The sequence below is a fragment of the Streptomyces sp. NBC_01237 genome, from assembly GCF_035917275.1.
Lineage (GTDB): Bacteria > Actinomycetota > Actinomycetes > Streptomycetales > Streptomycetaceae > Streptomyces.
On the sequence record NZ_CP108509.1, the window covers coordinates 283,852 to 341,522 of the forward strand.

General features: G+C 70.7%; 43 protein-coding genes and 2 pseudogenes (1 of these 45 running past the window's edge). 23 read left to right on the top strand and 22 right to left on the bottom strand.

The genetic code is table 11. The features are described 5' to 3' along the window. Positions 1–304: 304 nt before the first annotated feature. The 3 genes from OG251_RS37685 to OG251_RS37695 form a co-directional block, all read right to left on the bottom strand. The gene (locus OG251_RS37685; RefSeq protein WP_326681770.1) at positions 305–1,483 is read right to left on the bottom strand and encodes a serine hydrolase domain-containing protein; all 1,179 of its coding nucleotides are present in this window, start codon (positions 1,481–1,483) and stop codon (positions 305–307) included. 318 nt (positions 1,484–1,801) lie between these two features. Then, positions 1,802–2,518 (bottom strand): response regulator transcription factor, encoded by a 717-nt coding sequence (locus OG251_RS37690; RefSeq protein WP_326681771.1) that lies wholly within the window; start codon positions 2,516–2,518, stop codon positions 1,802–1,804. Then, positions 2,515–3,741, bottom strand: coding sequence for a sensor histidine kinase (locus OG251_RS37695; protein WP_326681772.1), 1,227 nt, complete (start codon positions 3,739–3,741; stop codon positions 2,515–2,517). Before OG251_RS37695 ends, OG251_RS37690 begins: the two co-directional genes overlap by 4 nt. A 264-nt stretch (positions 3,742–4,005) precedes the next feature. On the opposite strand from OG251_RS37695, the gene OG251_RS37700 reads away from it, so the two are divergent. Continuing rightward, positions 4,006–6,216, top strand: coding sequence for an MMPL family transporter (locus tag OG251_RS37700; protein WP_326681773.1), 2,211 nt, complete (start codon positions 4,006–4,008; stop codon positions 6,214–6,216). Positions 6,217–6,273: 57 nt separating this feature from the next. Here OG251_RS37700 and OG251_RS37705 read toward each other — a convergent pair whose 3' ends face one another. The 3 genes from OG251_RS37705 to OG251_RS37715 form a co-directional block, all read right to left on the bottom strand. Next, on the bottom strand, positions 6,274–7,101 hold the full coding sequence (locus OG251_RS37705) for a hypothetical protein (RefSeq protein WP_326681774.1): 828 nt from the start codon (positions 7,099–7,101) through the stop codon (positions 6,274–6,276). 1,370 nt (positions 7,102–8,471) lie between these two features. Further along, the gene (locus OG251_RS37710) at positions 8,472–9,104 is read right to left on the bottom strand and encodes an SMI1/KNR4 family protein (RefSeq protein WP_326681775.1); all 633 of its coding nucleotides are present in this window, start codon (positions 9,102–9,104) and stop codon (positions 8,472–8,474) included. A 293-nt stretch (positions 9,105–9,397) separates the two neighbouring features. After that, on the bottom strand, positions 9,398–10,000 hold the full coding sequence (locus OG251_RS37715) for a GNAT family N-acetyltransferase (RefSeq protein ID WP_326681776.1): 603 nt from the start codon (positions 9,998–10,000) through the stop codon (positions 9,398–9,400). A 161-nt stretch (positions 10,001–10,161) separates the two neighbouring features. Between OG251_RS37715 and OG251_RS37720 the strand changes: the two genes are divergently transcribed. Continuing rightward, positions 10,162–11,109 carry an ornithine cyclodeaminase family protein gene (locus tag OG251_RS37720; RefSeq protein ID WP_326681777.1) on the top strand — a complete coding sequence of 316 codons (948 nt, stop codon included), beginning with the start codon at positions 10,162–10,164 and terminating at the stop codon, positions 11,107–11,109. Positions 11,110–11,152: 43 nt separating this feature from the next. Here OG251_RS37720 and OG251_RS37725 read toward each other — a convergent pair whose 3' ends face one another. Continuing rightward, a complete protein-coding gene (locus tag OG251_RS37725; protein ID WP_326681778.1) occupies positions 11,153–11,401 on the bottom strand; it encodes a hypothetical protein in 249 nt (82 codons plus the stop codon). Further along, complete coding sequence (locus OG251_RS37730; RefSeq protein ID WP_326681779.1) at positions 11,376–11,924, bottom strand: hypothetical protein; 549 nt, start codon at positions 11,922–11,924, stop codon at positions 11,376–11,378. Before OG251_RS37730 ends, OG251_RS37725 begins: the two co-directional genes overlap by 26 nt. Positions 11,925–12,069: 145 nt before the next feature. Here OG251_RS37730 and OG251_RS37735 point away from each other — a divergent pair, with 145 nt between their 5' ends. The 3 genes from OG251_RS37735 (at position 12,070) to OG251_RS37745 (ending at position 15,460) form a co-directional block, all read left to right on the top strand. After that, a complete protein-coding gene (locus tag OG251_RS37735) occupies positions 12,070–13,293 on the top strand; it encodes a saccharopine dehydrogenase family protein (protein WP_326681780.1) in 1,224 nt (407 codons plus the stop codon). A 16-nt stretch (positions 13,294–13,309) separates the two neighbouring features. Beyond that, on the top strand, positions 13,310–14,164 hold the full coding sequence (locus OG251_RS37740) for an alpha/beta fold hydrolase (protein WP_326681781.1): 855 nt from the start codon (positions 13,310–13,312) through the stop codon (positions 14,162–14,164). Positions 14,165–14,542: 378 nt separating this feature from the next. Next, entirely contained in the window at positions 14,543–15,460 is a 918-nt protein-coding gene (locus OG251_RS37745) for a PaaX family transcriptional regulator C-terminal domain-containing protein (protein ID WP_326681782.1), read from the top strand. Between the two features lie 260 nt (positions 15,461–15,720). Here the strand turns inward: OG251_RS37745 and OG251_RS37750 are convergent, their stop codons facing one another. The 3 genes from OG251_RS37750 to OG251_RS37760 form a co-directional block, all read right to left on the bottom strand. Next, entirely contained in the window at positions 15,721–16,173 is a 453-nt protein-coding gene (locus OG251_RS37750; protein WP_326681783.1) for a hypothetical protein, read from the bottom strand. A 64-nt stretch (positions 16,174–16,237) separates the two neighbouring features. After that, on the bottom strand, positions 16,238–17,815 hold the full coding sequence (locus tag OG251_RS37755; RefSeq protein ID WP_326681784.1) for a flavin-containing monooxygenase: 1,578 nt from the start codon (positions 17,813–17,815) through the stop codon (positions 16,238–16,240). Positions 17,816–18,901: 1,086 nt separating this feature from the next. After that, positions 18,902–20,098 (bottom strand): MFS transporter, encoded by a 1,197-nt coding sequence (locus OG251_RS37760; RefSeq protein ID WP_326681785.1) that lies wholly within the window; start codon positions 20,096–20,098, stop codon positions 18,902–18,904. 174 nt (positions 20,099–20,272) lie between these two features. On the opposite strand from OG251_RS37760, the gene OG251_RS37765 reads away from it, so the two are divergent. Both OG251_RS37765 and OG251_RS37770 read left to right on the top strand, forming a co-directional pair. After that, a complete protein-coding gene (locus tag OG251_RS37765; protein WP_326681786.1) occupies positions 20,273–21,259 on the top strand; it encodes a phosphotransferase family protein in 987 nt (328 codons plus the stop codon). Beyond that, the gene (locus tag OG251_RS37770) at positions 21,256–22,653 is read left to right on the top strand and encodes an MATE family efflux transporter (protein WP_326681787.1); all 1,398 of its coding nucleotides are present in this window, start codon (positions 21,256–21,258) and stop codon (positions 22,651–22,653) included. The genes OG251_RS37765 and OG251_RS37770 overlap by 4 nt, the downstream gene beginning before the upstream one ends. 114 nt (positions 22,654–22,767) lie before the next feature. Here the strand turns inward: OG251_RS37770 and OG251_RS37775 are convergent, their stop codons facing one another. The 4 genes from OG251_RS37775 to OG251_RS37790 form a co-directional block, all read right to left on the bottom strand. Further along, positions 22,768–23,730, bottom strand: coding sequence for an ATP-dependent DNA ligase (locus tag OG251_RS37775; RefSeq protein ID WP_326681788.1), 963 nt, complete (start codon positions 23,728–23,730; stop codon positions 22,768–22,770). Positions 23,731–23,734: 4 nt separating this feature from the next. Further along, the gene (ku, locus tag OG251_RS37780; RefSeq protein ID WP_326681789.1) at positions 23,735–24,700 is read right to left on the bottom strand and encodes a non-homologous end joining protein Ku; all 966 of its coding nucleotides are present in this window, start codon (positions 24,698–24,700) and stop codon (positions 23,735–23,737) included. Positions 24,701–25,105: 405 nt separating this feature from the next. Then, positions 25,106–25,654, bottom strand: coding sequence for a GNAT family N-acetyltransferase (locus tag OG251_RS37785; RefSeq protein ID WP_326681790.1), 549 nt, complete (start codon positions 25,652–25,654; stop codon positions 25,106–25,108). Positions 25,655–25,722: 68 nt separating this feature from the next. Then, entirely contained in the window at positions 25,723–25,965 is a 243-nt protein-coding gene (locus OG251_RS37790) for a hypothetical protein (protein ID WP_326681791.1), read from the bottom strand. A 944-nt stretch (positions 25,966–26,909) separates the two neighbouring features. Between OG251_RS37790 and uppS the strand changes: the two genes are divergently transcribed. Next, positions 26,910–27,608: a polyprenyl diphosphate synthase gene (gene uppS / locus OG251_RS37795; protein ID WP_326682757.1), complete on the top strand. Its 699-nt coding sequence runs from the start codon at positions 26,910–26,912 to the stop codon at positions 27,606–27,608. Then, positions 27,605–29,065 (top strand): oxygenase MpaB family protein, encoded by a 1,461-nt coding sequence (locus OG251_RS37800; protein ID WP_326681792.1) that lies wholly within the window; start codon positions 27,605–27,607, stop codon positions 29,063–29,065. Before uppS ends, OG251_RS37800 begins: the two co-directional genes overlap by 4 nt. A 94-nt stretch (positions 29,066–29,159) precedes the next feature. Here the strand turns inward: OG251_RS37800 and OG251_RS37805 are convergent, their stop codons facing one another. Then, the gene (locus OG251_RS37805; RefSeq protein WP_326681793.1) at positions 29,160–31,661 is read right to left on the bottom strand and encodes an ATP-dependent Clp protease ATP-binding subunit; all 2,502 of its coding nucleotides are present in this window, start codon (positions 31,659–31,661) and stop codon (positions 29,160–29,162) included. A 582-nt stretch (positions 31,662–32,243) separates the two neighbouring features. On the opposite strand from OG251_RS37805, the gene OG251_RS37810 reads away from it, so the two are divergent. The 8 genes and pseudogenes from OG251_RS37810 to OG251_RS37845 all read left to right on the top strand — a co-directional run bounded on the left by OG251_RS37810 (position 32,244) and on the right by OG251_RS37845 (position 40,104). After that, on the top strand, positions 32,244–33,314 hold the full coding sequence (locus OG251_RS37810) for a hypothetical protein (RefSeq protein WP_326681794.1): 1,071 nt from the start codon (positions 32,244–32,246) through the stop codon (positions 33,312–33,314). Between the two features lie 447 nt (positions 33,315–33,761). Beyond that, complete coding sequence (locus OG251_RS37815) at positions 33,762–34,619, top strand: YwqG family protein (protein ID WP_326681795.1); 858 nt, start codon at positions 33,762–33,764, stop codon at positions 34,617–34,619. Between the two features lie 326 nt (positions 34,620–34,945). Continuing rightward, positions 34,946–35,485, top strand: coding sequence for a putative immunity protein (locus tag OG251_RS37820; protein ID WP_326681796.1), 540 nt, complete (start codon positions 34,946–34,948; stop codon positions 35,483–35,485). Between the two features lie 189 nt (positions 35,486–35,674). Further along, positions 35,675–35,824, top strand: a pseudogene (locus tag OG251_RS37825) (transcriptional regulator); the annotation flags it as partial. Positions 35,825–35,973: 149 nt separating this feature from the next. Next, positions 35,974–36,414 (top strand): hypothetical protein, encoded by a 441-nt coding sequence (locus tag OG251_RS37830; RefSeq protein ID WP_326681797.1) that lies wholly within the window; start codon positions 35,974–35,976, stop codon positions 36,412–36,414. Between the two features lie 264 nt (positions 36,415–36,678). Next, complete coding sequence (locus OG251_RS37835) at positions 36,679–37,749, top strand: PP2C family protein-serine/threonine phosphatase (RefSeq protein WP_326682758.1); 1,071 nt, start codon at positions 36,679–36,681, stop codon at positions 37,747–37,749. A gap of 902 nt (positions 37,750–38,651) precedes the next feature. Further along, a pseudogene (gene hypB, locus OG251_RS37840) lies at positions 38,652–39,209 on the top strand (hydrogenase nickel incorporation protein HypB); the annotation flags it as partial. Between the two features lie 223 nt (positions 39,210–39,432). Beyond that, positions 39,433–40,104, top strand: coding sequence for a lysophospholipid acyltransferase family protein (locus OG251_RS37845; RefSeq protein ID WP_326681798.1), 672 nt, complete (start codon positions 39,433–39,435; stop codon positions 40,102–40,104). A 115-nt stretch (positions 40,105–40,219) separates the two neighbouring features. Here the strand turns inward: OG251_RS37845 and OG251_RS37850 are convergent, their stop codons facing one another. Both OG251_RS37850 and OG251_RS37855 read right to left on the bottom strand, forming a co-directional pair. Continuing rightward, a complete protein-coding gene (locus OG251_RS37850) occupies positions 40,220–41,074 on the bottom strand; it encodes a DUF3592 domain-containing protein (RefSeq protein WP_326681799.1) in 855 nt (284 codons plus the stop codon). A gap of 74 nt (positions 41,075–41,148) precedes the next feature. Further along, on the bottom strand, positions 41,149–41,571 hold the full coding sequence (locus OG251_RS37855; protein WP_326681800.1) for a hypothetical protein: 423 nt from the start codon (positions 41,569–41,571) through the stop codon (positions 41,149–41,151). Positions 41,572–41,799: 228 nt separating this feature from the next. Between OG251_RS37855 and OG251_RS37860 the strand changes: the two genes are divergently transcribed. From OG251_RS37860 to OG251_RS37875, 4 genes are all read left to right on the top strand, one after another. Next, positions 41,800–43,170, top strand: a complete 1,371-nt coding sequence (locus OG251_RS37860) for a hypothetical protein (protein ID WP_326681801.1) — start codon at positions 41,800–41,802, stop codon at positions 43,168–43,170. Further along, positions 43,170–44,474: a hypothetical protein gene (locus tag OG251_RS37865; RefSeq protein WP_326681802.1), complete on the top strand. Its 1,305-nt coding sequence runs from the start codon at positions 43,170–43,172 to the stop codon at positions 44,472–44,474. Before OG251_RS37860 ends, OG251_RS37865 begins: the two co-directional genes overlap by 1 nt. Before the next feature lie 3 nt (positions 44,475–44,477). Beyond that, entirely contained in the window at positions 44,478–47,414 is a 2,937-nt protein-coding gene (locus OG251_RS37870) for a hypothetical protein (protein ID WP_326681803.1), read from the top strand. 651 nt (positions 47,415–48,065) lie between these two features. Beyond that, positions 48,066–48,284: a hypothetical protein gene (locus OG251_RS37875; protein ID WP_326681804.1), complete on the top strand. Its 219-nt coding sequence runs from the start codon at positions 48,066–48,068 to the stop codon at positions 48,282–48,284. A gap of 347 nt (positions 48,285–48,631) precedes the next feature. Here OG251_RS37875 and OG251_RS37880 read toward each other — a convergent pair whose 3' ends face one another. Next, a complete protein-coding gene (locus OG251_RS37880) occupies positions 48,632–49,063 on the bottom strand; it encodes a hypothetical protein (protein WP_326681805.1) in 432 nt (143 codons plus the stop codon). A 276-nt stretch (positions 49,064–49,339) separates the two neighbouring features. Here OG251_RS37880 and OG251_RS37885 point away from each other — a divergent pair, with 276 nt between their 5' ends. Beyond that, positions 49,340–53,101 carry an nSTAND1 domain-containing NTPase gene (locus tag OG251_RS37885; RefSeq protein ID WP_326681806.1) on the top strand — a complete coding sequence of 1,254 codons (3,762 nt, stop codon included), beginning with the start codon at positions 49,340–49,342 and terminating at the stop codon, positions 53,099–53,101. A gap of 61 nt (positions 53,102–53,162) precedes the next feature. Here the strand turns inward: OG251_RS37885 and OG251_RS37890 are convergent, their stop codons facing one another. The 3 genes from OG251_RS37890 to OG251_RS37900 form a co-directional block, all read right to left on the bottom strand. After that, positions 53,163–53,519, bottom strand: coding sequence for a hypothetical protein (locus OG251_RS37890; RefSeq protein ID WP_326681807.1), 357 nt, complete (start codon positions 53,517–53,519; stop codon positions 53,163–53,165). 261 nt (positions 53,520–53,780) lie between these two features. Beyond that, positions 53,781–55,610, bottom strand: coding sequence for an asparagine synthase (glutamine-hydrolyzing) (asnB, locus tag OG251_RS37895; RefSeq protein ID WP_326681808.1), 1,830 nt, complete (start codon positions 55,608–55,610; stop codon positions 53,781–53,783). A gap of 337 nt (positions 55,611–55,947) precedes the next feature. Beyond that, complete coding sequence (locus OG251_RS37900) at positions 55,948–56,115, bottom strand: hypothetical protein (protein WP_326681809.1); 168 nt, start codon at positions 56,113–56,115, stop codon at positions 55,948–55,950. Between the two features lie 1,057 nt (positions 56,116–57,172). Between OG251_RS37900 and OG251_RS37905 the strand changes: the two genes are divergently transcribed. Then, a protein-coding gene (locus tag OG251_RS37905) for a helix-turn-helix domain-containing protein (protein ID WP_326681810.1) crosses the window boundary here: on the top strand, positions 57,173–57,671 show its 5' portion. The gene runs 575 nt beyond the window's last position; the window shows 499 of its 1,074 coding nt (coding positions 1–499); the start codon lies at positions 57,173–57,175; the stop codon falls past the right edge of the window.

Here is a 57,671-nt window from a genome sequence, read left to right on the forward strand (position 1 = left end):
GGTGGCGCCGGCTGCACGGGCGCGGCGTGCGGTGTCGGCGACTGGTCCCTGCCCGGGGGCTGGCCGACAGGGCATCACCGGCACATGGCGGTCCTCCGACCCGAAGCAACGGAACCGCCACAGGTGAGCCGGAACGGCGGCAGGCCATCGTTCCTGCCCCCGCGGTGGTGAGTCGCCGCCTTCGTCCAGGTCGACACCCGTTTCCGGTCCGCTGAAGCGCCGTCCCCCTCTCGGTCCGCTGAAGCGCCGTCCCCCTCTCTTCCCCTCCTTGTCGCCAGTGGGTGAGGAGAGGGGGCGAGGGGGCTCAGCCGGAGGAGGCCGTGGGGCAGTACTCGGCCTCCATGATGCCGTCCGGGGATGCCACGCTCCAGTCCCCGTTACGGTTGTAGGCGAGCTGGTGGCGGCCGTCCCCGGTGGTGACGGCCAGGGACGTCGACCCCACCATGCCTCCGCCGTGGCCCCAGACCGTCGATCCGCAGCTCGTGCGGAACCGTGTGAGGCCCAGCCCGTAGGACACGTTGGGGCGGCCGGGGGCCGGGACGGTGGTCTTCATGGCCTTGAGCTGTTCCGGCGGGAGCAGCTTGCCGCGCAGCAGGGCCCTGTAGAACCGGTTCAGGTCGCCGGTGGTGGAGATGATGTCGCCGTCGGCCCAGCCCTGCGACCCGTTCATACTGGTGACGTCGTCGATGCGATCGGGGTCCGACGCGAACAACTTGGAGTAGCTCCGGCTGCTGGGCCGGGGCATGTGGATGCTGTTGCCGGGGTGGGAAGTGTCCTTCAGGCGCAGCGGTTTGATGATGCGGTCGCGCACCTCGGCCTCGTAGGTCCGCCCGCCCGCCTTCTCGATGATCAGCGCGGCCAGGACGTAGTTGGTGTTGGAGTACGAGAGTCTGTCACCGGGCGGGAACAGCGGCCGGTGGGAGAGCGCCACCCCCACCTGCTTCTCGGGCGGCAGGGTGTCGTAGCGGTGCTTGAGGAAGCCCTCGCCCCGCATGTACGTCTTGAGGTATTCCTCGTCGGCCAGGTAGTCGAACAGGCCGCTGGTGTGGCTGAGAAGCTGACGTACGGTGATCTTGCGCCCGTCGTTGCCGTTGCCTCGCACCAGGCCGCGGAGATGGAGGTCCACGGTGTCGCCGAGACCGATTCTCCCCTCAGCCTCCATCTGGAGCAGGACGGTCGCGACGAACGTCTTGGTGATACTGCCGATCCGGAATCGGTCGTTCTTGCCGCGCGGCACGCCGGTTGTCAGGTTGCCCACACCCGACGTTGACGTCCAGACGCGGTCGGTGTCGCGTACCTGGGCCGTGATGCCGGGGATACCTCCTTCCACCTCCGCGTCCATCGCGCGCCGGGTGGCCTCGTGCCCCGGCTTCGCGGAGGCGGCGTCCGATGCTGTCTGGGCGGGGACCGCGAAGGCGGTGGCCGCCATCGCGGCCGTCACGAGACCCACCATGCCGACCCGTGCGGTCTTTCCTGGCGTCATGCCGTACTCCTCATCGCCTTCTGTGCCGCGTGATACGCGTGCGCACGGTCCGGTCCACGGGGGGGGATCAAGGTGTCCTCCGGTGGACGGACTCGGACGCGTACGTCGGCCGGGGGCTCCCGGCCGGTCTCCAGACCATCACTCGGAGGGGCCGTCGGGCGTCGTGGCGGCGGATGATCCGCAACAGGGCCCAGGGACCCCTCCCGGCCCGCGGCCAGGACCCTGGTCCTGGTTGCGCACAGCCAGGAAGTGCCCCTGCGGGAGGCGGCGTTGCGGGCTCCGTCGCGTCTCCGGAGCTGGGCGCAGCGCTTCCCGCTATCAGGCCTGCCCGTCGCCGGGAGGGTCCACGGCTGCCGCGCGAGCAGTGACCAGGCCCGATTCGTACGCCGCGATGACCGCCTGGGCGCGGTCGCGGACGGCGAGCTTGCCGAAGATGCTGGTGATGTAGTTCTTGACCGTGGAGACGCTGATGTCCAGGGCTCGGGAGATCTCGGTGTTGTCGAGGCCGGTGGCCATCAGATGCCACACCTCGACCTCGCGGGGGGTGAGTTCACCCGGGCCGGTGGGGGCGGGCCGCGCGCCGCCCGGTGCCCGTACGTAGGTGGAGATCAGCCGGGTGAGCAGGCGCGGCGCGACGACGGCCTCGCCTGCGTGGACGGTGCGGATCGCCGCGCTCAGGTCCTCCGGAGAGCTGTCCTTGGGCAGGAAACCGTAGGCTCCGGCGCGCAGGGCGCCCACGACATACTCGTCGAGATCGAAGGTGCTCAGGGCCAGGACCCGGCAGCCGGGCAGGGTGGCGGCAAGTTCCTCGGTCGCGCCGACGCCGTCGAGAACGGGCATCCTGATGTCCATCACCACCACGTCGGGGCGCAGTCGATGGGCAAGGGTGACGGCCAGCGCGCCGTTCTCGGCCTCTCCCACCACCTCGACGTACGGGTCGGGGGAGAGAATCAGCGACAGACCCCGCCGGACCAGTGGCTGGTCGTCCACGATCAGCACCCTGATCCGCTCCGGCGCCGCCATGCTCCCGCTCATCGGCGTGCCCCCTCGTGCTGGAGGGCCGCCTCGTCCGCCTCGTCCGTGGGCAGTGGCAGGTCGGCCACCACAGCGAACCCTCCATCGGCCTGCGGGCCGACAGTGAGGGTGCCGCCGTGCAGGGCGACGCGCTCGCGCATGCCGGTGAGCCCGTGACCGCCCGAGCCCACCGCCGACGCCCCTTCCTGCGGCGGTGCGCCCCCACCGTCGTCCCGTATCTCGATGGTGACCCGCTTCTGGTGATACGTCAGCTGTACGGACGCGCGGGCGGCTCCCGCGTACTTACGGGTGTTGGTGAGGGCCTCCTGGGCGATCCTGAACACCGTGAGGCCGACGGTCGGCGGCAGCGGGCGCTGCGGCCCGGTGACGCCGAACCCGGTCGGCAGTCCGGCGAGGCGGGACTCGGCCACCAGGCGGTCGAGGTCGTCCACGCCGGGCTGGGGCAACGAGGGGGCGGTCTCCGGTTCGTCGCCGGCCCGCAGCACGTCGAGGAGCTGGCGCATTTCGCGCAGCGCGAGCCGTCCGGAGGACTCCAGGGTGATCAGCGCGTCCCGGACCACCTCCGGTTCGGCGAGGTTGGCCCGCGCTCCCCCGGCCATCAGCTGCATGGTGGTGATGTGGTGGGCCACGATGTCGTGCAACTCCCGGGCGATGCGGCGTCGTTCGTCGGCCACCGCACGGTCGGCGAGGAGCCTGCGGTTGGCCGCCACCTCCTGCTGCCAGCGGTTGATCGCCAGGGCGGTGGCCACGACGATCAGCGTGGTGAGGGGCGAGGCAATAACATCCTGCCAGGGCGGAATTCGGCCGTTGGCCTGGCTCAGCAGCGTCAGCGACACCGTCGCGACGGCCGCGAGCGCCGTCACCCGGCCGGGGCAGGCCCTGGCGACCGAGTACAGGGCGACCACCAGGACGGCGCCGAAGTGAGTGGGCAGCGGTACGGTCAGGGCGGCCGTCGCATCGAGTGCCAGTACGGCGGCAAGCGCCGGCACCGGGTGGCTGCGCCGGGCGAGCAGCGGCACGGCTGCCAGCGCGACGAGCAGGAACCCGGCCACGCTCACGTCGTGCCGGCCGTCGGGATCGTTGAAGAATACGTAGCTGAGCAGGTTCATCGCGCAGGCCCCGGCGGTCACGAGTGCGTCGTTACGGGTCCACGGCGGCTCGTCGCTGTCGATGTGCAGCGGTGTTCGGGCATCGCCGGGCGCGAGGTGTCGGCTGCTGGTCATCTCTGTTCCCCCTGTGGTCCGGCCTCCCTGGCCCCCGGGACAGGGTTGCACAGCACGGCGGCGGTTCACGGCCCCGCACCGGGCGCTGACCTGGGTCGCAACCAGGACCAGGGTCCTGGCCGCGGGCCGGAGCAGGCCCCAGGGCCCCGTTCCGGATCATCCGCTGCCACGACGCCCGACGGCCCCTCCGAGTGATGGTCTGGTGACCGGCCGGGAGCCCCCGGCCGACGTACGCATCCAAGTCCGTCCACCGGAGGACACATCGTGATCCGCGCCCTGACCGGGTACTCCACCCGACACCCGTGGAAGGTCATCGCCCTCTGGGCGGTGCTGGGTGTCGTACTCAGCGCCCTGGCCCCGACACTGATCGCCCGCGTCACCCAGCACCGGACCGGGGACTTCCTGCCCCGCAGCTACGACTCGGCCGCCGCGCTGCAGATCGCCGAGGAACACTTCGGTGTGAACCCCGACGCCACCACGGTGACGGTGCTGGTCGCCCGGACCGACGGCAAGGCCCTCGACGCCTCCGACCGGAGGAGGGTCGGGGCCGAGGCGGCGACGCTGGCCCAGCGTCGAGTGGTCATGCCCAGAGAAGACGACATGCCGGAGTTCCTGGTCCCGGACCGCTCCCAGACTCCCCGGATCGCCCCTGCGATGACGGCGCCCGACCGGAGCTTCGAACTCCTGTCCGTCCAACTGACCGGGAGTCCCTCGGACACGGGGGTCCAGGGTGTCTACCGGACCTTCCGGGACGCCGCCCGGACGCAGTTCTCCGAAGCGGGGATGCGCACCGGCTTCACCGGGAGCCTCGCCGAGACCGTCGACACCACCGATGCCCACGAGACCGCCGCGAAGGTCGGGGGCGCCCTCGTCCTGGGGTTCATCATCCTGCTCAACGTGCTGGCGTTCCGCAGCGCGCTGGCGGCCCTGCTGCCGCTGCTCGCGGTCGCCGTCGTCGGCGGCGTGGCGGCGGGAGCCGTCGCCGGTGCCGCCATGATCACCGGGCACAAGCTCGACGCGGGCACCCCGGGCCTGATCAACGTGGTCCTGCTCGGTATCGGCATCGACTACCTGCTGTTCCTGCTGTTCCGCTTCCGCGAGCAACTGCGCGACCGGCCCGAACAGCCCGCCCGCGAGGCGGCCGAGGAGGTCTCCGGCCGGGTGGGCACCGCGATCACCTCGGCGGCGCTGACCATCGTGGCCGCGTTCGCCACGCTGGGCCTGGCGACCTTCGGACAGTTCCGTTCGCTGGGCCCCGCGATCGCCGTAGCGGTCCTGGTGATGCTGCTCGGCAGTCTCACCCTGCTGCCGGCGTTGCTCGCGGCCGCCGGACGCAAGATGTTCTGGCCCTCCCGGACCCTGCACCACAAGCCTCGCGAAGGCCGTGCCGCCCGCCTCGGCACGCTGGTCACACGGCGCCCGCTGCTGATGCTGACGGCCTCCGTCGCACTGCTCGCCGCGCTTGCCGCCGGGTTGATCGGCATGCGCATGGACTACGGCCGGGGCGACTCCGGCGACCGGACCCCCGCCGCGGCGACCGCGGCCGAGATCTCCCGCTCGCTGCCGGCCGGAGTGTCGGACCCGACGAGTGTCTTCATCACCGCCAAGGACGGCGGCACCCTCACCACCGCCGGATTCGACAGCCTCTCCCATGCGCTCGCCCAGGTCGGCGGCGTGGGCAAGGTCGCACGGACCGTCCTGAACGAGGACCACCGCGCCGCCCGGATCGACCTCTACCCGACCGCGGACCCACAGAGCCGGCAGGCCCGCGACCTGGCCTCCGGGCCGATCCGGGCCGCGGTCGCCCGGCACGCACCCGCCGGGACGACGGCTCACGTGGGCGGGACGGCGGCGGTCTTCGCCGACATCTCCACCGCTGTCGACCACGACCTGAGGATCGTGTTCCCGGTCGCTGCCGCGCTGATCGCGCTGATCCTGCTGCTGCTCCTGCGCAGCCTGCTCGCACCGGTGGTCCTGATGCTCTCCGTCGGGCTCGGCTTCGCCGCCACCCTCGGCGCCGCAACGCTGCTGTTCCAGCACGGCCTCGGCAGGCCGGGCGTCGACTTCACCCTCCCCCTGGTGCTGTTCCTGTTCGTCGTGGCACTGGGCACCGACTACAACATCCTGATCGCCGACCGGATCCGGGAGGAGATGCGGCGACCGGGCCCGGCCCGCGCCGCCGTTGCCCGCGCGGTACGGCATACGACACCGGCCATCGCGACGGCCGGTCTGGTGCTGGCCGGCTCCTTCGCCACGCTCGCCACATCCCCGGGAAGCGAACAGACCGCCTTCGCATTGACGCTCGGCATCATGCTCTCCGCGCTCGTCCTCTCGCTGGTGCTGGTCCCCGCCCTTGCCGCACTCCTCGGCCGGGCCATCTGGTGGCCGGTCCGCCCGCGCCCCACCACGGGAGGACACCGGCAGCACCGTGCGACCGCACCCGCCCAGGAACCCGACCAGGTCACGGCGTACTGACTGAGCCGTTCATCCCGTCGTGTCCCGGGACAAAGGAATCTCATGCCCCGGCACGCCTCACTGCGATCCGCCTGCGCCATGGCTCTCCTTGATGGCCTTGGCGATGGCGCGCTGCTTCGCCGCGTTGCGGACGGCGGATTCGTAGGCGCGCAGCTTCGAGATCTCCTCGGCGGTCCTGCCGAAGTGGCTGTAGTAGATCTCGGCGGCCTGGACGGACTCGCCGCCCTGGCGGAGAACGGCCCGGTAGAGGAAGGTCTTGGCGACGTGGGCCTGCCGCTGGACGGGTACGAGGTCCCAGATGACGAGGCCGCTCGGCGAGCGCGTGACGAGGTCCGGTCTGAGGTCGCCCAGCAGACGGACGGCTCCCGATTTCTCCGATCGGAACAGGGACTTCAGGTTGCTCGCGTAGTCGGCCACCTCCGGAGTGTTGGCGACGAAGGCCTCTACGGGCGTGTCGAGGAGGGACGGGGGGAGTTTCGCGAACTCCCGCAGCGGCTGCTCGCTGAAGGCCTCGAAGACGGCGGACGGGAAGTGCTTCTTGACCAGGTCGCTGAGCGCCTTGTGCATGCGCGAGCCCCGCCCCGTCGCGGAGAATTCCGCGCTGCCCGCCATGCCCTCGACCTCGGTGAGAGCCTGGACCACGAGGGGTTCCAGGTTCTGCGGGGTCGCCGCGGCGGCATCGGCCGCCACCGCCGCGGCGCCGGCTTCGGCGGGGTCCGCCGCCTTCTTCTCCGCATCGGTCAACAGCTGGAACAGCTCGTCGAGTTCGGCGCCCGTCAGCGGCGCCTTGTCCGTCCCCAGAGCCTTGACGATCTCGTTCCTGGCCAGCGAGGACGTGCCCTTGACCTTGGGGCTGGAGATCGCGACGTCCTCACCGACCGTCATGAGGGTGATCCCGCCCGGGGCACTGAGGTTGAGGACGTGCTTCTCGGAAGGATGCCGAGCCGGTCGCGGGAGACGGGATTCAGATAGAACGTCCCAGGCCCAGCCGGGCCGACCCGTCGCCGGTCCCGGCCGGGCCGCCGCCGCGGTGGCGGACGCGCAAGGAACTGGAAGCGGCCGCCCGGGCGACCGGCGGTCTCGGGCCGGGGAGCCGCTCCGGCTCCGGGCCCGCCCCGCACCGGCAGGACCACAGGCCGCGCGAGCCGCTCCGAGGCGGCGGAGCCCGCGAGGATGCCGATGATCTCGACGATCTGGTAGTAGCTCTCGCCGGCGCCCCACACCATCCCGCCGACCAGCGCGGACGGGGGTGAACCTGCTCGTCGCCACGGCCATGGAGAGGTTCGGAGGAGCTCGCGCAGCTGACGAACTACGTCGCCGACGGCGGGATCACTGCCGGCGCAGCCTGCCCGATACGCGAGGACGCCGCTGGGGGCGTGCGCAGCGCGAGCCTGTGGGTCCTCAGCGACGGAGCCCAGCTGGCCGCCGGGTGGATGCCGGCAAGCTCCCGGTCCACGTCGCCGCCCACCGCCGGATGGCCGAGCCGGCCGCCGTGCATGGGGATGCCGGCGCCGGGCGGCCGCACGGCAAGACGGTCCTGCTCGCTCCCTGACCGCACCCGACCGGCCGCTGTTCGCTCTCCCGCCGGTGGGCGGCCCGGAAGTGCGACGGCGGGCCGCACCCGCGACCTGTCAGCCCTCCGGGGCCATGCGGCAGACCCTGCACTTGCGGCCCGGCGCTGCCGCTCACCCACGTTGCCCGGGACACCGAAGCGTCCATCGCCTTCACTCCGGCTCCGGCCAGCCCCGGAGCCCGGGGCGACGCAGCCCTGCCCGCGCACGTGGATGCCGCCCAGCCGTACGTCCCGCTGGTCCTTACCGAGGTTGCCCAGCGCCACCCTGTACCGGTCGGTGATCTGCCCTTCCTTCTCCAGCGCCCGGCCGCCCCTCGCCTGAGTGCTGGCCTGCTGGGCGCGTTCATTGGCCTGCCTGGTCTGAACGTTCCCGTACCGGAGACCCACCACGGCCACGGCGGCGGCGACCACGACAGCGAAGCTCTCGATCCGGCGCACCCCGTCCAGAGCCCCCTGACGTTCCGCAGGAGCAGGAGAAGCCTCCGTCGGCCGGACGGAACCCGCTCCCACGCCGACGGAGGTCCGGGCAGCGGGACGGGCGGTACGGCGTAGCCGCGGGTGGCTGCGCAGGACACCGAGAAGAACCGTTGTCGATGCGTTCTGAGAGCGATGGCGGGTCAGGCACCTTGGGAGTGTTCGTGGGAAGGAGAGACCCTCGGGTGATTCGCATCGAATGCTGTGACTAGGACAGCCCGACCGGGGCGGCCCTCAGGGGGTGACCGTTCAGTTCGGAGCAATCCTCTTCGTCCCACCACATCCCGCCTTGCGTCGTGAGGTAGGGATGCAGTCCGCGGATGCCTCCACCTTGGTGCAGTGCTTGCGCGACCGCGTGGAGCAGGCTCGCCAGATCAGGCCAGGAATCGGTGAAGTCGCCGCCACCGCTGTGGCCCGCCCAGCCGAGACGCCGGGACTCCGGGCCAGGACGCAGGTCGATCACCTGCGTCGTGCCATCGTCACTCTCAGCCCAGGGAACCCAGAGCGGGTGCCACCAAGGCTCGTCGTCCCAGGGGCGAGCGGTCAGGCCGTCGTTCTCCGCCGCGACGGTCATGCGGGACTGCCAATGTTCCACGATGCCGCTCACTGCAAGCGGGGACTGCTCCGGCAGGATGGATGTCCAGGTGCTCACACCGTTGTGGCATCGCAGAGACTCAGCGAGATCACCGGGCAGTCGGGAGCCGAGGATCCGCTCCGCGTGTCGGATCTCGTCCGATGTCGCTGGTGGATTGAGGAGCGTGAAATCGGCGGCCACGTGCGTCGTCAGCCAGACATCGATCAACTGCCAGGACTCCGACGGGGGCAAGATCGTCTGTGCCATGGCACCATCCTGCCCCATAGGTACGACAAGGGGGCTTCGATGATCCCGTGCTGTCGCGCGGCGGTCAGGTCGTGAGTCGATCCGGCAGAGCCGACCAGGTCGGAGCAGCCGTGAAGCCGCCTCGTCCCGTACAGCCCTCAATCGTCAACAACCATGCGCTGCAAGCAGGTTGAAAGAGCTCACCACCGACCCGCACCTCAGAAGCACCCGACCCGCACACCGGCTCAACTGTCACTACGTCACTGACGCAACCCCACTGACACCGGACCGGCACCCACGACGGCCCCGCAGCTCTATCGGGGGTCCTTGCGCATGCACCACGTACGGGGACCGTTGTCGGGGAGAACGACCTCGGCTGTGACCTCGAAGCCGAGGCGCTCGTAGAATTTCACGTTCCGCTCGCTGGAGGTCTCCAGGAATACCGGGTACCCGGCACGTGCGGCCGCCTCGATGCCGGGGACCAGCACCGCACTGCCGAGCCCCTGCCCCTGGGCTTCAGGGGTGACTCCGACCGTGTTCAGAAACCATGCGGGCTCCTGCGGCCGGTACGGAGCGACGGCCTGCTCCGCGGACTCGAAGGCAGCTGCCCGGTCACCGGCAAGGCTGCCCAGCAACGGGCCGATCTCGGCAAAGGCGGGTGAGGGGTCCTGGTCGGGAGTGGCCCACACGGCAACGGCACGGCCTGCGTCGGCAACCCATACGCGCCCGTACACCATCCCAACACGGGTCAGGCAAAGTTCCTGGAAGCGCCGGATCCGGCCCTCATGGTCGTCCGCGGCGACGACGTGCCGGGTGTAGGGGTAGTCGGCGAAGGCCCGAGCCAGGGTGTCGACAGCGGTCGGAATGTCGGCGTCGGTGATGGGACATACGGACGTGGTGTCCTGGTGATGCAGCATGTCAGTCAAACGATCCGGCCAGACGGCGGGTTCCCAGGAGCATCACCACGCTGAGGCATGCGCCAGGTCATGGCAGCTTCGGGGAACCGTCCCCGTCGCCGGGAAAACGGGGCTCTGCGCCTTGGTTCCCGCGCGGAAAAGGGGATTGAGATCATGGGGACATGACCCGAATCCTGACCCGCAGCAATCTGGAAGCCGTGCTTGAGCCCACGGCCTGTATGGCCGTCCTCGAAGAAGGTTTCCGTAGTACCGGATCTGGGCCCGCAACGGGACAGCGAGTACTGACAGACCTGCCGTTTCCCGGCACGGCCACCGCTTTGATCCCTGGGCTGCTGCCCGGGATCGACGCCTACACGGTGAAGGTGAACGCCAAGTTCCCCGCCACCCGACCAGCTTTGCGTGGCGTGATCTGTCTCCACAGTGGTCATGACGGTGAGCTCCTCGCTCTGATGGATTCCGCCACCATCACCGCTTGGCGCACGGGACTCGCAGCAGCTCTGGGGACTCATGTCCTCGCGACCCCCGACCCGGGAGGGGACGCGGCACTCGGCGTGATCGGCGCCGGCGCACAAGCAGAGCTCATGGTCCGCGGACTGCGCAGCATGCGGAGCTTCCGCGATGTCGTGGTGCACGACGCCGACCCGGCCCGCGCCGCCGCCTTTGTCGCCCGGCACGGCGGACGAGCGCTCGGTTCTCCCGCGGATGTCGCCTCGGCCGCCGATGTCGTCCTGCTGGCGACGTGGGCACGTAGACCGTTGCTGCGCCTTGCCGATACTCGGCCGGGGCAACACTTCACGTCTCTGGGTGCCGATGAGCCAGGCAAGCAAGAACTCTCCGCCGACTTGCTCGCATCCTCGCTCCTCGTGGTCGACGACCGTGAACTGGCCGCCTCCATGGGAGCACTCGCAGCCGTCGGCCTCCCCGCCACCGCCGCCAAGGCCACCCTCGGCGAGCTCCTCCGCAATGACCACCCGGGCCGCACCGGCGCTACGACACGCACCGTCTACGCTCCTGTCGGGCTTCCCTGGCAGGACCTCGCCCTTGCCTGGCTCGCCTACCAGCACGCCGAACAACACGGCGTCGGAACGCAAACCGACCTGCTCGCCTGAGCCCTGCCCCGCCCGCCCTGCGAAACGATCGGGAGGGCGGGCATCACCTGTTCCGCACGACGAAGGTCCGCCCGGCGAACGACGGCCGGCCCGCCCAGCTCTGATCCGCGGTGGTGTGGGCGTCGGCAGGCCCCTGGATACGGAACCGGACCGTACGTACGCCGTCGGTCTCGGCGCTTGGGACGTTCGTGGTACGTGGTGTGTCCAGGGAGGCGGCCTTGGCCGCCCCGTTCACGAGCACGACATCGTCCAGCACGGGGACGCGGTCACCGGCGAGCCAGGGTCGCGACATTCATTGGCCCGACGGACAGGCGCTGCTGGGTGACGAACCCGAAGTGCTGATAGAGCGCCACATTTCCGGGGTCCGCGGTGGTGAGGTAGATCCCGGCCATGGCCGGCGTGTCGGCCGGCAGGCGGCCGAAGGGACGCCGCCCCGCCCCGCGGCCTGCGGCGGCGGAAACCACCCCGATGAACTCCAGCGTCCAGGCATTCCCGCGCGCACCTGCTTCGGTGAGGCCGAGGTAGCGCAGGGTCCGCCGCACGGACCGGGGACCGCAACACGCGAGCGTACGGGCCGCCCACTGCGCCTGCGCGGCAGGTGGGAGCCGAGGTCCGGGCGGGGTGAGGACGGCGGCCGCAATGGGGCGGACGCCGTCCCCGGCCAGGGCGTAGCGGCACCATCCGGGAACGGTGGCATCGACGCACAGGGTGGCGTCGAACCATTTCTCCCTGGTGGCGGACGAGCTGCCGCAGATCCAGGAGGTCGCCGGCCAGCGGGCAAAGGCATCGGCCAGCACACGTACGCAGGCGGCCAAGGGCGGGCAGTCGTCGATCTCCGGCCCGTGCGGAGCCGTGTCCGGGGGGACGGTGGATCATTCACGGTCCTCCCTCATCAACACTTGCTCGATTCAAAACCGATCGTATAGATTTCGATCGTATCGAATTTGAGAGGAAGAGCGGATGAGGATCCTGGCACTAGGCGGACCCGGTGCGATGGGGGCGGTGGCGGTGAGGGTGGCGGCCGGGCTGCCCGAGGTGACCGAGATCGTGGTGGCCGACAAACGCCTTGAAGCGGCCCGGAGACTGGTACGCCACCTCGCCGATACCGGCGGTACGCCCATGCGGGCCCTACAGGTGGACGTGACCGATGAGTCCGCCCTCCGCGCCGCGATGGCCGACGCCGACGTCGTGCTCAACACCGTCGGCCCGTACTACCGCTTCGGCCTGACCGTGCTGCGTGCCGCCATCGCGACCGGTACGCACTACCTGGACATCTGCGACGACTGGGAGCCGACCCTGCGGATGCTCGACCTGGACGAGGAAGCACGGTCCGCCGGGGTCTGCGCGGTGGTGGGTATGGGCGCCAGCCCCGGTGTCAGCAACCTGCTCGCCGCACGTGCCGTCCAGCAGCTGCACCACGTCCGGGACCTGTACACCGCATGGCCCGTCGACGTGTCCGGCAACGGCCAGGACGACGAGCAGCTGCTCGGCCCCGACGGGCGGCCCAGTGCCGCCGCCGTGCACTGGATGGAGCAGATCAGCGGAAAGGTGGCCGTCGTCAGCGACGGACAGCTCGTACACCGACGGCCGCTCCTTCCGGTCACACTGGCCCTCTCCCCCGAGCACTCCGGAACGGCGTACACCGTCGGCCATCCCGAGCCGGTCACCCTCCATCGCAGCTTCCGCCCGACCGGCGAGGCCGCCAACCTCATGGTCATCACCCCAGGCACACTGGCCTACCTGGACGTTCTGCGCCGGGACATCGACGCCGGCAGGCTCACCAACGAAACCGCCGCCATCGACCTGGCCAACCCCTCAGTTCCACGCGGCCTGCGGGCGGTGGCAGGAGCCATGCGTCTCAAGGGCCCCCGTTCGCTGCCGCCGTTCTTCGCAGCAGCCACGGGTACCCGCGACGGCCGACCGGTCACCGTCCTGTCCCGCCTCGCCGAGACGTCCGGCATGACCACGCTGATCGACGACATGGCAGAGGCGACCGGAATCCCGCTGGCCCTGGGGCTCGCCCAGCTTCTCGACGGCACCGGCGGCCGGCCCGGCGTCCACCCGCCCGAGGCCGTCATCGAACCCGAGCGGTTCTTCCTCGACCTGTCCCACCATCTGCCCCACACCTCCGACAACGACCACCCCGGCGACTATGCGATCACCACCGTCACCCCGAGCCGCTGAAACGAGGAGATGCCCGGTGCCATCACCGGAACCAGGAGTCGGCGTACGGACAGCGGAATTCGTCGAGGTCGGGGGGCTTCCCGTCCGTTACGCCGCGACGGGCACCGGCCCGCCCGTGATCCTGCTGCACGGACTGGGCCGCAGCCTGGAGGACTGGGAGCCGCTGCGTGCCGCTCTGAGCGGGTACCGGCTGATCGCCATCGACCTCGCGGGGTTCGGGCAGTCCCAGCCCCTGCCGGACTGCCGCCTCGCATCACTGGCCCGGCACGTCGAAGGAACCCTGGACATGCTCGGGGTTCCCTCCGGCGCGCACGTGGTGGGCAATTCGCTGGGCGGCGCCGTCGCGATGCGGCTCGCCACCGGTGCCCCCGCACGGGTGGCGTCATTGGCACTGCTCAACAGCGCAGGGTTCGGCCGCGAGGTCACCTGGACCCTGCGCGTCCTCGGCCTGCCGCTGCTCTGGCGGCTGCTTCTGCGTCCCCATGCGGACAGCGCGCTGATGTCGGAGCGTTCCCTCTTCCACGACCCGGCCTTCGCCACACCCGAACGGGTCGCCCTGGCGCTCGCGCTCTCCCGTCGCGAAGGGGCGGCACGGACGTTCCGGCGCCAGTCCCATGCACTCGGTTCGTGGCGCGGCGTACGCCGCGACTGGCGCGAGGAACTGCTCACCGAGGTCTCGGCGCTCGACATCCCCACGCTCGTCGTCTGGGGCACCCACGACAGGATCCTGCCGGCCACCCACCTCATGAACGCCGCGACCGCTCTGCCCCTGGCACGCACCCACCTGTTCTCCCGGACCGGCCACATGCCGCAGATCGAGCGCGTGGACGAGGTCGCCGTCTTGCTCGGCTCTTTCTGGGACAGGCCATAGCTCCGAACCATCCCCCGGTTCGAGCGAGGAGGGAACTTCCACGGCGCCGCCGGGCGTGACCCGCCCCGGCCTCGGTACCCCGGGTGCCTGTACCCGCCTCCGACAGGTGGCGGGTGCCTGTACCCGCCTCCGACAGGTGCGTCGGCGTGCGGAGGTGGCGCTCCCCGCGACGCTCGGATCGCCCTCGCGACGGAGCACCGCTGCCGGGATGGCGGACTGGACGTCGGCATGGGATCCCCGCGCCAGGACACAGTGCGAGCGACCCGGATACCGTCCCGTGTATACCGGGCGCACTTCTTGGCCGCGCGGCCTGAAGAGGTGCGGCTCGGCAGCACGACGCGCCGCACCCTTGGACGTACCAGAAAGGCCCGCCACTTCATGACCGACTCGCTCCACACGCCGACAGCGCCCGTCCGGGTCCCCACCCGCATGCTGGTCGAGGCTCTGATCCGTACCGACCACACGGTCGACGCCGGCGAGCTCTACGCGACTGCCGACCTGCTCGGCATGACCGACCAGCAGGTACGTCTGTGCATCAAGCGGCTCGTAGCAGAGGGGCGCTTCGTCCAGGAGGGCAGGGGGCGCAAAGCACTGCTCCGGGCGACCGGCGCTACCGCGCAGGCCCTGGGGCCGGACGTCGAGTTCGTCGCGCACGCTTTCCGGCAGGACGCGGGCCTCGCCCCCTGGGACGGCATCTGGCACCTGGTCGCCTTCGCCGTACCCGAAGACACCCGCACGGCGCGCGACACACTGCGTACCGTTCTCACCCGGCTCGGTGGCGCCCCTGTCCAGGGCGGCCTCTACGTCAGCGCCAACGCGTGGGAACCCTACGTCGAGGACGAGGCTCGCCGGCTCGGCATCCACGGCCGCCTCACCCTCCTCACCACTGACGACCTGCGTCAGGGTGATGTGCGTGATCCGGTCGCGCTTGCCCGCAGCTTGTGGCCGCAGGACGAGATCGCCGATCGCTATCGGCACCTCGCTTCCGTGGCCGAGCCGCGGCTGCGCCTACTCCAGGACGAGGCCGCCCCCTCCTCGCTCCAGCAGCTGACCATCGCGGTCGAACTGGCCGCCGAATTCAGCCATGCGATGGAGCCCGACCCTCTTCTGCCGCCCGAGCTGCTCCCCCGGCCCTGGCCGGGATCCGAGGCACGCCGGCTCGTCGCACAGTGCTGGCAGCTCCTGGAACGGCTGGGGCAGTCCCGCACAGCTGCGGAGCAGCACGTCCGCCTTTTTCGCCTCTACGACGAGGCTGCCGGGAGGACCGGGTCCGCAGGGCGGCGCCGCGACGGATGAGTACGGAGCCGGGTGCCGGATGCGGGACGTGAAAGCCGTGTGCCGGCCGGGCCATTCCTCGTCGTAGGGAGTGACTTTGAGCTGGGTCGGACCGCAGATCCCGCAGCCGGTCCATCGTCTGCGCGAGGGTGGGAGCGTGCAGGCGCGCCTCGCGTTCCCGTGCACGCCCAGCACGTCCCACTCGTTGTCGTGATCGTGATGTGCGTTCATGAGTCCTTCAGTTCACCGCCGGTATGTCCGGCTCCTGCCACAGGAGTCGATCACGTGCGCCCGTGACGGCCGGGGGCGCGCAGCAGCAGGCCGAGCGAGACCAGCCCGGCTACGGCCGCCAGCAGCGTGGACCAGAACCAGAAGGTCACCCAGGTATCGGGGACCGGCAGCAGCAGGACCAGCGCGGCTGGATAGACGATCATCAGCCGACGCAACCGGCGCTCCGCGACGAGCTGTTCACGCAGACGTCCGCGGGCTCCCCCGGCCGCCGGGCCCGTTCGCCCGGCGGGTATCAGCTCGTCGGCGATGGTCCGCCGCCACGTGTGCACGGTGGCGCCGGTCATCGTGAGCAGGAGGCCGAGCCCCAGTAACTGGAACCAGTCGGGCACTCTGGGGTGACTGGGCGTGGTGAACAGCAGCATGGGCACCGAGAACAGGACTGCGCTCAGCGCTTCGACAGCGAAGAGGCGGGTGGCCGGAGTACGGCTCAGCGCGGTGGGCACGATCAACACCCTGAGCGGGGCTCTCCGGCAGCTGCGGGCACGGGGACGCGTCACGATCCTGGACTCACCCTTCCGAGTTCCGTGCGGCCCGGCCTGACGGCTGAGGACGCGGCGGGGCGGCGCCCTTCACCGTCAGCACGTACTGCCGCGGGTCGAAGGCTCGCGTGCGACGACGGAATCGCCATGTCGGTTCGGGCCAGATGGACGTGATGCGACCGGTGCGGTCCTGGTACCAGCCGACGCAGCCGCCGGCGGCCCAGACGGTGGGCTCCATCCGGCTCTGCAGCTCCGCGTTGAAGGCGTACTGGGCCTCGGCACGGACTTCCACGGCGGCCAGGCCCCGGCTGCGCATCAGCCGCAAGCAGCTGAGCAGGTAGTCGATCTGTGACTCGATCATGTAGATGAGGCTCGTGTGGCCCACGCCGGTGTTGGGACCTGCCATCAGGAAGAGATTGGGGAATCCTGCGACCGTGGTGCCGAGGTGGGCCTGCGGGCTGCCTTCCCAGACCTCGCTCAGGGACCGTCCGTCGGCGCCGAGGACCTGCTGCGCGTACGTGGCGTCGGTGACGCGGAATCCGGTTCCGTAGATCAGTACGTCCACCGGGTGCTCGAAGACGGCGTCTCCGTCCCGCGCCGCGCCGGTGGGTGCGGTGAGCACCGCACCGGGCCCGATGCTCGTGATCGGATCAGCGACCACGTCGACGTTGGGCCGGCCCAAGGCCGGGTAGTAGTCGTCGGACAGCAGGACCCGCTTGCAGCCCAGTGCGTAGTCCGGGGTCAGTTTGGCTCTCATGCCCGGGTCCGCGACCTGACGGTGCAGGTGGCCAAGTGCCTCGCGTCGGCCGAGTGCGGCCATGGTGCGGTTGCCGAGCAGAGCCGGCAGCGTCGCCTCCCGGGCCGCGTACTCCCAGCCGCGAGCCAGTCGCTGCACCGGCGGTGCCAGCCGGAACAGACGTTGCTGCCATGGCGGGACGGCCCGGTCGCGCCTCGGCGCGATCCAGGGCGGAGTGCGCTGAAATACCGTCACCTGCCGTGCCGTGCGCTGCAGGTGAGGGACGAACTGGATGGCGCTCGCGCCGGTCCCGATCACTCCCACCCGCTTGGTGCTCAGATCCAGGCCGTGTCTCCATCTGGCGGAGTGGAACGCCTCGCCGGTGAAGCGGTCGAGCCCGGGCAACGAAGGAACGGCCGGTTCCGACAGCGGGCCTTGGGCCAGCACCAGCAGCCCGGCGGTGAGCGGACCCGTGCTGGTCCGCAGGTCCCAGCGCCGGCGCCCTGGATCCCAGGCAGCGCGTCGCAGTTCGCAGCCGAGCCGCAGATTCGGCGTCAGGCCGTACTCGTCGACGCAGCGCCTGAGGTACTGCCCGATCTCCTCGCGCGGGGCGAAGCGCCGACTCCACGCCGGATTGGGCGCGAAGGAGAACGAGTACAGGCGCGAGGGAACGTCGCAGGCGCACCCGGGATAGGTGTTGTCCCGCCATGCGCCGCCGACCTCGTCGGCCCGCTCCAGTATCAGCACATCCCGGTGGCCCTCCTGCAGCAGCCGTACGGCCGTACCGAGCCCTGAGAATCCCGCGCCGACGATGACCACGGATACATGGCGTCCGCGCGGAGCCGTGTCCGGGCGCTGTGGGTTGGTCATGATCCTCCTCCATCAATATTCCGCTCACTCTAAAACCGATCGTATAGCATTCGATCGTATCTAATGAGAGAGGGAGGGTGGATGAGGAATCCGCCGTCCGCCGGACCCGTAGGGATCGGCGGATGGCGGCGCGAATGGCGGCCGGGCCGCCCGGAGCGACCGGGACCGCGGTGGGCATGGGCGACGGCCCCGGGCTCGGCTCAGAGGCAGCTCCGGTGCGGGAGCCGGGCGGGGCACATGACATCGGCCCCGGCCGAAGCGACCCGCGGAGTTTTCCGGTCGGCCGGGAAGCCACGTCCCGACGTACACGACGGTCGTGGTCGTGGTCGTGGTCGCCCATGGGGCCGTCACGACGCTGTTGCCCCGCACACCGTCGACCCGGTCCGCGCGTACGCCACAGCCGGGCGGGCGAAGACCGAAGTCCCTGCCTCCGTGCCGGACCGGCCGAAGCGACCCGGGGAGCAATCGCCCGTCAGCCATCGGCCGGCAGTGGTCCACCGCTGCCCCGGGCCCGTTCGCAAGCACCGCTCCGGGGCCGGCCGTTCAGGAGGCCAACTGCTCGCGCGGCCCGCAGGTGACCGTAAGAAGAAGGGAACCGCCTCGTGCCCGACCGCGACGAGCCTGCCCCAACGGCTTCGCTCGCCGGCTCTCGCATCGCTGCCGACGGGTCGGACACGACACCGAGTCCGCCGACACCCGGAGCTCGATCCACATCATCGCCGCTTTCGCCGTGTCCGACGGCCTGGACGCCGGGCTCACGGCCAACCTCGCCCAGGCTCTCGCGGTGACCCCCGAGGAGCTCACGGCCGCCATTCCCGTACGCCGGCCGGACGCCGGACCGGTCCGGGCGGATGACGTTCACGATGCGGGCCCCACCCGAACGGACGGAACGAGGGTTGCACGGGCTGATGCACTGGCCGGTTTCCGGCACCCGGAAGAGCTCCGGCCCCGTTCCGTACGCGTACGCGCAGCAGGTTCCGACGGAGTCAGCCGGCCGTTGCCCCGGGATCCGCTGCCCATGGCTGGGGCGGGACCCCTCGACGCACCGGCCGCTCTCGTCACCGTGCGGCCGTAGACCTTTTGAGTTCAACCACGGCGGTCTTGCAGGACCTTGGCGAACAGCAGCACCAGCAGCCCGGCGAAGGGGATCACCAGCAGACCCGTGCGCAGGCTGGTCGCGTCGGCGACGTGACCGACGACCGGTGGGGACAGCAGGAAGCCCAGGCGCATGAGCCAGGAGACGATCGTCAGACCTGATCCGGGTTTGAGGCCGGGCAGAGCGTCGGCTTCGTGCATCGCCGTGGGTACCAGGGTCGCCACCCCGAATCCGGCCAGGGCGAAGCCCAGGACGGTGCCGGGCAGCGTCGGCACCGCCAGTGCCAGTCCCATGCCGACCGCGGTGATCAGGCCGCCGGTCCGGGCAACAGCGCGCCGGCCGAAGCGGTCCACGAGGCGGTCCCCGATGATGCGCCCGATGAACTGGGCGCCCACCAGAGCGATGAAGCCCCAGGCGGCGAGTGCCGCGGAGGTGTGCAGGGCATCGGTCAGATACAGGGCGGCCCAGGAGTTTCCCGCATCCTCGACGAGAGTGCCCGCTGTGGCGATCAGGACGAGGGCCGCCAGCACGTACCCGACGTGCGAGGCGCCGCTTTCCCTCTCGGTGTTCCGCTGTTCCGGGCCGGTCTCTTCCGGTTCGCTGTCCGGGCCGGGGAGGCAGAAGCGCCATGCGGCCACGGCGGCGACAGCGAGGACGATCGCCGAGAGCGCGAGGTGTACGCCGCGCGACAGGCCCAGGGACATTGCTCCGGCGGCCATCAGCCCTCCGGTGACCGCGCCGATGGACCAGATCGCGTGGAAGGAGTTGAGAATCGACCGCCCGTAGAGCCGCTGCACCCGAAGTCCGTGCGCGTTCTGCGCGACGTCCGTGAGTGCGTCCATGGCTCCGCCCAGGAACAGGGCGGCCGCGAACAGCGCCACCGACGGGGCAAGACCGGCGGCCACGGTCCCCGCACCCGTCAGCAGGGTACCGACGACCGCGACCTGCGCCGAGCCCACGCGGCGGATGAGCACGCCTGCCGCGAGGCCGGCCGTGATGGCCCCCGCCGGGAACGCGGCGACCGCCAGCCCGTAGGCACCGTTACTGATCGCCAGATCTTCCTTGATCTGCGGATACCTCGGCAGCAGGTTGGCGAACAGCGCCCCGTTCGTGAAGAACAGGACGGCCACCGCGGCCCGTGCGTGCCGCCCGGCGCGGAGGCGCCGTGCCTCGATGTCGACGGTCATACGGACGACCCTAACCCCGGAAAGTACGAACGTACACTCCCCCTGGCGGTAAATCCCGACCGAGTGGTAAGTATTTGATCGGCAGCCGCGCCGGGGCCGCCCTGAAGGGGCCGGTACACGGGCGCAGCGTCTGTCCGCGACGCCACCAGCACACAGCCGAGGAGAGATCAGCGCGTGGAAAGCATCACCAAGAACAGGCAGTCGACCGCCGTCCTGCGCCTTATGATCGAGCGTGCCTACGGTGCCGACAGGGTTCCGACGGGCGACGGCTGGAGCAGCGAGCTGGGACACGGATGGTTCAACGTCGCCTACCGCATCCGCCTGCGCGACGGAGCCGAGGTTGTCCTGAAGATCGCCCCGCCGGCAGGGGTGGAGGTGATGGCCTACGAGAACGGTGCCATGTCGATCGAGCTGGCCACACTGGAACTTCTGCGCACGCGTACGTCCGTACCGGTTCCCACCGTGGACTTCGCGGACCGGAGCCGTGAACTGTGCGACGCCGACTACTTCTTCATGCCGTTCATCGACGCCGACAACCTCGGCATCATCGCCGACACACTCCCCCGCGCCGAACGCGAGGCGTACATGGAACAACTCGGCGCGCTGAACCGTGAGATCAACCTCCTTCGCGGCGAGACCTTCGGTCCGCTGGCCGGGCCGGGCGACCCGAGCTGGAGGCGAGTGTTCACGGGTATGGTCGAGGACGTACTCGTCAACGGTGAACGCCGGGGCGTCGACCTCGGCTGGGACTACGGCCTCGTCCGCGCGACCGTGGCCCAACACGCCGACAGCCTCGACGAAGTGACCGAGCCGCGACTGGTCGAGTGGGATCTGTGGGACAGCAACGTCATGGTCCGCGACGGCGAGATCGTCTGCATCATCGACCATGAACGTGCCTTCTACGGCGACCCGCTGATCGAAGCCGGGTTCACCGGGAGCCAGATGGCCGCCTTCGGCGACGCGTCACCCTTCATACGCGGCTACGGCCACGGCGAGCTGACCGGAGCCCAGCAGGTGCGCCGACGCCTGTACTGCCTCTACCTGGTTCTCGTCATGGCGATCGAAACCGTGTACCGCGGACACACCGACACCGAGCAGTACGACTGGGCCCGCCTCCGGATCGACGAGGCCATGTCCCTGCTCGGCCGCAGCCGCCGGTGACCTCCACAGCCACTGCCGCCGACCACACCACCCGCCTCGGCACGGAGCCGGTGGGCCGCCTGCTGCGGCGCGCCTGCGTCCAGACCACGGGCGCCGTCGGCGTGTACGGCATCTACGCACTGACGAACGCCTGGTTCGTCGGCTACGGCGTGGGCGAGACCGCGATGGCCGCGGTCAACCTGGTCGCCCCGCTGCTGCTGTTGCTCGGCGCGGTGTCCACCACCGTCGGCGCGGGCGGGGCCTCCCTGATCTCCCGCGCCCTGGGCGCCGGGGACCGGCAGACCGCCGCCCGCGCAGCGGGCAACACTCTGACCCTCTTCTGGATCAGCGCCGCGGCCACCACCACGCTCGGCCTGGCCTTCCTCGACCCCCTGCTCTCTCTGCTCGGCGCGCACGGCGAACTGCGCGAGAGCGCACGCCCCTACGCCGTGGTGCTGCTGGCCGGGGCCCTGGTCTCGACCGGCTTCTCCAGCCTGGTGCGCGCCGAGGGCCGGATGGGCTACTCCACCCTGCTGTGGGTGGTACCGGTCGCCGTGCAGATCACGCTCGACCCCTTGCTCATATTCGGACTGGACATGGGAGTGCAGGGCGCCGCGCTCGGCACGGTCGGCGGCCAGGCCGTCTCCGCCGCGATGAGCCTGTGGTTCTTCTTCGGACAGCGCGACCGCCCCTACCGCATCGGCCCCAGAGAACTCCTGCCCCACAGGGCGACGCTGCGGGCGCTGCTGGGCATCGGCCTGCCGTCGTTCCTGGCCGGAACGGGCGTCACGCTGCTGGCCGTCCTCGTCAACGCCACCCTCGCGGCCACCGGATCGGCCACCGCCCTCGCCGCCTACGCCGTCTGCGTCCGCCTGCAGACTTTCGTGATGATGCCGCACACCGGAGTCAGCCAGGGCCTGCAGCCCATCGTCGGATACAACGCCGGCCGCGGACTGGCCGACCGTGCCCTGCGGGCCCGCAACCTCGCGCTGGCGGCCTCCCTGCTGTACGGGCTCCTCACCGCGACGGTCCTCGCCTTCCTGGGCCGGCCTATCGCCGGCTGGTTCCTGAGCGGCGCGGACACCATCGCCACTGCCGGGCAGGCCCTGCAAGTCATCGCCCTCGGTCTGGCCGTCGCGGGGATCGCCCCACTGGTCGCGGCCTACGCCCAGTCCCTGGGCCGCCCGGCGCCCGCTTACCTCATCTCCACCGGCACTCTGCTCCTGATCAAGATCCCCCTGCTTCTGATCCTCGGCCGACTGGGCACCGGCGGCGTCTGGGCGGGACTGGCGGCCGGCGAACTGGCGACGGCCGCTGTCGCACTCCTGCTGCTTCGCCGCCTGGGCGGTCCTACGCGTCCCGCTCGCCCTCGGCCTCGACCCGGCCGGTGCGCGCCTACGAGCCCGCCCCGATGATCCGGACCGGCGGGACCGGGACGGCGGCGTACCAGGCGCCGGCCGGCCCCGCGCAAGCACGCCCCGCAGTGGGATCTGGGCAACCAGAACCCCACAGGCACCCGCCGTCCGCTGTCAGTTGGTGTCGTCGGGGGCGAGGTCGGGGCGCAGGCGGTGCCAGGAGGGGTGACGCAGGCGTCCGGCCCGGGTGCGGGTCGTGTAGCGGACTTCGCCGACGAGGCGTGGCAAAGCCCATCGCGCCCCGGTGACCGGCGGGGGCTCGGTGAAGGGGCAGGTGTCGACCGAGGCGGCGTCGAGAAGGCCGGCGAGGGTGACGCGTTCGGTGTCGCTCCATCCGGTGCCGACGCTGCCGACGTACCGCAAGGAGCCGTCCTCGTCGCGCCGGCCCATGAGGAGGGCACCGGGCAGCCCGGCGAGATGTCCGTGGCCGGGCACCCAGCCGCCGACGATGACATCGACGGTACGGACGAGCCGGATCTTGATCCAGGAGCGGGACCGCACCCCCGGCTGGTAGCGGGAGGTCAGCCGCTTCGCGATCAGCCCCTCCAGCCCAGCTTCCCGGGTCGTCTCCAGTGCCTGGGCGCCGTGACCGGTGATCGCCGCCGGTACCGACCAGTGCGGGCCCACCAGGCCGAGGGATTCGAGCGCCTCGCGCCGCTCGGTGTACGGGGCCCGGACGAGACTGCTGCCGTCGAGGAACACGACGTCGAAGAACATCAGGTGGGCGGGCACGGTCCGGGCCATGCGGGCGGCCTTCGCCGGTGAGCCGGCCAGCCCCATCCGCGCCTGCAGCCGCTCGAAGTCACTGCGTCCCGCATCGTCCAGGGCGACGATCTCCCCGTCCAGAACCATCGGCCTGCCATCCAGCACCCCGCCCAGCCCGCCGAGTTCGGGGTAGGCCGGGGTGATGTCGGCACCGGAGCGGGACCTCAGCCCCACCGTCCCGTCGCCCGGCAGGTAGACGATCACCCGCTGCCCGTCCTGCTTCACCTCATAGGCATACCGGCCGTCCGAGGACGGCGGTGGCAGGCGGCCGGGAATGGCGAGCATCGGGTCGATCCGGGGCAGGACGGTCATGGCATCAGGAGGCGCTGCGCTTCTTCGCCGTCGTCCTTCCGGCGGTACTGGTCTTCTTCGCCGCGGTGGACCTCTTGGCAGGGGTCTTCTTGGCAGGCGCCTTCTTGGCGGGGGTGGTCTTCTTCGTCGTGGTCTTCTTGCTGGGCCGGATCTCGTGCACCGTGGCGTGCCCGTCGTCGCTGTTCTCGCCGCGGCTCGCCCTGGCCGTCGCGACGCTCGCGTTCAGCGCGGCCATCAGGTCCACGACCTTCCCCGACTCCCCGGTCCCGGCCTCGGCCGGCTCCGGGAGCGCCTTGCCCTCGGCCTTCGCGGCGATGAGGTCTTCCAGCGCGTCGCGGTACTCGTCCCGGAAGCCGGAGATGTCGTCCAGAGCCATGGTGTCGGTGAGCTGGACCGCCCGCTCGATCTCGTCCTCGTCGAGTTCCACCGGCGCCGGGGCGAGGGAGTCGGGGCTGCGGATCTCGTCGGGCCACCGCATCGCGTGCAGCATGATCGCCCCCGACCGGACACGGAGCACGCCCAGCCTTTCCCGGTTGTGCCAGGCGAATTTCGCGACGGCGACCTTGTCGGAGCGCTCCAGGGCCTTGCGGAGCAAGGTGTACGGCTTCGCGGCGACCTGCCCGTCGATCGCCAGATAGTAGGAGTCGCTGATCCTGATCGGGTCGATGGTTCCGGCGTCGACGAACGCGACGATCTCGATCGCCTTCGCCGTGGGCAAGGGCATCCGGTCGAGCTCCTCGTCGGTCACCGTGACCGTCTGGTCCTTGGTGACCTCGTAACCCTTGCCGATCTCCTCCTGCGGCACGACCTCGTCGTCGATGGCGCAGATCTTCCGGGTCCGGACCCGGCCCATGTCCTCCAGATGCACCTGGTGGAAGTGGATCGCATGGTCCTCGGTCGCGGACACGACCTTGATCGGGATCGTGACCAGGCCAAAGCTGATGGCTCCGGTCCACAGGGGGCGCGGCATAGCTTCCTCCAGGCCCCCCTGGCGGCTGGGCGGAATGCGGGCCGGAAGCGCCGGAAGGAAGAGCAGGCCGGTAGGGCCTGGCGCGGTCGGGCCGCTGCCCGTACTCCGATCCTCACGCCGCGCCCGGCGCACCGCATCCGGACCAGCGGGCACCGGATGCCCCCGCCCCCGACCGGACAGCCCGCCGACAGAGCTACGAAGAAGAACGAGCTGAGCTTCACGAAGGTCCCGGGGGATCTCACCGAGACACACCCCGATAGCACCAATGCTCGAATACCGGACCTCGATGAAACGTCGACCACGCCCGGTGTGGTGTCTGTCGGCATGCGGGCGACCACCGTCCGGCCCACTGCCCGGCAGCCTGTCGGTCCTGAGGTGACCGGTGGCTGGAGCAGGGGGGCGAGCTCATCCGGACAGCGCGCCCGGGGACCGCACGCCGAACCACTGCTCGGCGCCGTACTCCTCGAACCGCGCCACCTCGGTGAAACCCAGCTTCGCCGCGAGGCGCCTCGCGCGCTCGTTGGCGGTCTGGGTGCAGAGCACCACCGGTTCGCCGGGAAGGGTGTCGGCGAACCAGTCGAGTACCGCTGAGCACGCCTCGGCGGCGTACCCGTATCCCCACGCCTCCGGCAGGAGCAGATAGCCGAGCTCGGCCTCCCCGGCATCCGGACGGACGTGCCCCGGACGCTCCGCGTCGCGCCGATCAAGCGTGATCATGCCGATCATCGCTCCGTCGAGATCGATCACGAAGAGGCCAGTGCGCCGCCCGGGCACCTCGGGCACCGCACGCCCGAGCTCGTCACGCGGTCGGGGCCCACCCGTATAGGTGCCCACCTCCGGCGAGGCGAACAACTCGATGAACGCCACGCGGTCTTGGGCCTCGGACGCGCGGAGCACGAGCCGCTCGGTCCTGATCGGGACAGGTGGCCAGACGACGGGTCCGAGGGCAGTCATGGCGGGCAACCTACCTCACACCCGTCGGCTCGACCGTCGACCGGCCTTGGACAGTTCCGGCCGGCGGTTCAGGCGGCTCTCCGTTCGCGCTGCTCCTGGCGGTGAGCCAGCCGCCGCAGCTCAACCCGGGCGGCCGGGGTCCGGCCCGACGGGGTGGACCAGAACGGATGCCACTGGATCCGGGAGGACAGGTCCAGGAGGCGGCGACGCAGGGCGGTCATATGGCGGGGGCGGGGCACGGCGAGCTGCTGATAGGTGACGAGCCAGTCGCGCTGCGCCCGGACCAGGTCGTCGGGGAAGTGGAGGGTCATACTCCAATTAGAGCACTTGTTCGATTTCGAGCGCGACCCGGTTCGGAGCGCTCCGCCCCAGCCCGACATGGGCGCCACCTGTAGCCGGTACTTCCACGCCTGCGCACCCCACACCCGCATCACCTCGCTGCCGGCCCCCCTCGGCCTCAGGCGCTACAGCCCTGTACGTGCCGGGGACTGCCTCCACGACAAAATGCAGGCCATCCTCGGTTGACGTTCGACCGCCCCTCGGCGGGCAATCCCGGTGGGGAAATCAGCGTACGGCCAGGGCTCCCGTCCGCCGGGCCGGGAGTGTGGACACCCACACCCACCCGACGGGCGGGAGCAGCAAACCCACTTCGCACCGCGGCGGCCCGATTCCGGCTCGTACCGGCCCGGCCGTGTCGCCGAGACCGCGAGGCCGGGTACCGGACCGTGACGCGCCCCCGGCGGGCCGGGCTCCAGCCCCTCCAGCAGTTCCACCCTGGAGAGCATCGAGGTGTCTCTGCCCTCGACAGGGAGGCTGCGACGTGCCGTTCCAAGTATCCGGAGCGGTGTGTGGCCGACATGTGCTCCGTGTCGGCGCCCGGACGGTAACGCGCTGTGCCCAGGATGCTCAAGCAGTGCACTTCGAAGGCCCAACTCGTCACCTGCACAACCGAATCGGGAAAGGTTCTGTACGCGAGTTCCCGCTCCAGCACTCCGACAGATTCGAACGTACGAGACAAGGGTGACGGCCACTCGTTCGGCCGATCAGAACCCGTTCGCGCTGCCAGACTCCCGGGAGGCAACGCGCCGGTGGGGCGTGGGCGAAGCGGGAGCGGCGAGGCAGGGTGGGTGTGACGGACCACGACGTTCCGCGAGTACGCGCGGCGACGGAGGAGCGGCCGGGCGGGCGACAGCGCGGTGGCGGACCCGACGGGCAGCGGCGGAACGAGGGGGCGCCGCCTGCGGGGCCGCGGCACGTGGCCTGCGTGATGGACGGCAACGGCCGTTGGGCTCAGCGCCGTTCGCTTCCCCGTACGGCGGGTCACCGGGCCGCGGAGACCGCCGTGATCGACGTCATCGAGGCGGCCCGGTCCGCCGGCGTGGAGTGGCTCAGTCTGTACGCCTTCTCCACCGAGAACTGGAACCGCCCTGGCACCGAGGTCGAATTCCTGATGCGTCTGGTGCGCCGGGTTGTGCGCAAGCATGCGCCGCTGCTGCTCGCGCGCGGTATCCGCTGCCGCTTCCTCGGGGTCACCGATCCCCGCATCCCCCGTGAACTGGCCCAGGACTTCGACGACCTGGCGGTGCTGACCGCCGAGAACCGGGGGATGACGCTGACCGTCGCCTTCGACCACGGCGGGCGCCGGGACATCGTCGAGGCCGCAAGGTCGCTGATCCGCAAGGGGACGCCCGCCGACGAGGTGACCGAGCGGCTCTTCGCGGACCATCTGCCTTTCCCCGACACCCCCGATGTGGATCTGGTCATCCGCACCTCCGGCGAGCAGCGCATCTCCAACTTCATGCTCTGGCAGGTCGCCTACGCCGAGTGGATCTTCCCCGAGGTTCTCTGGCCGGACTTCAGGGCTCCCGAATTCCTCGCCTGCCTGCACACCTACCGGCGCCGCGACCGCCGCTTCGGCGGCGTGCCCGCCCAAACGAACGGAGAGCCATCATGACCACCGAAACCACGGGCATGGCCGACGAAGCCCCCCTGTTCGGCCCGAAATCACAGTTCGGCGCCTTCTTCGACGACCCGCGCTGGGCCCTGGCCATAATCCGCGCCACCGTGCTGGAGGCCGCCCACCCGCAGATCGGCGCCGCCCTCGTCGACAACTCCACCTTCGTCGCCCACCCCTGGCGCCGGCTGCGCAACACCTTCCTCAGCATGCGGCGCATGTTCGGCACCGACCCGGCCGTACGCGAACGGGAGGCCGCCCGGCTCAACCGGCTGCACACGCGCATGAGCGGCTCCGACTCCCGCGGCCGCGCCTACGACGCGATGGACCGTGCGACCCGCGCCTGGGTGGTCGCCACCCTCTTCGAGAGCGCCGTCACCATGTGCCGGCTGAGCGGCCAGCCGCTCGACCAGAACACGATGGAGCGGATGTACGCGGAGTACCGCGCGTTCCTCGCCGCGCTCGACGGCGACGCCGCAGAACTCCCCGAGGACCTGAGCGACTTCTGGCGGTACTTCGACCGGGTCGTCGAGAACGAGCTGGAGAACACCGAGGCGGCCCGCGTCATCCTCTACCGGCTCTTCGACCACCTGCCCGCCCCCGCGCTGCTCGACGGAGCGCCGACACTGTGGGCGGCCGGCCGCGCTGTCGCCGGTCCACTCCTCGGCGCGATCACCGTCGCCTCGCTGCCCGAGCCCTACCGGCGCCGGGCCGGCCTGCCCGAGATGCCCGGCGCCCCCACCCTCATGCAGGGCGCCTACCTCGCCGCCGGGCTCACCCGGTTCCTGCCCGAGGGCTGGATCAACGCCGAGAGCATCATCGAGGCCCTCTCGCTCTCGCCCGACAGCGACGACCCCCGCGCCCGCACCGTATCCGCCCTGCGTGCCCGCATGAAGCGGGCGTCGGCCCTGCTCCGCCTCCTCACTCCACTGAGCGGCGACACCAACCCCGAGCCGGCGCCTTCGGCGGGCACAGAGGAGAACCGACGCCCGGCGGAGGAGTTCTTCCGCCGAGTGCTGGACCAGACCGGCGACGGCCACCTCGACTGGCCCGACCTCGCCGCCATGGCACGCGAACTCGCCACTCGCCTCGACCTGGACGAACCCGAGGAGACCAGGCTCTACGACGCCTTCGCCGCCTGGTGGCGCGAGCTCCAGGCCGCCCTCGACACGGACGGCGACGGCCGCGTCAGCGCCGAGGAGTACGCCACCGCCGTCCCGTCCCTCGCCGGACCCGCGCTCATCCGCGTTGCCGAGGTCCTCTTCGACGCCACCGACAAGGACGGCGACGGGAGCATCGACGCGGACGAGTACCGCACCCTCTTCCGGTCCGCCTTCCACCGCGAGCTCACCACCGACGGCGCCTACGGCCGGAGCGCCTTCGTGGGCGACTTCCTCTCCTTCATGGCGGGCCGCCGCTCGGGTACCCCGTACGACCCCCTCCTCGCCGACGCCTGACGCACCGGCCGGGATCCGCTCCACAGCGGTCCGTACACGGGGCGGGGCGGGACCGGCACTCCGCGCTGGGCCGGGTACCGGCGGTTCGGGTGTGTCAGCTCCCGGCTCCGCTGCTGACGGTGCAGTGGAGCGAGTCGTCGATCACGTCGGCGGTGATCGTGTCTCCGGGCTCGGCGTCGCCGCCGAGAAGGAGTGAGGCGATCCGGTTGTCGAGTTCCGTCTGGATCGTGCGGCGCAGTGGGCGGGCGCCGAACTCCGGCTGGTAGCCGTGCGCGACCAGCAGCTTCTTCGCCGCCTCGGTGACTTCCAGCCGCAGGCCCTGTGCGTGGACGCGGTGCTTGCTGCGGTCCAGGAGGTGTTCGACGATCTCCGCCAGGTCCTTCTCGGTGAGGCTGTGGAAGACGATGATGTCGTCGATGCGGTTGAGGAACTCGGGCAGGAACCGGCCGCGCAGATCGCCCATCAGTTCGTCCTTGAGCTCGGCCGCGTCGCCCTCGTGGGCGAGGATGCGATGGGCGCCGATGTTCGAGGTCATGATGATCACGCAGTGCCGGAAGTCGACCGTGCGGCCCTGCCCGTCGGTGAGCCTGCCGTCGTCGAGGATCTGGAGGAGCGTGTTGAAGACGTCGGAGTGCGCCTTCTCGACCTCGTCGAACAGGACCACGCTGTACGGGTTGCGCCGCACCTTCTCGGTGAGCTGCCCCGCCTCCTCGTAGCCGACGTACCCGGGGGGCGCGCCGACGAGCCGGGCGACCGTGTGCTTCTCCTGGAACTCGCTCATGTCGAACCGGATCATGCGGTCCTCGTCGCCGAACAGCAGGCCGGCGAGGGTCTTGGCGAGTTCGGTCTTGCCCACCCCCGTGGGGCCGAGGAAGAGGAACGAGCCGACGGGCCGGTTCGGATCCCCCATGCCCGCGCGGCTGCGGCGCACCGCCTCGGAGACCGCGGTCACCGCCTCGTCCTGCCCGACGACCCTGGTGTGCATCTCCTCCTCGAGCTTGAGCAGCCGCTCCTTCTCGTCGGCGGTGAGCTGGGAGACCGGGATGCCGGTGCGGCGCGATACAACGTCGGCGATGTCGATGGCGGTGACCGAGACGACACCCTCACGGCGCTCCTCGACTCCCGCGAGCTCGCCCTCCGCCTCGGCGATCCGCCGCTTCAGTTCCGAGGCCCGCTCGAACTCCTCGCCGTCCACGGCCTGGTCCTTCTCACGCCGCAACTTCGCCAGAGCGTCCTCACGGCTGACGACCTCGGTGGAACGGACGGCGCTCCGCAGACGCACCCGGGCACCGGCCTGGTCCATCACATCGATGGCCTTGTCGGGCAGGAACCGGTCGCTGATGTACCGGTCGGAGAGTTCGGCCGCCGCCGTCAGCGCCCCGTCGGCGAACCGGACCTGGTGATGGGCCTCGTACACATCACGCAGACCTTCGAGGATCTGCACCGTCTCCTCGACCGTCGGCTCCGGGATCAGGACGGGCTGGAAGCGCCGCTCCAGCGCGGCGTCCTTCTCGATGTGCCTGCGGTACTCGTCGATCGTCGTCGCGCCCACGACGTGCAGCTCACCGCGCGCGAGGGCGGGCTTGAGCATGTTGCCCGCATCCATCGAGCCCTCGCCCGTCGCGCCGGCGCCGACCACGGTGTGCAGTTCGTCGATGAAGAGGATGATGTCGCCCGCTGCCGCCTGGACATCCTCGATGACCTTCTTCAGCCGCTCCTCGAACTGCCCTCGGTACTGGGCGCCGGCGACCATGCCGGACAGGTCGAGGGAGACGACCCTCTTGCCCTTCAGCGTGTCGGGCACCTCGTCCGCCACGATGCGCTGCGCCAGACCCTCCACGATCGCGGTCTTCCCGACGCCGGGCTCGCCGATGAGCACCGGGTTGTTCTTCGAGCGACGCGAGAGGATCTCGACGGTCTGCTCGATCTCCTCGGCCCGGCCGACCACCGGGTCGAGCCTGCCCGCTTTCGCTTCCTCGGTCAGGTCCCTGCCGAATTCGTCGAGGGTGGTGGCGGGCTGCTCATGCCGGTTCCCGGCGCCGGGGCCGCCGCCGGCGGAGTGCGCCGCGCGTTCGGTGAGGCCGCGGAGTCTTTGTACGTCGGTGTCGTCGGCGCCGAGGAGGCGACTCGCTCCGGAGTCGACGTCGGCGAGGAGGGCGGCGAGGATGTGCTCGGGGCCGATGTATGACACACCCGCCTCCTGCGAACGGCCGTAGGCAGCGGCGAGGGTGCGCTTCGCAGCCGGGGTGAGACCGGGCTCGGCGGACGGCTCACCGGACTCCCGGGGCAGCACCTCGTCGAGCTGGGCCGCGAGCGCCTCGGGGTCCACGCCGGCCTGGGCGAGCAGCCCCCTCGCGGGTTCGACCCGGGTCGCTGCCCACAGCAGGTGCTCGGTGTCGAGGTCGGAGGTGCCGTCATCGGCGGCCTTGCGGGTGGCGAGGTTGAGAAGCTCGTGCGACGACTCCGTCAGGAGACGGCCGATCGGCACACGCTGCACGGCCGGGGGCGACGACGCCGGTGACATGCCGAAGAACCGATTGAGCATGTCGCTGAAAGGATCGGACGAACCGAAGGGTGAACCGAACGCCATCGACATGCCAGCTCCAGGGACGCGTAGGGGGCGCCCTCCACTCAAACCCGCTGTCGGCCGCCCCGCAAACGGAGCGGGGCTCCGGCCGACTGCGACAGCGGCGGTCCGGGCTGGGCATGAAGACGTGTTCCGGCCATGTGCCGCGCTGTTGCACGGGGGAATGCCTAGGGCAGACGGGACGGGATGTGACGACAGGTCACAGGGGAACGGCCGGAGCGCCCGGCAGGCACCGCGTGCTGTGGTGGTGGAGTGGTCCCGGGGGCCCCTGGGGCAGGTGTCGCGGATATCGGAACGGCTGGTGAAGAACGCCACAGAGGGCGGTTCTTCTGGGACTGTGAGCGCCGGGCTCCAAGCATGTGACCGCACCCCGTCGGAAGACACCGGGCGACGCGTGCCTGCGCAGCTCTCCACGGCGGCCCGTAGCACAGCCAGGGCGGCTCGTCCCGGAACTACGTACGCCGGACTTCCGCTCCACCTCACCGGACCGCACAGGCAGTACCGACCTCACCCACAGGGGGGACACCTATGCACACCCGTAACCCAGCGCTGTCGAAGAGACCCGTCCGGGCCGTTCTGCTCATCATGGGCATGTTGGCCGCACTGCTGGCCGCAGCGCTGCCCACAGCCGGCGCCGCCCCCTCCGCCTCCCCCGTCGCCGGCCCGGCCGCCGTCCCCGACCGATGGGGATTCGCCTATCTGGACAACGCGACACCGCCCGCCGGGTACGTACCCGACCCCTCCCGCCAGTGGGGCAGCTGGGCCTCTCCGGCCGCCAACCCCGTCAAGGTCGATCAACTCGGTCTCGGCTCGTACGTGGTCCACTTCCCGCAGATCGGCGGCAGGGGCGGGATCGCGCACGCCACTGCGGTCAACGCCTCCGCCCACTGGTGCCAGATCGCCGACTGGCGGCCCGCGGGCTCCGGTGAAGACGTCTATGTGAACTGCTATCTGCCCAGCGGCGCACCCGACAACTCCACCTTCACCGTCCTCTACACCAGCAGCAGCGGCACTCTCACCCCGCCGACCGGCTCGTACGGCTATGTGTACGCCGACAGCAGCGGCACGGTTCTCACCCAGTACAACTCCGCCGGGGCCACGAACGCGGTGAGCAAGGGCTCGACCGGCATCTGGAAGGCCTGGCTGCCCGGTCTCGGGCTGTCCAGCCACGCGGGGAACTTCCAGGTCACCGCGGTCGATCCGAAACAGGGGGCGCACTGCAAGGTGTCCGAATGGGCGCCGGGCTCCACCGGACAGACCGCCGTGGTCACCTGCTACGACGCGTCCGACGCTCCGTACGACGCCAAGTGGACCCTGAGCTACTCCTATCTGCGGGCGGTCCACGGACCGGCCTTCCCGCCGAAGTCGTTCGGCTACCTCTGGTACAACGGCTCGCTGCCCACGCTGACCAACTACAACTCCAGCGGCGCCACCAACACACTCGGCGGCTCGGGAGCACCCTTCGCCGTCACGCTGCCGTCGGTGGCCGTCGCTTCGGACACCGCTCATGCCACCGCCTACGGAAGTGGCCCCGGTTACTGCGGCCTGTACAGGCCATGGACCAGGACCGGCGGTACCGCCCAGCTCTACGTCAACTGCTTCGGCCCCGGCGGAACTCCGGTGAAGGCCCCCTTCTTCACCGCGTACACCTCCGCGTTCTGACCCCACACCGCCGCGGGCCCTGTCGGGCCCCACCTCCCGACCGATCCCGGCGCACCCGTCTCCTCCACTCCCCCGGCACCACGGGCCGAGGGAGTGGAGCACACCGGTATCCCGCTGGGACCCGGGCTCCAGGACGATCGATCCGTGTGCCTGGCTGAACGCCGGTCCCGGCGGGTGTCGGCCCCCGTTCCAGGACGCCCCCATGACCTGGAACGGGGACTTCGTCGGCACGGCGCCCACCAGAACCGGTTGTGGCCATCCGGGCCACCACACAGCCGACCGCGCACGGCGGCCCGCTACGGCGGCGACCTGGCGGCTCTCAGCCTGGCCGAGTGACCGGCTCATAAGGTCCTCCGCAGATTGATCAGTTCTTCTTCCTCGTCTGGACACGCGGTACACAGGAGGCCGATGTCCGCGGTGTCAGTGGTGCCGGGGACAGTGGCCTTCATGACCGACAAGCGATACTCACGGCTTGCCGCCGAGCACCTCCCCGGCGATTTCGCCCAGCGCTGGACAGCGCTCCTGCGCCCGTGTGTACGCCTTCGTCGGGCCGTGGGCGGCGAGCAGACCGTGGCCACCCTCGGTGGGAAAGCGCGGCTTCCAGCGGGGATCGGCTGGCCCGAGTGGCCAGGGCACGGGCCACTGTCCTTCATCGCTTCCGTGCGCTGCAACGAGCTGCCGCGCGAGGGGCTTGCCGACTGCTTCCCACAGGACGGAACCCTGCTCTTCTTCTACTTCGACGGCCGGACCGACACCGACGCTTTTGTTTCCGCCGACGATCCCGACACCTGGGTCGGGGCCCAGGTGCTGTACGTCCCGGAGAACACACCGGTCTTCCCGACACCCGCACCCCCGGACCTGGAACCGTTCCCCCGCGTGAGCCTCACCGCCGAGACGGAGCAGAGCGCCCCGGACCTGTGGCTGCCGCAGGTCCGGGGCGCTCTGCTCGGCGAAGGCCGGGACTGGCCGGACCACCCCCGTGACACCTCGGCCGAGCTCAAGCCGTTCCTCCGTGCCTTCGGTCGCCTGCGCACCCGCACCGGCCACCGGATCGGCGGCCACGCCGTACCTGTCCAGGGCCCGGTGGAGTACGAGATCGCGCATGGGGCGCTCGGCAGCATGCACGCGTGGGGCGACCGGTCGCACGACCAGGAAGCCCAACGATGGGTACTGCTGGCCCAGTTCGACAGCGACAGCGACGCGAGGATGGAATGGGGCGACGCGGGCACCCTCTACTGGCTCATCCGCCCCGAGGACCTCACCGCGCACCGCTTCGGCCGGGCCGGGCTGACCGTGCAGTGCTAAGGGCTGTCCCGCAATCCCTGGCGGGCGCACGACGACAGCTACGGCACCTCGCGGCGTTGTCGGAACGCCCGAATACATCCAGTATGCGGACATCCCTCCGCCTTGCGATGCACCGCATCCGACGCCGTGCGCTGATCCACCAGGGACTACGGGACAGCCCTTAGGCTGTCCCGACCGCACGTGAGCGTCCGCCGCATACGTGCGGACCGTTCCACGCAGGGCCGGAGTTCGTTGTCTGACCTGCGAGTTTCGCCGGCACGGCCGGAGTGCAGGTCACCGCTCCGGAGCTGCGCCCCTGCCCGCCACGTCGATGGGAGAATCGGGTCATGACGACTGAGGCCGGTGATTTCGAACTGACCGTGGAAGAGCTGCGCGTCGTCGTGCGCTACGTGGTGGAAAGCGCCGAGGATGTCCTTCCGGCGTTTGAGGAGACTGTTCCCGATGATCCTCGGCCTCGCGCAGCCGTTGATGCTGCCTGGGAGTTCGCGAACGGCGCGCGGAGGACCAGGTTGCAGCGCGTCACCGCGTTGGACGCCCACCGGGCCGCGAAGGAAGCACCCACCGAGACCGCACGCCTTGCTGCGCGTGCTGCCGGCGACGCCGCGGCTGCCGCATACCTGCATCCCCTCGCGAAGGCTACCCAGGTAGGTCACATCCTGCGCGGGGCCGCATGTGCGGCGCGCGTGGCCGAGTTGAGTGCAGGCGACGATCCCGATGTCGGAGATGAGCTGATCGAGCAGGCCCGGCGACGCGCTACGCCGGTCCTGGTCGATGTTCTTGTCCGGTATCCGCTCGCTCCCACGGGCAGGAGTCGCGTCGCCCAGCTCATGAGTGCCTTGGACGCTCTCCTGCGCACATCGCGCTGAGAAATCCCCTCTGAGGACAGGTTCGCCGTGCAGGTCGGTTGGGACCAGTGCGTCTGTGTCAGCAGCGACAAGCCCTGCCTGCGGGCCGTTGCCCATACCCGGGCTCTCGGTCTCTTCCCGGAGCGGCTGGAGACCTCGCCCTACGACGCGGACTTCGACGAGCCCGGCGTGCGGCGGCCCGCCAATGAGCGGCCGGAGCGGTTCGACCGGTTTCCTGCTGTATTCGCCTCGCTGGACCGGCCCTTCGTCATCGAACGCCCGGATGAGCTCCGCGGCCTCGTCGAAGCTCTCGCCGAACGGCTCACGAAATCCGCCCGGCGAAGCCTGCCCCACGCATGACGGACCCGGAAGCCCCCGCACAGGTCAGCACCGAATCCCTTCCGCCCCGGCACGTGGGCTGTTCGGCGCCGCCGAAACCGTACCGGTGGCCGCTGTACGAACGCTGCGCAGCTCGAAGAGCGATCACTGCGACGGCCAAGGTATCCGACGTGGGTATCCTGCTGCGGGAGTTGCAGGTAACAGGGGCCAAGGACGCAGATTCACTCGGGGGCAACACGGTGCGTGTACTCAAGGCGGCAGTATCGGCCCTCGCCCTGATGGCGGTGGCAGTGGGATGTTCCTCGTCCGAGGGGAAGGACGGGCAGCAGCTGACCGCGCAGCGGGAGAACTACTGCACGCAGCTGGGAGCGTGGCAGAAGGCGCGGAATGCGGCGGACACGGACGCGCCGGATTCGTCAGGGTACGACGAGGTCGGGGCCGTCGCTCAGGACGCCTTCCTTGCGATGCGACCGCTCCGGGACGAGTCCGTCGGTGGCGGCCGCACCCTGGCGGAAGCGACGGTGGCGGCGATGAACAACAGTGACTCCGAGGCGGAGGGGCGTGTCGTGCAGTACTGCGGAGATGTCGGCTTCGAGACACTGACGCGCTAGCCCCGCGCCAGGCCGGTGTCCGGGTCTGCAGGACGAGATCGCGGGGCTGTACGCGGTGCCGAACCGGTCGGAGTCGGTGCCACCAGATCGCTCATCGCCCGGAGGGCCCCGGCAACGGCGCGCCACACGGGAGGGGCGCGTCCTGACTGCGGTGTCTCCCCGTGGCCCCTTTCCTGTCGATCACGAACGTGTCTTTGCGGCGATATATTACGTTTTGGGCGTTGAGGGACTCGAGAAAGCTGTTCGGAGGCTGCTGTGAGTGTCATGCGTCGTCCGGCGATGCGCGTGGTCGTGGTCCTGCCGTATGCGCTGATCGTTCTCGTCATCGTGGTGGATGTCCTCGCGGGATCTGCCATTCTGCTGTCGCTGCTGGCGGCCCCGGCCGCGCTCGCCTCCGCCACCGGCCGCCCTCGCTACGTACTCTCCGTGGGCGTTCTGGCGTTCGCCGTGTGCGTCGGAGCATTCGTGGCGGATGAGGGGGTCACGGCGGAGCGCGGGGCGGTGGCACTGAGTGCGGTCGCGCTCGTCGCGCTGGCCGCCGCGTACGCCAGCGAGGTCCGGCTGAGAGCCGAGCGTCGGCTGGTGAGCGTCCAGACAGTCGCCGACGCGGCCCAGAACGTGATCCTGCGACAGGTACCCCGACGCAGCGGCCATTTCGAACTCGCCGTCTCCTACGTCTCCGCGACCGTCGGCGCCCGCATCGGCGGCGACCTCTACGAGGCGCTGCCCCATCCTGGGGGCCTGCGCATCATCGTCGGCGACGTCCAGGGCAAAGGCCTCACAGCGGTCGGGTCCGCCGTCACGGTCCTGACCGCGTTCCGTGCGGCCGCACCGGCCGACGGCTCTCTCCAGGAGGTGGCCGAACACATCGAGGAAGCGCTGGAGCGCCGTGAACAGGGCGAGGAGTTCGTCACCGCGGTGCTGGCCGATTGCACCGAGCGGGGGGACGTGACCCTCCTGAGCTTCGGCCATCCGCCGCCTCTGGTGCACCGGGCCGACGGCACCGTCCTGACGGCGGCACCGGAAGTCCCGGGGCCGCCTCTGGGCCTGCCTGGAGGACTCGGCGCTCTGCACGAGGACGGACCGGGCCGATACGAGCTCCGGCTGGAGCCGGGGGACCGGATGCTCTTCTACACCGACGGCACCACCGAGGCACGCAATGCCGAAGGCGACTTCTTCCCCCTGCCGGACCACGCGGACCTGCTCGGCGACCCGGACCTCGCGGACGCTCTTGCGGAGCTGCGGGACCGACTGGCCGCCCATGTCCAGGGACCGCTCGACGACGACGCAGCCATGCTGCTGCTCCGGTTCGCCCCTGCTCCGGACGGGACCTGAGAGCTTCCGGCGCTCCTCGGAGTACACGGTCTGCTTCTCGGCCGCATGCCGAGCCACTGGCTGTTGCGACAAGTGCGGCAGCCACCTGCGCCGGCCCGTAGTCGGCCGTTGGGGTGGGGAAACGACTCCTCGACCGGACGGATGCGCGTCACGAGGGCATTTCGGGCCCGTCGCCCGCCGCACGCGGTAGTTGTGGCGGATGGACGATCCCTTTGCCCTGTGCCCAGTACGGACAGGCTCAGCTCCGTCGGACGATTCGGACGGCACCGATGTCCAGGAACCCGGTCCGGTTCAGCCGACCGCCGAGCCGAAGGCACCATTGACCGACGCCCGGTCAGTACCGTGGCAGCCGGGATGAGGAGGCACGGCCCCGCTCGAACAGCTCGACGGCCCCCGGCGCTGCCGCGGGAAGCTGCGCCTGTGCTGGAGCGTGCGGGCCGGCACACGGCCGGCCCCGTTGGAGCCGACGGCATGCGGGTAGTGGCCGAGGAAGATGTGCCAGGGCGTGCAAGGCCGCTTCGAGGTGGCCGTCGGCTACCAGCGCCTCCGCGAGGCGGGGCCGGGTGAGAGCGTAGGGGCGGTGCCGGCCCGGGTCTCGGTGCGGGGCTGAGGGCGGGAAGGCAGGCACAGCCTCGCCCGGGCGTTGCAGTACGTGCGGCGTCCGGGCGCGTCTGTACTCGATGCCCGCCTCCGGGCAGGCGGCGAACGCGCCACCATGGGCGTCGGCGCTGTCCACGAGCTCGGCCACCGCACCTCTTCCGTCGTGTCGTGCGGCATCCGTGCGGCCGCGTCGGGCGAGGACGAGGGCCAGGACTGCCGGATCGTTTCGCCCCGCGCACTCGACAGCGGAGTCGGCAAGGCAGTGTGCCTGGGGAATATGGCCGAGGCTGAGGGCCCGGACGCTCATGGCGCGCGGAGTGATCGCGCAGGCGGCCCGGTTCCCGGCCTCGCGGGCCAGTTCCCTCAGGGACCTGAACGGTCAGGGCCGTCCGATCGGTGTGATCGAGGGCGACCAGGAGACGATGCTCGACGCCGAGCGGATCAGCGGCGCGGGCGGCGCCGTCGTGCAGGTCAACACCGGCACCGGATGTCACCTCGACGCGGAGATGGTTCGGGGCGCGCTCACGGCCCTGGCGCCGGAGACCGGATCGCTGATCCTGGTCGAGAACGTGGGGAATCCGGTCTGCCCCGCTCTTTTCGACCTCGGAGAAGGCGGCCGGGCCGTGATCATCTCGGTCACGGAAGGAACGGACAGGCCACTCAAGTACCCCTATATGTTCGCCGCCGCGGATCTCGTGATCATCAACAAGATCGACCTGCTCCCGTACGTCGACTTCGACAGCGACCAGTGCGAGAAGTACGCCCGGTCCATCAATCCGGACCTACAGGTGCTGAAGGTCTCGGCCACCACCGGAGAGGGGATGACGGACTGGTACGACTGGTTGGGCGAGCGGTACTGACGCCCCGCCGGCCGCCCCGGTGGTGCTTCGGCGGGGCGGAGGTGATGTCGCCCCTGGTCCATGGTGTTGGTGTGCCTGTCGGCTGCGGGAGTACCCGGGGTCAGCCGCCGGTCGCCGACCCCGGGTACTGCGGACCGGAAAGATGAGTACGACGGCTCACGCCCCGGCGGTGCCCGCCGCCGACGATGAGGAGCAACATCATCGTCGAGACCGGGGACCACACATGCTCAGCCGCATAGCCGACATCCTGGCACCGGGCGTCGGCCGCCTGTCGGTCACCACCGACTCCGGCACCGAACTCACGCCGGGCAGCATCATCGCCGTGAACCACACCTCGCTCGCCGACCCCGCCGTCGTGCTCGCCGCCCTGTACCGCCTGGGCATCGAGCCCGTCGTCATGGCGACTTCGGGGCTGTGGCGCATCCCCTTGCTCGGCCGCGCCCTCGTCCGTGAGGGGCACATCCCGGTGTTCCGCGGAGACCGGCGAGCCGCGACCGCGCTCGACCTGGCGGCCCGGGCGCTCGACCGTGGCCGGCTGATCCTCATCTACGCCGAAGGCGGACTGCCCCGCCGCAAGGACGCCGCGGAGGCGGCCCCCGGCGCCTTCCACAGCGGCCTGGCCCGGCTCGCCGAGCGCACCGGTGCCCCCGTCGTACCCGTGGGCCAGGCCGGAGCCCGCCGGGTGACCTCGGGGAGCGTGACGAAGCAACTCGCCGGCCTGGCCACAGCGCCGTTGCGCCGACCGGGCCTGCACGTCCACATAGGAGTACCGCTGGAACTGACGGGCGACCGCGCCATGTGCACGGCGCGCGCCCGCACCGCGGTGACCGCGGCGTGGCGTACGGCGGCCGCCCGCCTCGGCGAACCCGCCGCGCTCACCGCGCAACTGTCGTAGCGGGCCGGTCAGTGACGGGACCGGCCGCAGGAGGGCCGCCCATCACGGGAAGACCCGGCCACTGCGTCTCCCTGGTCGACGGGTCGCCCACCGATGAGAGCCTGGGCGCAGGGGGTCACAGCATCGCCACGCCGGTCACCATCGCCGCGACCCCTCCGACCAGAAGCATGATGATCACACCGATGGACCTCTCGTTGTCACGGCGGTCGGCCGCGAGGTCGGTCGTGTAGACGGCCGGGTCGGAGGGGGCGTAGTAGAGGGTGAGCTCGCGGCCGAGGGACCGGCCCGGAGCGCGGATGCCGTCGCGGGACAGGACGGTGACAGGGGTGCCCTCAAGGGTGGTGAAGGTGACGACGGGGGCGTGGTTGACGAGCTCGTCGCCCTCCCCGTCGGTGTAGACGTCCTTGGTGACGGCCACGACACGCGCCGGAACGGCGACGGCCGAGGCCAGCAGGGCGTCGCGGGCGCGCGCCAGGCGGATGTCGGGGCTGGCCGCCGCGAAGGCCGTGACGAGGGCACCGAAGCCGAGCAGCGCCGCCGGCCAGCCCCGGATGACGGTCGCGTGGATCGCCAGCCCTATCAGGAGCAGGGCGACCGTACAGTTCGGTCCCATGCGGCCGTTCTTCTCCCCCGCGGTGTCCAGCACCACGCGGAACCGGTCAGGCCGCCCGGGTGGGTAGCGCACCTCGAACTCACGGCCCACCCAGGCTTCCTCGATCGCGCTGCCGTGCTTCCCGGCGTTCGGCAGGATGAACTCCCGCCCTGTGGCCGGGTCCCGGAAAGCGACCGTCACGGGTATCCCGGGCCACTTGGAGGCGCCGTGCGCCGGCTGTCCCACCTCGACGATCCGTGCCTGCACCCAATCCGCCCGCTGAGCGCGGGTCAGACCGGCCAGCGAAAGCGCGTAACCGAGCAACGCCAGCCCCGTGGGCACCACCCACCACAGCGCAAGCATGTCGTCAACACTCATCCGTGCCCCCGCCCTTCTCCGCGGAAGTCAGCCTGTGGAACCGGCGGCAGTCGCTTCGTACCTCGGTGCCGGGGTCACGGCGTCACGCCGCTCCCGGCATAGAGGTAGCCACCGGGCCGGGCGGGATCGGCGATCAGCAGTACCGGGTCGCCGACGCGCGGGATCACCAGTTTCGAGACGATGGTCTGGAGAGTGATGCGATCGGCCGTACCGGAGAACTGGAGCACCAGATCGACGATCGGGTCGAAGTTGACCAGCTTGCCGGTGTCGGCGATCGACACGACGACGGCGGGTATGGTCGGCACCCCCGCGGCTAGCAACTGCTGTACGTCCAGGGCGGAGTGGTGCGCGCCGATCGACTGCTGGACCCTGGCGAAGTCCTCGTCGCCGAGGAAGGCGCGCGTGGCGCGGCCGTAGAAACCCTTGCCGCCTGCCACCTTGTCGGCGATCTCGGCGGCCCGTTCCTCGCGGCTCTTGCGCTTCCCGAAGATTCCCATGGTGTTCTTCCCTTCTGGTGATGTCAGGCACAGGGGGCGGCCGGCGGTCGGCCGGCCCCCGACCTCGTCGTACGGAGCCACGAGGACGGCCGGGTCGCGTGGACGAACGTTCCGGTCATGGGTTCCCCCTCGTTGTCGGCCCTGGCTGACGGTAGGGACGCTAGGCGGCCGGGGACGCCTACCGATCCCAGGTTCGTCCGCCCGTTCGCGTCGGCGTACCCTCCTCCCATGCCGCCCCCCAGCCAGCAGAACGGCGAGCGCCGACCGCGCGCCATGGTCATCGACCACGCCTGGCGTGGTCTCGGCCCGTTGGCACAATCGCTGAGCGGCCCGGGCGGGGCACCGTTGACCCGGACGGTCAAACTGATCGTGCTGCCGCTGATCGTCAGGCCGGCGCTGCGTCCGGAACTCTCGGCGGACTTCCTCGGACCGGAGCAGGCCGCGCGCCTCGACGAATTGATCCGGGAGTCCGGTACGCGCCTCGCGGCGACGGCGCAGTGGTTCACGCTGCTCAAGCGGACCCGCCGGGCGCTGGGCATCGTGGCGGGCAATCCCCAGGATCTGTACTTCCAGCGCTGCTTCGAGCTGGCCACCGAACACGGGGCGCCCTCGGCCGGTGCGGACGCGATGGCCAGGGCCGTGGTCGAGGACGTGGCGGACACGGCCGACGGACGCACGGTGGAGGCGCTGAAGAGCTATCTGGCCGACGCCGCCCGGCGCTCCCGGCTCGACGGGGAGCTGGCCACCGCCTGGGAGAGCCGTCCCCCGGCACCGGCCGCCGACCCGTCCGCGGCGGTCGCGCTGGCGGCCGAGGTCCTGGACGCCTGTGGCGCACCGGACCGGACGGGCAACGCACCCGCGTACGCGTCCATGGTCGAGGCGGGACTCGGAGGCCTGTTCGGCAGGGCGCTGTGGGAACACGCGAACGGTGCCTGGGGCCGCGACGACCTGCCGACGCATCTGGGGCTGACCGTGCGGCAGGTGCCGCCGCGCCCGGAGGTCGGCCGGGGCGCGTCGACAGCCACGCTTCCCGCGCCGCTGGACCGCACGCTCTTCGAGCGGCTCTTCGTCGTCCTGCAGTCGTCGGCCCGGCGGGAGGAACTGCCGACGGTGCCGGAACTCGTCGGAAGGGAGGCCCTCCGCAGTTGCGCTCCACTCGGCCTGAACGACGAGAGCCTGCGCGTCGCCGTGGTCCTCGGCGGCCGGCTCGCGGTCGGCCTCGATCCGCTGGGCACCGGGGAGCACACGCCGGGGCGGACGGCGGCGCACCGGGCCGTCAACAGCCGCTGGCGACGGGAGGCCTCGGTCCTGCGCGCCCGCAGGATGACCGTTTCTCCCCGTCCCGACCCGGACGGCGGCGTCCTGGACGCCCTCGCCCAGGACCTCCGTACCCCGTGGGCCGCCTACATGCGGCGGCTGTGGGTACGGCTGCACGGGCGGGACGTCCGCGACGCACCGCTGGAGGACCTCGCGTCGGCCTGGGCGGTGCTCGACGGGGTCGCCCGTTCGGTGATGATGGACCACCGCGCCAGAGTCCGGTCGGCGCTGCGCACACTGTCCGCGGCCCCCGCGCCGGCGGCCGGGCCGAGGAGCGCGTGATGGCGCGGGCCCACAGGGACGTCGATGTCACGGGGGCCGAGGACGGCACGGTCCGGATCACTGCCCATCCCGCCCTCCGCCACGCCGGGACCCACGACGATGCGGCCGCCTCGGGCCCCGACTTCACCCGGGCGGTTCTCGATGTCGCGGGCGCCGTTCTGAGCTGGCCCGTCCTCGGCGACCCCGGCCCGCCGTCGGCGGAGGTCCATGACACGGGACGGGCCCAGCAGTGGCTGTGGGCGCTGTACGGCGAGCGCGTCGCCGCCGCCGTCCACGACCGGACGCCGGGTGAGCCGGCCGTCATACGGGTGGCGGCGGACTCGACCGCCCTCGCGGGCAGCGCGGCCCGGCTCGGCCTCGGGCACTGGGCGGCCCGCTGGTGGCCGGCTTCGTACACGGACGGAATACCGGCGCTCGAACCGGACATGCTCGGCCTGGAGCTGGCCGCGCTCACCCACCGGTGCCAGCAACTGTTCGACGACGATCAGCCCGACGACTGCGCGGCCGAACTGATCGACGAGCACCGGGCCGCCCTCGAACCGCTGATCCAGTGGTGGCGCTCGGCACCGCCCGCGGACACGGCACGCCACCTGGAGAGTGTCCTGCGCCTGATCGACGACGCGGCGGACAGCGCCGGACTGGACGGGACGGCGCTGCGCCGCCTCCGGTCCGCCCTTGGCCCGCACGGTCCGGCGGGGACACCGGCCCGCTCCGGCGCGCCGCTCGCACGGCACGACGGCTACGCCCTCGCGGCGGGTGGACCGCCCGGCGCGGGCGGCCGGGTCATCGCCCGGGGCTCGGGCACCAACGACTGGCGCCGCTACCCGCCCGGCTTCGTCGACGCGGCCGAGAACGCGGTGTCCTGGACCGCTCGCGCACTCGGCGCGCGGCGGCGGATCGAGGTCGAGGCTGTCGCGCACATCGCGGCGCCCGCCGCCGGTGTGCTCCTCGTCGCGGAGATCAACGTGAACGGTGGCCGCCCCGGCCGGGTGCCCCTCGCCAGACGGGACGACATATGGACCGGCGGTGCGGACCTGGACCTTGACCGGGCGGCCGGGGCGGTGACGCCGCGTATCGAGGTCGGTGTCCTGCTGCCCGGCTTCGACCCGGGCACCGGCACCGGTCACCCCGGTACGTCCGGTGAAGCAGAAGACCGTGTCGGCCGGGACGCGGTCCGCGCGCTGGTGCGGCGGCGCCTGACCGCCGCGGCTCGGCCCCCGGCGTACGACGGGTCACCGCACGATGCCTCCTCGGGCCCGTTCCTCGCCGAGACGGCCGCCGCTGTCATCGATGAGCAGTACTGACGGATGCCGGACGAGGTCGAGGAGGACGAGGCGGTGACGAGGCTGTACGGAGAGCCCTTCGACAGCGGCTTCGCGCTGGCCGAGCAGCATCAGCTGGCGGCTGACCACACGGCCGCGTGCGCTGTCTACGAGCAGTTGCTCACCGAGGCCGGGTCCATCGAGGACTCGCCCGACAGCCGGTTCCTGCGGGCACACCTGCTGTCCGACCTCGCGAGCGTCCGGCTCACCGCCACGGACCTGGCCGGGGCGCAGGAGGCCGTCGAACGCTCCCGCGGCCTGCTCGACGGCATCGCGTCCGTGCCGATGGGGCCGCGCGGGCGTCAGTTGTGGTGCGAAGTCCTGCTGAAGACGCTGATCGCCCGGGCCGATCTGCTGCGCAGCACCGGGCGCCTGGACGAGGCACTGGCATGTCTCGACGAAGCGGCGGCCAGGCTGCCCGAGTTCGACGATCCCGAGGGGCTGCGCGCCGCCGAACTCGGCCTGAACCGGGTGCACCTGCTGATCGAACGGAGCGAGTGGGGAGCGGCCGAGGAACTGGCTTCGGCGCTGCTGTCCACCGTGCCGCCGGCCGCGGTGGAGACCGTCCCGCGGCTGCTGACCGCCCTCGGCCTGATCTGCGTCTCGACCGGACGCTTCGACCCGGCCGAGGACTACTTCGCCCGTGCGGAGGACAGCTTCCGGGCGATGGGGGACCTCGGTGAGCAGCAGGTGCTGCTCACCCACCGGGCGTACGTCGCGATGCACCGGGGTGACCTCGATCTCGCGGAACGCCTGTACACCGAGGCGTCCGCCTTCTTCGAGCGGCAGCGGCGGTTCGGCGATCTGGCGGTCTGTGAACAGGCCCGTGGCTTTCTCGCCGGCAAGCGCGGCGAGATCACCCGCGCCGACGATCTGACGGCGGCGAGCCTGGCACGGTTCGAACGGCTCGGCGCCTCGATCGCCGCCGCCGACACCATGCTGCTGGGCGCCCAGCACGCCTATGACCGGGGCGACATCACCGAGATGAAGCGGCTGGCCCAGGAGGCCCGCGACGTGTACCAGGCGCGGGAGGTGTACGAGCGGTGCGCACAGGTCGACCTCATGCTCGCGAGAACCCTCGAGGACAACCTGAACCGCACGGACCACGGCGACCACGAGAGGGAGTCCATCGATACCGCGCTCTCCCTCGCCCTCCCCGCCGCACTGGCCCTGGAGGCGGCGCGCTACGACTTCGTCACCGCCCATGCGCGCAGTCAGTGGCTGCAACTGGCCGACGAAGCGATGCGGTTGGTCTTCCGGCTCGTCGTGCGCAGGCAGGATCAGGGGCTGCTCTTCGAAGTGGTGGAACACCGCTGCGCGGGCGCCTCCCTGGCACTCAACCGTACGCCGCAGTCAGCGCCGCACGCCTCACCCTCCGGGTCCCCCGCCGACGCCGTCCCGACCTTCCCGAGTGCGGCCATGAAGGCGTACGGGCACGGCGACCGCCCGATGGGGCTCGGAGGTGTGGCGGCGGAGGCCGCTGCCTCGGCCGGCCTGCGCGTCGCGCCGCCGCCGAAGGTACGGATGTCGTCGGAATCAGGCCGCGTCGCGCTCCAGGAGTACATCGCGGCGGCCGAATTCCGCTACCGCCGACGGATCGTGAACGAGGAAGAGGTGCCGTTCTGGATCACCGACGACCTGACGAGCCGTCCGGTGGTCCAGATCCGGCTGGCCGACGCCGGTGACCTGTTCATGACCTGGACATGGGCCGGCGGGGCACGTGGCTTCGGCACCGGCCGCGGGCCCGGTGACGAAGTCGACCGCGCGGTGGGTGAACTGGCCGCCGCGCTGCCGGGACCGGGCGGCGGAACGGAGGGGATACGGCACGCGTTCGCTTCGGGAGCGCTGGCCGATCACCGGACCGAGCGCCGGCTCGCACGGGTGCTGGCCGAGGCGCTGTGGCCGGAGGGGCTGACCGCGCAGATACGCCAGGTGTCGGCGCGTGCCGGCCGTCCGCTGGTGCGGATCCAGCCGTCCCCCCGGGTCGCCCAGGTCCCCTGGGAGCTGCTCGCCGTCGACGACGACGGCGACGTCCGGCTCATCGATCTGGCGGACGTCGTGACCTCCGCGCCGGCGTCGCTGCGACGGCAGGACCCCGTCCCATGCCCTGAACCGGATGTGGACACCGCCGCGCACACCGACGCCGACACGGTCGTACTCGTCCTCGATCCCCGGGTCCCCGGATTCCGGGCCGACTCCGCGCTCGGCTCGGTCCTGGGACCGCCCGGCTCGGATCCGGAGCTGTTGTCGCTCGTCCGGAGCCGTCTCGACGCGGGCGCCGTCGCGCCGTCCGTCGCCACCCCGGCGGAGGCCTTCCGCCGCACCGACCTGGACCGGGACTGGCTGAGTGCCGTACTGCGCAGGGGGGCACGCAGACTCATGTACGTCGGGCATGTGAGCGGCGCGCCGGTCGAGGGCGGGCAGAGCGAGGACGGCACGCTCCATCTGTGCTGCGATCACGGAACCGTCGGCCTGGCCGAGCCGGTCCGCACCCACCGGCCACTGTCGGCCAAGGACCTCCTGCTGGGCACTCTTCCTCTGCGCGCCGACGGGGAGCCGGGCGCCCGGAGCTGGCCCGCGCCGCCGCGTGTCGCCCTGATCGGCTGCGAGAGCGGCGGGGATCTCCGCTTCGCCGAGTCGTTCGGCCTGGCGACCGCGATGATCCACAACGGTGCCGAGCTGGTCACCGCCACCCGGTGGGTGCTGCCGACGAGCTTCGCCTTCCATCGGCTGGCCGGCCTGCCCGAGTCCGTACGACCGCTGTCCGAGGCGATCATCGCCGTCGACACCGCCCACGAGGACCGCGATCCCGTGGAGCGGCTCGGACGCTGGCAGCGCGAGCAACTCGACCAGTGGCGCGCCGGTGGCCGGATCGAGCACTCGCCCCTGCTGTGGGCGGCCATGACCTGCATCGTGGTGTGACCGCCGAACGCTCCGCCGAGTCCGGTGGAGCGGCACCGGCCAGGAGCGCACTCCGGTGCGGAACATCCGGATCTCACACCGCCATCCGGCGCTGCTCCCGGGTGACCGCTTCCTCCTGACAAGCAGCCGCACGTCGCGGGCCGGGGCGCAGAGGATCTGGAAGCCGCGTGCGGTGGTGTTGTCCACCGCACCCTGGAGATGTACCGGCCGCACAACAACAGCCCCGTGCCCACCGATGCCCTGAGCCCGGTTGTCCTCCACCCGGATGAGTGCGCGGAGCAACGCCGTATCCGACGGGCGCACCGCACCGGTTGAAGCCGGTGCTCCTCAGGGACGGAAGGCTGCGTCTCCCCGACGGCATCACCGGGCTGCCGGAGGCGGGATACGCGGTTGTCGCCTGTCGCCCGGTCCGTCGGTGCCGTCCCGAACCGTCCGGGCGGCCGGAAGCCGATCGAGACCGCAGGGCGGGAGCAGGAGAGTTTCGGCCACACCCGCGCGTCGCCAACTCCGCGCGACGCACGGGTGGATGTATCTCGCACGCTCGTTCGGGAGTGGCCGCACGGGTGCGTTCGGCATCCCACGGCGGACGGAGGTGTTCCGGCCGCGCCGTACGGGCACACACCGGACACCGCACCATGCTGGAGGAGAACCATGAGCGATCGTGCCGGGCTTCTTCTGCTTGCTGCCGGGCTGGCCGCCGCCGACGCCACCATCGCTCTCCTGACCTGGGGCACAGCCTGGCTGACCCTGTGCGTCTACCTCACGATCGGGGCGATCGCGGCCGCCGTGTTCGCGTTCGTCGACATGGACGGCGGCGGCTCGGGCGACATCAACGGTGACGGCGGTGCAGGACTCGGTGGCGGAGTCTGAGACCGGCGCGACATCGGCTGCGGGAATGCCGGACGACTGAGCGCAAGGCGAACACCCCCGCCTCAGGGCGGGGGTGTTCCGGGCTCCGTGGCGAGGCCGGCGCCGCTCGGAGGTGTGACCGAGCGGCGCTGACATCACCGTGGGCGTGACCGGTTCGGCGTCACAGAGGGTGGACGGAGTCCCGATGGCGTGCGACCTCGGGCCGGCCACCTGCCGGCGTCCCCGACCTCACGGGGCAGTGCACCCCGGAGCTCTCGTTCGGGTCATGCCGGGCTCGGGTGTCCCGGTGTCTGAACCGACTGACCCGGCCTGACCCGGCCTGATCCGGACGAAGGCCACGCGTGGGCTCAGGACCACTTCTCCGCGCGGACGAAGGCGCCCTGGTGACCGTCGAGGCGGACCTTGAGCGCGTGGCGGGTGTTGCTGACCCTCCCCTTGGCGATGACCGATCCGTTGGGGTTGCACCGCTTCCAGCCGCTGTCCGCGACCTTCCGCAGTTTGCCCCCGCCCATCGACTCGAAGATCCGTACCTTCATGGAGGCGTTCGTGTTGTAGCACCGCAGGACGGCGCGGGTGGCGCTGCTCGGCGACTTGTAGGACCCGGACTTCCACTTGCCGCCGGCCTGCGCGGGGACCCAGGAGTTGCCCCAGATCGTGTGCCAACCGGCTTGTGCCGAGACGTTCCCCGCAGGGGCGGCTGCCACGGGATTCGCCACGGCGACGCCGGAGCCCAGCGCAAGGACGACGATCGGGACTGTGAGGGCCATCCGGAGATTCATTTTGGAGGTTCCTTCCCAGGGTGGTGAGACGACGCGGGAACGGCCCGCGGCCTCGGAACGGCGGCGCTGCGGGACAGTGCCGCGCCGGCCCGGCGGATCGGGCCGACGTCGAACAGTTCAGCCGCCCGCAACGTTGTTCAGCAGGCCCCTCAGCCACACCGAACAAACGCGATCGCCCAGTTGGGGAGGCCGGATCGGCCCTTGCCCGGTTCCGTCGCACCTTCCTACGGTGGTGATCGTCGGGGTACGACGGGGGAATCGAAGGAGACCAGCGCAATGGGGCGTCGTGAGACACCGGTGGATCCGGCCGCGGGGCCGGTGCAACGGTTCGCGAACGAATTGCGAACGCTGCGGCAGGAGGCGGGCGGTCTCACCTATCGGGAAATGGCGCGCCGCGCCCACTACTCGGTCACCTCGCTCTCGCAGGCCGCAGCAGGAGAACAGCTGCCCTCGCTGGCTGTCACGCTGGCCTATGCGGCGGCATGCGGAGGCGACCCTCAGGAATGGGAGCGGCGCTGGCGGGAGGTGGCTCAGGACCTGGTGGTCCACAGGGACGAGGACGTCCCGTCGCCGTACCAGGGCCTCGCCCGTTTCGAACCGGGCGATCACGAGCGGTTCTTCGGCCGCGCCGCACTCGTGGAGGATGTACGCGGACTGGTCCTCGCTCACCGCTTCGCCGCGGTATTCGGGCCTTCCGGCAGCGGTAAGTCCTCCCTGTTGCGGGCAGGGCTGATCCCCGCCCTGCGTGCCGAGTCCGGCTCCCTCGCCGCGATCCGCGTCCTGACTCCGGGCGAGCATCCGCTGCACACCCATGAGCAGGCGCTGCGGCCCAAGGACGCCCCTGGCGACACCGTTCTTGTCGTGGACCAGTTCGAGGAGGTCTTCACCCTGTGCGGGGAGTCCGCCGAGCGCGCGGAATTCATCGAGGCCCTGCTCGCCGCCCGGCAGCCGGACAGCCGGCTGCGCGTCGTGATCGCTGTACGGGCCGACTTCTACGGCCGGTGTGCCGAGCACCGGGGCCTCACGGACGCTCTGCGTGACACGAACCTGCTGGTCGGGCCGATGAGCCCGGCCGAGCTGCGCGAGGCTGTCGTCAGACCGGCCCAGAGCGCGGGGCTGATCGTCGAACGTGAGCTGACCGCGCGTCTCGTCGAGGAGGTGCACCGCGAACCGGGTGGTCTCCCGCTGCTCTCCCACTGCCTGCGTGAGACATGGCGTCGCCGCCGCGGCCGTGCGCTGACGATGGAGGCGTACACCGCGGCAGGCGGGGTGCACGGCGCGATCGCGAAGACCGCGGAGGAGGTGTACGCCCGGTTCTCCGCCGATGACGCGGAGCTGGCCCGGCTGGTGCTGCTGCGCTTGATCACCCCTGGAGACGGTTCCCCGGACACCCGCCGCCCGGTGGGGCGTACGGAACTGGACTTCGCCCCCGCCGACACAGTCGCTCCGGTCCTCGACCGCCTGGCCCAGGCCCGCCTCCTCACCCTCGACGACGATACGGTCGACCTGGCCCACGAGGCCCTCATCACGTCCTGGCCCCGCCTGCACGCATGGGTCGAGGAGACCCGCGAGCGTCTGCGCACCCATCGCCGTCTGACCGAGGCAGCCCGCGCCTGGGAGGACTTGGACCACGATCCGGGGGCCCTCTACAGGGGCACCCGCCTGGCAACGGCGGAGGAACACCTTGCGGATCAGCCCCTGACCCCTGTGGAACAGGCGTTCCTGACCGCGGGCCGTACCACCCGCACCAGGGAACTCCGCCGCCGCCGCACCCTGCTGACCACCCTCGCCGCTCTCCTCTCTCTCGCTCTTGTCGCGGGCCTCACGGCCTGGCAGCAGTCGCGCACCAGTGACCGCCGCCACCGGGAGTCCGAGGCACGCCGGATCGCGGCGGTGGCTGACAGCATGCGCGCCACCGATCCGGTGACCGCGGCCCGGCTGAGCGTTGCGTCCTGGCGGCTCGCTCACACCGTGGAAACCCGTTCTGCCGTGCTGTCCGCACTGAACAGCCATGAACAGGATGTCTTCAGGGTCCCGGAACGCGACGCCCGCTCCACCGTCCGCCGCCTCACCGGCGGCGGACGGACGCTGGTTTCGGCCTCCCGTGACCACGTCCGCTTCTGGGACCTGCGCACCCACCGCCTCACCCGTACCTATCCCGGGCCCGGCGAGCAGCTGTCCGGCCCGGACGACGACGTGATCAGCCCGGACGGTCGGACGATGGCGCTGCGCGGGGAGAACTCCGTGGCGTTGTGGGACATCCGCACCGGACGAGTGACGGCGCACCTGCGCGCGGAGCTGCCGGAGCCGTTCGCCTTCAGCGGTGACGGACGCAGCCTGGTGGTCCGGTCCGTGAACGAGGTGCAGGTATGGGATGTACCGAGTCAGCGGCTGCGGCTGCGCGTACCGGGGGGCGAGACGTCGGACGCGGCCATCAGCACCGACGGGCGTCGACTGGCGGCGTGCGGTACCCAACACCGCCTCCAGATCTGGGATACCGCCCACCGCCGCCCACTGGACCTGCCCTGGACGGCCACGTACGGGCGGGACTTCTGCTCCCGGGCCCGGCTCGCCTTCTCGCCGGACGGCACCACCATCGCGCTCGGTTCTCCCACCCGAGTCCGTATCCGCGACATCGCCTCGGGGCGTGACCTCGCCCAACTGGGCATGAAGACGGCGGCCGACGTGCGGTTCAGCCCGGACGGCGCGTTCGTGGCGGCGATCGACGAGGAAGGCCAGGTCCTCGTGTGGCGCCTCGCGTCACCGGATGCCGCCCCCGTGTTCCGCCACACCCTGGGCAGCGAGGCTGCCGACGGCTACGAGGTCGATTTCGCCGCGGCCGAGCTCCGATATCTCGACGGCTCGCGCACGGCCGTCCGATCCCTGGCGCTGGGCTCGGCGACCACGTCCCGCTGGCGCCGGCACGCCGTGGACGGCGCCCTGCTGTCCCGTAACGGGCGGACGTTGGCCACCCTGCGTGCCGTGACGGACGACAAGGGCGACGGTGGTGTGCGCCTCTGGGACACCCGAACCGGCAAGGCCGTACTGACCGTGCCGGACAAGCCGTGTCCCGCAGAGACAGCCGGCCCCGATCCGGAGACCGACTCGTCCTCGGAGCTGGTGGCCGACGAGGAGACAGCCACGACCGACGGTGGGGAACCGCCGGCCGCGTCACAGGATGCCGACTGCCTCGACCTGATGGCGCTGAGCGCCGACGGCCTGTCCTTCGCGTACGTTCGGGGCAGCACGCTCTCGGACACTCCTGCCGGGCGGCGCATCACGGTCTGGGACGTATCAGAACACCGCAGACGCGCGAGCGTCACCATCCGCCCCGACCGCGACGGAATGACCGGCGTCGACGGACTGGCCCTGAGCCCCGACGGCCGCACCCTGTACGTCTCCCGGACCACCACGCGGCAGGTCCTGGAGGTCTGGGACATTCAGCGGAACAAGCGCCGAAGGACGCTGAACAACGTTGCGGCAGGGGGCATCGCCGTGCGCGACGACCAGCGCGTCCTCGTCACCGGGCAGGACCAGGTGGCCGACCTCCGTACAGGACGGACGCGGTACCGCGCCCTCGGCGACGGCATGTCCGACGTACTGGCCTTCAGCCCGGACGGAGCGCGCTTCGCGGCCGGTAACGCGCAGGGACACGTCACTGTGTGGGACGGCGAGGTGCGCAACCGCCTGGGTGTGGCCGGTACGGGTCCCGACGAGTCCGTGACCGCGCTCGCCTTCTCCCCGGACGGCGTCACCCTGGCTGTCGCGGGGAGCGGGGGGACCATCCAGCTCTGGGACGTGGCCTCCAGCCGCCCTCTCGGTTCCCCCCTCCCCACCTCTGGCGACCGCCCCCACACACTGGCCTTCGATCGGGAGGGCACCGCGTTGTACGTCGCCGGCGTCCACGTACGGCTCCGGAAGTACGACATCGCGCCTACGCGGGTGGCTCACCAGGTCTGTGCCCGTACCGGCTCCGGGCTCTCCCCCGAGGCATGGAAGGCATACCTGCCCGGCCTCCCCTATCGAAGCACGTGCTGAGCGCGGGCCACCGGTGGCAGGGCAGGAAGCGGCGCGTCAGGGCGTGCCCCACTCCTGCCGATTACCACCCTTGCGCCGACTCACCATCATCAGGACCAGACCGCTCATCAGAAGCACGCTGCCGGTCAGGGCCCCACTGGCGGGGGCCGGTGCCGTCGAGCGCCAGCAGGAAGAGCTTCTGCCGGCACAGGGCGAAGGCGACCGCCAACTGGCCCCAGCCGGAGAGCCTCGGCCGTCGGACCGGCGACCGGTTCGAGGCAAGCACCCAGCCGCGGGTGAGCGCCGCCACGCCCGAGGCGGCGATGAGCAGCGCCACCAGCACGACAGGTACGGCCAGGTAAAGCTTCATGATCCCTTCGCTGCGCACCGGACCCACGCCGTATACACACTTGATCATCAAACCCGCCCGGCCGCGCACTCCAAGAGGGTGGCCGCGGAGCTGCATCAGGTTCCCTGGCGGTGCTCGGGTGGCGATTGCGCCCGCACCGCGTTGTCGGGCGGGTGGCGATCGGCCTGCCCACCCGCCACGGAAAACGCCGTTGCAGTATGAGGACGAAACGAGAACTCGCCTATGTCGAACGCCCTCTGACACGCTCCGGAACCGGGTCGGCCGAAAGCCTGATGACACCAGGTCCGGCTCAGGGCCGAGAAGTGGGCCGAAGCCCGCTCCCCGTCGGGATCAGACCCTGACCGTCGGGTGGTGGATGTCGAACCACGCCCCCAGGTCGAGCGTGCGCTCCAGCAGCATCCGCTGTCGCTGGCTCAGGTCGGCGGCGGGCCGGGTGGTGGCCTCGGTCAGGCCCTCATGGTTGACCAGTTGAACCGCCGGATGCCCGGTTCGCAGCAGGTCGGCAGCCTGGGACTGAATGGCCATGACATACGCGGGGTCGAACGTGCCCGGGTAGCCGCTCTTCTTGCGGTCGGCGACCGACGCGGGCAGGACATCCCGAGTGGCGGCGCGCAGCAGGCTCTTCTCACGGCCGTCGAAGGTCTTCAGGGACCACGGGGCGTTGAAGACGTACTGCACGAGACGGTGGTCGCAGAACGGGACGCGGACCTCCAGTCCCACGGCCATGCTCATGCGGTCCTTGCGGTCGAGCAGGATCTGCACCATGCGGGTCAGATGGAGGTGGCTGACCACCCGCATACGCTGATCCAGGCCGGTCTCACCGTCGAGCACGGGGGTCTCCGCGACGGCCGTGCGGTAGCTCTCGTCGATGTAGTCGCCGAGGCCGAGAGCGGGCTTGAGGTCCTCGCTGATCTGGCCGCCGGACTCGACCAGTGAGTGCTGACCCGCAAGCCACGGGAAGGTTTCGGCGTACTGCCGCTCGTCGTGGAACCACGGGTAGCCGCCGAACACTTCGTCCGCGGACTCGCCGGACAGCGCGACGGTGGAGTGGCGGCGGACTGCGGCGAAGAGCAGATAGAGGGAGTTGTCACGGTCGCCGATGCCGATCGGCAGGTCGCGGGCTCCGACGGCTGCGCGGCGGACCTCCGGGGCGGACAGCGCCGCCCCGTCCAGGATGATGTCCTTGTGGTCGCAGCCCACGTATTCGGCGACGGCGTGGACATAGGGGGTGTCCTGAGTGGGCGAGACGTCGATGGCCTGGAAGTGCTTGTCCTGGTCGGGGAAGTCGACGGCGAAGCTGCGCACCGTCTCACCCTGGGGCGCGAGGTGGATCTGCGACAGAGAGGTGAGCGCGGAGGAATCCAGCCCGCCGGACAGCAGCGTGCAGCGGGGCACGTCGGCGACGAGCTGGCGCTGGACGATGTCGTCGAGTAATTCGCGGACGTGCGCGACCGTCGCTTCCTTGCTGTCGGTGTGCGGCTCGGAACGCAGCTGCCAGTAGGTGCGGTGGCGCATCCCGCCGCGGTCGAGGATGATGATCTCGCCCGGCCGCACCTCGCGCATGCCTTCCCACACAGCCGCGCCGGGGGTCTTGGCCCCGGCGAAGAGCTCGCGCAGTCCGTCGAGGCCGACGACGGGGGCCACGTGGGGGTTGGCGAGGATCGCCTTGGGCTCCGAGCCGAAGATGACGCCGTCTTCGGTCTCGTAGTAGTAGAACGGCTTGATGCCCATCCGGTCGCGGATCATCACCAGGCGCTCGGTGCGGGCGTCCCAGATCGCGAAGGCGTACATGCCGTTGAGGTGTTCCACGAGCTTCTCGCCCCACACGATGTAACCGCGCAGCACCACTTCGGTGTCGGAACCGGTGTCGAACCGCTGTCCGGCGCGGCGCAGTTCCGCTCGCAGCTCGTTGAAGTTGTACGCCTCACCGGAGTAGACCATGCCGACCGGCCCGTCGGGGGTCTCCACGGTCATCGGTTGCGCGCCGCCCGGCAGGTCGATCACAGCGAGTCGCCGATGCCCCAGGGCGGCGTGAGGCGCCAGCCATACACCCGCGGCGTCGGGGCCACGGCACGACATGGTCTCTGTCATGGCGTCAAGATCGCGTCGATGTTCCGTCAGATCACGCCGGTAGGAGACCCAGCCGGTGATTCCACACATGCGAACCTCGGTCCACTCGAAGAAAGTTACCTCGGGTGACTATTGCCCTATACATGCAGTGGATTCACGCCGGATCATCGACCACCCGTGTGGGATTTCCGACAGGTAAATTTATGTTAACAGCAGGTTTCACGGGGACCCGAAACGCTTTGAGCCAGTAACGCGATCCTGTGAGATGTGGCGGTCGGACGGCCTGCTGCCGCCGCGCGGAATCCGCGGCGGCCCGGGGGGGCCCGCCCTCCGACCGTGTGCACGACGTGCGCCGTGGCGCCGCCCGGACGGCCTCCACCGGGCCACCCCCACCGAACGCGGTCGGCCTGAGCAAGCAGCGGGGTGCTCAGTTGTCGGCGAGAGGTGTGTGCCCTTCGGACCAGTCGTTCACCCAGCCGCACCCGGCGCAGGCGTACCTGCCGTCGAGTCCTGCGATCTGGGTGCCGCACTGGGCGCACCCGATGTAGGTGATCTCTGGTGGCCGGTAGGCCGCCGGGGGTTTCTGCTCTGCCATGGAACGGAGCGTACCGCTGAGAGCGTCGGCATAATCCCGGACGCCCAGCCGCACTGGTTGTTGCACATCCAGGACCCGTCGCTTCCCTGGGTCGCGCCGGCTCCGCACGATGGGCAGTTCACTGGGGCTCCCTCGGTCGGCGCTCGTGGTGGACAGCATCCGGGGTGCAGAGCCTCGTGAACACAGGGCGGAAGCGAGAAGCCCCCCGAGGCAGTCTCCTCGCCGCCCGAGGGCTTCGCGATCGCCGTCCCGCCGACCGCACACGCGGGTGAATCCTGGAGCAGATCTTGGCAGCGAAGTGTCGGTGAGGCGAAATTCCAGAGGCCGGTCGCTTACTGACCGGCCGTCATGATCAAGATGAATCCGATCGAGACAGAAAGGAGATGGTCAGTTCTTTTCGATTTCGATCACGCCTTACATTCTAGAAGGCGGCTGTGTGTTCGGAATCGCTGCCTGATCCGCTTTTCGTGTCCCGTTCCGGGTACACATATCGGATTACGGCATGAGTGCGTGGCGACGGCGTGTTCGTCCCGGCTAGTGTCCCGTCTTGGAGGGGGCCTGGGCCGAGCCTGCGAACCTGGGAACCAAGCCCCCTTTTCAGCATTCCGACCGGCACAAGATCCCTTGGGGGGTACCTCATGCCTTTTCGATATGCGATCCGAGGCGCCGCAGCGTCATGGAGTGATGATGACGGTAGCGGCGGGAGGGTGCGTTTCGCACGGCCCCGTGCCTGCGCTGTCACGGTCCATCCCGTCGGCGCATTCGCGCTGTTGGGCCTCTCCATGGGCCCTGCGGGCCCGCGCCCGGGCGAGGGTGTGCGGTATGGGTGCTGCGGGAGCGGCCGTATGGGCGTGCCGGGGCTCGCGATCCTCCCTGCTGTGGGCCCCGCGTGGACTGATCGCCGTGTCAAAAGCCGCGCGCGCATGGGGTCGAGGGTGCGTGACACCCGTTTCGCGAACCGGAATACGCCCCGCTTCACCGTGGAGTAATCGGATCCACATAGCCGTCTCCCCGGTGATGCCGGGGAGACGGCAGGGGCAGTGCGAGGAGGAATGACATGGTGGGAGACGACGCGAAGCGGACCTGTGGCTTCTGCGGCGCCGCGTTGCCCGAACCGAACGGCCCCGGGCGCCGGCGCGCCTACTGCGACGCAGGCCACCGGCGCCAGGCTCAGCGCCGCAGGGAGCGCGAACGGCCGTCGGCAGGGGAGGACAGGCAGTCGCTCGGCCAGGAGATCGCCGCGGAACTGCACAGACTGACAGGCGCGTTGCTGGAAGCCACCTACGCGGGTGAGGGCCTGAGTGAACTCGTGCAGCGTGCCCGGGCGGTGCAGACCGAGATCGACTGTTTCCTCGCGGCGGAGGTGCGGGCCAGCCGGGCCCGGGGAGCACGGTGGGACGACGTCGGCCGAGCGGTGAATGTGACGGCGGAGACAGCCCGGTCGAAATGGCACGCGGACCGTGTCCGGCGGCAGCTGGATCACCGGGCACTCGCGCAACGCGCCGCACCCCTCCCCGCCCCGCGCACGGTGGCCTCCCTCCAGCAGGGCATGGCCA

What these genes read in the sequence shown, in the direction of transcription:
- OG251_RS37685 (WP_326681770.1), bottom strand. Translation starts at nt 1,483, where the DNA reads ATGACGCCAGGAAAGACCGCACGGGTCGGCATGGTGGGTCTCGTGACG.
- OG251_RS37690 (WP_326681771.1), bottom strand. Translation starts at nt 2,518, where the DNA reads ATGAGCGGGAGCATGGCGGCGCCGGAGCGGATCAGGGTGCTGATCGTG.
- OG251_RS37695 (WP_326681772.1), bottom strand. Translation starts at nt 3,741, where the DNA reads ATGACCAGCAGCCGACACCTCGCGCCCGGCGATGCCCGAACACCGCTG.
- OG251_RS37705 (WP_326681774.1), bottom strand. Translation starts at nt 7,101, where the DNA reads ATGACGGTCGGTGAGGACGTCGCGATCTCCAGCCCCAAGGTCAAGGGC.
- OG251_RS37710 (WP_326681775.1), bottom strand. Translation starts at nt 9,104, where the DNA reads ATGGCACAGACGATCTTGCCCCCGTCGGAGTCCTGGCAGTTGATCGAT.
- OG251_RS37715 (WP_326681776.1), bottom strand. Translation starts at nt 10,000, where the DNA reads ATGCTGCATCACCAGGACACCACGTCCGTATGTCCCATCACCGACGCC.
- OG251_RS37720 (WP_326681777.1), top strand. Translation starts at nt 10,162, where the DNA reads ATGACCCGAATCCTGACCCGCAGCAATCTGGAAGCCGTGCTTGAGCCC.
- OG251_RS37725 (WP_326681778.1), bottom strand. Translation starts at nt 11,401, where the DNA reads ATGTCGCGACCCTGGCTCGCCGGTGACCGCGTCCCCGTGCTGGACGAT.
- OG251_RS37735 (WP_326681780.1), top strand. Translation starts at nt 12,070, where the DNA reads ATGAGGATCCTGGCACTAGGCGGACCCGGTGCGATGGGGGCGGTGGCG.
- OG251_RS37745 (WP_326681782.1), top strand. Translation starts at nt 14,543, where the DNA reads ATGACCGACTCGCTCCACACGCCGACAGCGCCCGTCCGGGTCCCCACC.
- OG251_RS37755 (WP_326681784.1), bottom strand. Translation starts at nt 17,815, where the DNA reads ATGACCAACCCACAGCGCCCGGACACGGCTCCGCGCGGACGCCATGTA.
- OG251_RS37760 (WP_326681785.1), bottom strand. Translation starts at nt 20,098, where the DNA reads ATGACCGTCGACATCGAGGCACGGCGCCTCCGCGCCGGGCGGCACGCA.
- OG251_RS37775 (WP_326681788.1), bottom strand. Translation starts at nt 23,730, where the DNA reads ATGACCGTCCTGCCCCGGATCGACCCGATGCTCGCCATTCCCGGCCGC.
- ku (WP_326681789.1), bottom strand. Translation starts at nt 24,700, where the DNA reads ATGCCGCGCCCCCTGTGGACCGGAGCCATCAGCTTTGGCCTGGTCACG.
- OG251_RS37785 (WP_326681790.1), bottom strand. Translation starts at nt 25,654, where the DNA reads ATGACTGCCCTCGGACCCGTCGTCTGGCCACCTGTCCCGATCAGGACC.
- OG251_RS37790 (WP_326681791.1), bottom strand. Translation starts at nt 25,965, where the DNA reads ATGACCCTCCACTTCCCCGACGACCTGGTCCGGGCGCAGCGCGACTGG.
- OG251_RS37800 (WP_326681792.1), top strand. Translation starts at nt 27,605, where the DNA reads ATGACCACCGAAACCACGGGCATGGCCGACGAAGCCCCCCTGTTCGGC.
- OG251_RS37805 (WP_326681793.1), bottom strand. Translation starts at nt 31,661, where the DNA reads ATGTCGATGGCGTTCGGTTCACCCTTCGGTTCGTCCGATCCTTTCAGC.
- OG251_RS37810 (WP_326681794.1), top strand. Translation starts at nt 32,244, where the DNA reads ATGTTGGCCGCACTGCTGGCCGCAGCGCTGCCCACAGCCGGCGCCGCC.
- OG251_RS37815 (WP_326681795.1), top strand. Translation starts at nt 33,762, where the DNA reads ATGACCGACAAGCGATACTCACGGCTTGCCGCCGAGCACCTCCCCGGC.
- OG251_RS37820 (WP_326681796.1), top strand. Translation starts at nt 34,946, where the DNA reads ATGACGACTGAGGCCGGTGATTTCGAACTGACCGTGGAAGAGCTGCGC.
- OG251_RS37835 (WP_326682758.1), top strand. Translation starts at nt 36,679, where the DNA reads ATGCGTCGTCCGGCGATGCGCGTGGTCGTGGTCCTGCCGTATGCGCTG.
- OG251_RS37845 (WP_326681798.1), top strand. Translation starts at nt 39,433, where the DNA reads ATGCTCAGCCGCATAGCCGACATCCTGGCACCGGGCGTCGGCCGCCTG.
- OG251_RS37850 (WP_326681799.1), bottom strand. Translation starts at nt 41,074, where the DNA reads ATGAGTGTTGACGACATGCTTGCGCTGTGGTGGGTGGTGCCCACGGGG.
- OG251_RS37855 (WP_326681800.1), bottom strand. Translation starts at nt 41,571, where the DNA reads ATGGGAATCTTCGGGAAGCGCAAGAGCCGCGAGGAACGGGCCGCCGAG.
- OG251_RS37860 (WP_326681801.1), top strand. Translation starts at nt 41,800, where the DNA reads ATGCCGCCCCCCAGCCAGCAGAACGGCGAGCGCCGACCGCGCGCCATG.
- OG251_RS37865 (WP_326681802.1), top strand. Translation starts at nt 43,170, where the DNA reads ATGGCGCGGGCCCACAGGGACGTCGATGTCACGGGGGCCGAGGACGGC.
- OG251_RS37870 (WP_326681803.1), top strand. Translation starts at nt 44,478, where the DNA reads ATGCCGGACGAGGTCGAGGAGGACGAGGCGGTGACGAGGCTGTACGGA.
- OG251_RS37875 (WP_326681804.1), top strand. Translation starts at nt 48,066, where the DNA reads ATGAGCGATCGTGCCGGGCTTCTTCTGCTTGCTGCCGGGCTGGCCGCC.
- OG251_RS37880 (WP_326681805.1), bottom strand. Translation starts at nt 49,063, where the DNA reads ATGAATCTCCGGATGGCCCTCACAGTCCCGATCGTCGTCCTTGCGCTG.
- OG251_RS37885 (WP_326681806.1), top strand. Translation starts at nt 49,340, where the DNA reads ATGGGGCGTCGTGAGACACCGGTGGATCCGGCCGCGGGGCCGGTGCAA.
- asnB (WP_326681808.1), bottom strand. Translation starts at nt 55,610, where the DNA reads ATGTGTGGAATCACCGGCTGGGTCTCCTACCGGCGTGATCTGACGGAA.
- OG251_RS37900 (WP_326681809.1), bottom strand. Translation starts at nt 56,115, where the DNA reads ATGGCAGAGCAGAAACCCCCGGCGGCCTACCGGCCACCAGAGATCACC.